The following is a 56,460-nucleotide window of genomic DNA, read 5'->3' as shown; positions in this document are numbered from 1 at the left end:
CGCAGGGCCTCATGGAGTCCGGCGTGGAAGCTGCCGGGGGAGCGGTCGAAGTCCACCCGCTCATCAGATGCCGGCCCGGCGATTTCCTCTACTCCGACGAGGAACTGAGTCTCATGGAACGAGAGGTCCGCTCTCTCATGAGTCAAGGTGCCCGGGGAGTCGTCCTCGGCGCCCTCACTCCTGGCGGAACGATCGACAGCCCGGCTCTGCTCCGCCTGTCCGCTGCCGCCCGGGAGGTGAATGCGGAGGCCGAGCTGACCCTGCACCGGGCCATCGACCAGGTGCAGGACGCCTGGCACGCCCTGGACACGGTGATGGAGCTGGGCTTCACCCGGGTGCTGTCCTCCGGCCAGCAGGCGACGGTTTCGGCAGGGCTGGGGCGGTTGCAGGAGATGCGCCGGCATGTTGAGGGCCGGATCCAGATCATGGCGGGCGGCGGCCTGGCCCTCTCGGACATTCCCGCCGTGCGCTCGGCCGGGCTCGACGCCGTCCACCTCTCCGCCAAGAAGGTCGTCTCGACCGCTCGCGGGGAGGCCGTCTCACTGGGCGCCGCGGACGGCGCAGACCCGACCGCCTATCTGGTGACCGATGCCGACGTCGTCCGGGCGGCCCGGCTCGCCCTCGGTGACTGAGCGGCAGTCTGAGGTCGCGCCCGAACACATGACGGATTATGACAGGATTTCCCGCCGCGCGTCACAATCTCCCGTTCGTTGACACTTCAATGCTTGAGGTCTCAAGTTTTCAGAGTGGAAGCCGCCTCGCTGAGACACGCGCGGCACCGGGGAAGCGTTTGAAACGGTCCGTCCTGATGCTCTGGTCTTCATCTCAGGGCGTCGAATGTCGCCAAATGTCGCGGTTTTGCCCCGACTCGCCGAAGAATCGTTGGACGTTTGCTGGTGACGAAGATTTTCACAAAACCCTATGGAAATCCGAGTCACCACCTGTAAACTAGACGAGTCGATGTGTTTGGCACTCAGCAGTTCAGGTAGTACCGTGGCGTCCTCGCCCATCTTTCTGAAGCATGGTTGAAGCATCCACTCGCCGGGTCTCATATACCGGGGATCCGTAAACCTTCAGTAAGGAAAGTAAGAAAGACATGGCAACAGGCAGCGTCAAGTGGTTCAACGCGGAAAAGGGCTTCGGCTTCATCGCACCTGAGGATGGTTCCCAGGATGTGTTCGCGCACTACTCCGCAATCAACAGCAACGGCTACCGTTCTCTCGAAGAGAACCAGCGCGTGTCGTTCGACATCGAGCAGGGCCCCAAGGGTCCGCAGGCTGTCAACATCACCGCTATCTGAGGTTCTCCGAATAGCCCGGTGTCGATGAACGGCAGGGCGATTCCAGAACGTTGAAGGGGCCGGTCGCAGCAGCGACCGGCCCCTTCGCCTGTCCGACGCCTGTCCGTCGGTTGCTGCCCGGCCGGAGGCCGGCCGGAAAAACGGAAACCACCGGAAACGCGGAAACAGTGGTGGGGAAACAGGAACGGTGAATCCGGCAGAGGAGTCTGTCCCGATCCGGGAACTGCGGCGGACCGGGACTTACGGCAGAACGGTGCTCAGGACAGAGCCCGGCTGACGGTTCCGGCGTGGGCCATCCGGGGGCGAACCCCGAGTCCGTGCACGGTCCACCCGGCCTTCGACCACTGATCCGCGTCGAGGGCGTTGCGGGTGTCCAGCAGCAGTCGACGGCGCACCACAGCGCCCGTGCGGACCGGATCGAGCGAACGGTACTCGTCCCATTCGGTCGCGAGGACCACCAGGTCGGCCCCCTCCAGAGCGGCCAAAGGGCTGAGTTCGAAGCGCAGCTGCGGGAACCGCAGCCAGGCGTTGTTGATGGCCCGTGGGTCGGTCACCGTGACATGTGCCCCGGCCTCCGCCAAGCGGACCGAGACATCCATGGCGGGGGAGTCCCTGATGTCGTCGGTGTCCGGCTTGAACGACGCACCGAGCACGGTGACCTGGCGTCCGGAGACGGAACCGCCCAGCAGCCGCTCCGCAGCATCGACACTCCGGACCCGCTGGGCCTGATTGATCCCATCCACCGTGCCCATCCAGTCTTCGAGGCTCGCGACGCCGAGGGTCCGGGCCTGAGTCCGCAGGCTCCGGATGTCCTTCGGGAGGCATCCACCGCCGAAGCCGAGTCCGGCGTGCAGGTACCGCGCACCGATCCGGGGATCCAGTCCCATGGCCGAGGCGAGTTCGACGACGTCGGCGCCCGCGGCGTCGCAGAGTTCCGCGATCGCGTTGATGAAGGAGAGCTTGGTGGCCAGATAGGCGTTCGAGGCCGACTTGATGAGCTCCGCCGTCGCATAGCTGCACACGAGCCGGGGCACGCCGGCGTCGAGCAGGGGAGCGTAGACCTCGTCGAGCGCCTCCACCGCGGCGTCGCCACGGGCGCCCGCCACGCCGTAGACCAGGCGATCCGGGATCAGCGAGTCCTTGACCGCGGTTCCCTGCCGGAGGAACTCGGGATTCCACGCGAGCACCAGTTCTTCGCCCTGAGCCACCAGGGCTTCCAGCATGTCGACCGTTCCGACGGGGACCGTCGACTTCCCGGCGAGCACCGAGCGTGCCGGTGCGTGCGCGACCACCTCGCGCGTGGCGGACAGCAGATAGCCCAGGTCCGCACCCTCCCCGGTCTTGGACTGAGGCGTCCCGACACAGAGGAAATGCACCTGGCTGTCCGCCACCTCGGAGAAATCCGAGGAGAAGGTCAGGGTGCCCAGGGACGTCCCGTGACGCAGCAGTTCCTCAAGGCCGGGTTCGTAGAACGGGGACTGCCCCCGGGAGAGCTGGCGGATCTTCGTCTGATCCGTGTCGATGCCGACCACTTCGTGACCCATCGACGCCAGAGTGGCGGCATGAACGGCTCCCAGGTACCCGCAGCCAATGACGGAGATCTTCATGTTCCGGCTCCTCTACTTCAGCGGTTCTTCTTGGATGGTTCGGAATGACGAGACGTCCCTGGACCCGAGGCCGTGTGAGCCCGCGGAGCGCGGAACGGCGTCGCGGGCTCCACCAGAGATCGCGCCCAGGAACGCACCGCGCCCTCCCGGGCGGCCGCGCGCACGGCGGGCGTCGGGGTGGGGATGCGCGGGACACCCAGTCCGATGGCGGCTTCGTAGTGCGTCACCAGCTGGCGGCCGATCGCCTCCCAGGTCCGTCCCTGCACACTCTGCAAGGCCGCGCGGGCGAAGGCGTGGCGCTTGACGTCATCGCCGAGCAGATCGGTGGCGTGGCGCCGGAGCTGCCCGAGATCGCCTGGCGCGTAGAGCCAGCCCGTCCGCGAGTTGTCCACGAGGTCGAGTGGACCGCCACGGCCAGTGGCCACCACGGGCACTCCGGACGCCATGGCCTCCTGGATGGTCTGACAGAAGGTCTCGAATTCGCCCGGATGGACGACGAGGTCGAAGGACGCGACCAGCCGGGCCAGATCCTCCCCACCCTGGAACCCGGTGAAGATGGCGCCCGGCAGCAGCTTCTCCAGGGAATCCCGCTGTGGACCCTCGCCGACGATCACCAGACGGGTCCCGGGCAGGTCAGCCAGGACCCGTAGGTCCTCGACCTGTTTCTCCACCGCGAGACGGCCCACGAAGCCGATGATGCGCTCACCGTGCGGTGCCACCGCGAGCCGCCACGCGTCGTCGCGCTTGGAGGGGTGGAAGCGCCGGGTGTCCACGCCGCGGCGCCACAGGTGCACGCGGGGGATGCCGCGTCCCTGCAACTGGTCCCGCGCGAAGCTGGACGGCGCCAAGGTGCGGGAGGACAGCAGGTGGATGTCCTCCACACGCTGCCAGGCCCAGTTCTCCAGAAAAGGCACCCCGTACCGCGCCGCGTACCCGGGGACCTCCGTCTGATACACCGCCACCGTCGGAATCCCCAGCTGCTGCGCGGCCTGCACGGCACGCCAGCCCAGCACGAACGGCGACGCGAGGTGAACCACATCGGGGGCGAAACCGGCAAGGATTCTCTTGACCCGGTTGACACCGCCCAGGGCCACGCGCACATTCGTGTAACCGGCCAGGGGCACCGCGGGCAGCCGGTGGACGGCCGCTCCGGAGACGTGCGAGGGCGACTCCTCCGCACCGGACGACGGGGCGATAACCAGGACGTCGTCGCCGCGCTCCTGCAGGTGATCCAGAACCCTCAGGATCGAGTGCGTCACACCGTTCATCAAGGGCAGGAAGGACTCTGCCACGATTGCGATCCTCACGCTTTCCACGGTGCGCGCCGCTCCTGACGACGGCGCATCCCTGAGCTGGCCGGAAGGGAAAGCTTGGGTTAACGGGCAGTCCAGGACCCGGCCGGCCGCCGCGGTGGCCTCACGCCCGCGCAGCCCGCGGCGTGGCAGGATGGAAGGGATGAAATTGCGTGCAGACCAGAGCGGAAACCGTGGCCTTCCCATGCCCTTGTGGCTGCAAGGCGGGCTCGAAGCCGCCCAGGCTGCGATCATCTCCGCGCTGCTCGTCCTGCTGCCGGTCCTCTGGGTGTGGGCCACGGGCGGTTTCGGTCCCACCGGCCCGGACTTCATGGCGCGTCTGGCCGGTCAGGCCTGGCTCCTCATCCACGGAGTTCCGCTCAGTGTGCACCTGTATGCGGGAACCACGAGTTCGCAGGATCTGGGCGGGCCCCTCACCCTGCTGCCCTGGGGTCTCGCGCTGATTCCCTTCGCGCTTTCCTGGCGGGCCGGGAAACGCCTGGCGCGCGCGTCCTATTCGGACCAGCTCTGGCAGGCGGCCCTCGGCGCGCTGCTGGTGTACGGTGCGTTCTCCTTCGCCACGGCCTTCGTCTGCGGAACGGTCGATGTGCGGATCAACCTGGTGCAGGCGGCGCTGATTCCGCTGCTGCCGGTCTTCCTGGGCCTGGTCCTCGGGGCGCGGCGTGAGTCCCGTTCGTGGTCGCGCCTGATCGGGGTGGAGGCGGTCGACTGGATCTCCCGGACCAGCCAGCATTCGCGCTGGGCGGGCTCCTATCTGTGGACGGTCGTGCGCGCCGGATTCCTGGCGGTGATGGCCGCCCTGTCGCTCGCCGCGCTCATGCTGGCCGTGACCCTGGTGGGGCACTGGGCCGATGTGGTCAGCGTCTACGAGGGCCTGGGAGGCGGGATCCCCGGCGGAGCGGCTCTGACCCTCGCGCAGCTGGGCTACCTCCCTCACCTGGTGGTGTACTCGCTGTCCTGGCTCAGCGGAGCAGGTATCACGCTCGGGGTGGGTTCCACGGCCGGCGCGCTCGGCACCGCAGTGGGCCCCGTTCCGGCCGTACCCGTCCTGGCCGCCCTGCCGAGCGGTGCCCTGCCCTTCGGTTTCGTGGCACTCCTGGTCCCCGTCGTGGCGGGAGTTCTCGCCGGCTGGTGGTTCCTGCGTGAAGGGGAGAACCACTTCGACGAGTGGCTGTCCATCCGGGTCAAGGCGCGCTGGTTCACGATGCCGGCGTCGACGCTCGTGCTGGCCGCCGCCGTCGGCGCGGTCACCGGGGCGGTCGCCCTCGTGCTCGCCTGGATGACCAGCGGCTCACTCGGCCTGGGCCGGCTCAGCCATCTGGGGGCTCCGGCGCTGCAGCTGGCCCTGTACCTCGGCTGCGAAGTGGCGATCGGCGTCGTGATCGGTCACTCGGTGGCGCCATGGCTGGAACGTGAGCAGCTGAGCGGGTACGACGACGACACCCCCTCCCGCCGGATGAGCGAGTCGTTCTCCGCGAGCAAGTCCGCGGACTGAGCGGGCGGCGCAAAGCCCCCGGCGGGCGCAGCACGAGTTCCTTCCGCGTGACCCCCAGGGAACTTTCAGGACACCAGGTGCACAATTCCTTGGGCGGACGTTCAGGCCGCCCTCGACGGAAAGGCCACCGGCATGGAATTTTTCAAACCGCTTCTCACTGCGGACATCCTCGGTGACGGCTTCCTGCTGGTGTGGTCGGTGCTCAGCGCCGGCGTCGTGCTCTACCTGCTGTTCAAGGAGTGGAACGTCCGCTGGTTTGTGAAGGCGCTCCTCGCCCTCGTGGTGGGGGCCGGGCTCGGATGGCTGGTGGCGTGGTGGCTGATCACGGTCCAGGATGCTTTCGGTGACGGCATCATCCTTCCGGTGTGGCTGTGGTCCGCCGCGGTGTTCGCCGGCCTGGCCCTGGCGGTGCTGAATCTCAGGCGCAGCCGCTGGTGGCGCAAGGCCGTGGCGGTGGCCGGTGTCCTGCTGTTCACCGCCACGGCGGCGTTCCAGATCAACGCTGCGTACGGGCTCAACCCGACCCTGGGCGCGCTGCTGAACATCAATACCGCCAAACCGCTGGAGTTCGCCGGAAAGGAACACTGGAAGAGCGAGAACCTCAAGCGACCCCTCTACGAGGAGTGGAAGGCCCCGGCGGATCTGCCTACCGTCGGGCAGATCGGCACCACCCCCCGGTACATCCCCGCCGCGCATTCCGGCTTCCCCGCCCGATGGTCTGCCCTGTACCTGCCGCCAGCCGCTCTGGTGAAGAACCCTCCGCGACTGCCTGTCATCATCTTCATGCTCGGACAGCCGGGCCATCCCGACGCGCGCCTCATGGGCTACGCAGTCAACGCGTATGCTGCTCAGCACCACGGACTGGGTCCGATTGTGGTCGGCGTGGATCAGCTGAGTGATCCGAATCTTGATCCCCTCTGCCTCGACACCGCCATGGGCAAAGTAGAGACGTACATGATGAAGGACGTCGTGCCGTGGATCAGGAACAATCTGCCGGTGCGCCAGGATCGGAAGGACTGGGCGATCGTCGGCTATTCCAACGGCGGATCCTGCGCGGCCTATTTCGGGTCGAAGTACCCGCAGGTGTTCGGCAGTTTCGCCGGTCTGGGCGCCGAGGCTTTCCAGGGCTCGGATCACAGCGCCGAAGTGCTCCACGACGTCTTCCACGGTGACCAGACCGCGTACAACAACGTCAAACCGATGAACATCATGGCGAAGCAGGCCCCGTACCGTGACACCCGGGCGATCTTCACCGTCGGCCAGAACGACGGCGTCTTCTTCCCTGCCGCTCAGGCCTACACCGCGGCGGCGAAGAAGGCCGGCATGGACACGTCGCTCTACATCGTCCCGCATGGCGACCACTCTCACACCGGGCTCGACGGCGGGATCGAGAAGACCCTGCAGTGGCTCTACCCGAGAATGGGTCTGGCCGCGCCGGGAACCGTGCCGTATGTGGCGAGCCTGACCCTGCCCTGAACCGATTCGGGGCGGCGATCCGCACTGGATACTCTTGGATCATGCGAATTGTGGTCTTGGTGTCCGGGAGCGGATCGAATCTTCAAGCCGTCATCGATGCGGTGGCACGGGGCGAGCTGGACCTGGAGATCGCGGCCGTCGGCTCCGACCGCCCCGACGCCTACGGCCTGATCCGCGCCCGCGAGGCCGGCATCCCGGCGTTCACGGTGAACTTCCGTGACTACGCGGACCGTGCGGAGTGGGACGCCGAGCTGACGCGCGTGGTGTCGTCCTACACACCGGACCTCGTGCTGTCCTCGGGCTTCATGCGGATCGTCTCCGCGGCGTTCATCGACACCTTCCAGGGCCGGTACCTCAACACCCATCCCGCCCTGCTGCCGGCCTTCCCCGGTGCGCATGGAGTCCGGGACGCGCTCGCGTACGGCGTGAAGGTCACCGGCTGCACCGTGCACTGGGCCGATGCCGGCGTCGACACGGGCCCCATCGTCGCGCAGGAAGCCATGACGATCCTCGACGGCGAGACGGAAGCCGATCTGCACGAACGGATCAAGGTCGTGGAACGTCGGCTGCTTGTCAGCACACTGTCAGCGATCGTTCAGCGCGGCTTGCTATAAATTACAGCGCGCGCCTCAGAACGCACCCATTGTTCTTGATGGGCCGACGCGCAGTCTGCGTCGGAACACAGTACTCGGGGAGTGGCCTTGGACTTCTGGAAGCATGTCCTGGACACGGTCATCATCGGACCGAAGTTCCTCCTCGCCTGGAGCGCGCTGAGCATCGTCTTCCTCCTGTATCTCGTGTTCAAACACCGCCGCGCCCGGTGGTTCCTCTACGCAGCCGGCGGGCTCCTGCTGGGCCTGGGGATCGGGCTCGGGCTGCTCTGGTACCTGCAGGACGTGGACAACACGTTCGGCGAGCCGTTCCTGAACGAGGTCTGGTTCTGGGCGCCTGCGGCATTCGCGGGCGTCCTCCTGGCCGTTCTCAACCTGAGGGGCGGCCGCTGGTGGCGCAGCGTGCTCGCGGGGGTGTCCGCCGTCGTCTTCCTGATCACCGCGGCGTTCCAGATCAATGCTGCCTACGGGCTCAACCCGACGCTCGCATCGCTCCTGGAGATCGACACCGCGAACGTGGTGCGTGTGGCTCCTGCGAGCGATTGGAACACGACTGACTCCACCGAGGCGCTCTACAAGCATTGGGTGGCGCCGGCGGGCATGCCGTCGGAGGGACAGCAGGGGAAGACCCCGGCTCCCATCCCGGCCGCGCACTCCCATTTCCCGGCCCGCTGGCCCGGTCTCTACCTGCCGCCGGCCGCTCTCGTGAAGAACCCGCCGCTCCTGCCGTTCGTCATCATGATGATGGGTCAGCCCGGTAGCCCGGATCCGGCGTCGATCGCGTCCGTGGCCAACGCTATGGCGGCCAAGCACCATGGCCTGGCACCCGTGATCCTGGTCGTGGACCAGCTAGGCGATCCGATGAAGGATCCGCTCTGCCTCAACACCTCCCGCGGGCAGGTGGAGACCTACATCATGAAGGACGTGGTGCCCTGGGCACGCGCCAATCTGCCGATCCAGAAGGACCGCAAGTACTGGACCTTCATGGGGTACTCCAACGGCGGGGTCTGCGCGGCGTACTTCGGCACCAAATACCCGAAGGACTTCGGCAGCTATGCCTCCATCTCGGGCGAGGAGTTCCAGGGCTCGGAGAAGGCCGGCTACACCCTGGCCACGGCTTTCAATGGAAACCAGGCGGCCTACAACGCGGTCAAGCCCCGCAACATCATGACGGCACACCGCCACTATCTGGACACGGTCGCGGTGTATACGGCGGGCAGTGAAGACCCGAAATACATCGTCGCAGCGAAGCGGTCCCTCGCGACCGCCACGTCCGTGGGCATCAAGGGCACCTTCCACATCGTGCCCGGGGCTGGGCACGTCTCCGGCGCCGTCGTCGGCGGCCTGACCGAGGCGTTCAACGTCCTCTACTCCCGATGGGGGCTTGCGGCGCCATGAATGCCCGCGGTCTCGTGAGCTATGAAGGATCCGCCCTGCGCGGGATCGACCCAACGGACAGGTTCAGACTGTGAACGATCAGACGACGCCAGGCGGCGACGGCCGGTACGCACCTCGCTCTGCGGAGCCCGGGGCGGATCAGTCAGACGCTGATCCCATGCTGGAAGTGTGCACGCAGGGAGCCGGGCATGCGTCCGAGCTCCTGACCCAGCCGCCCACCGGTCGGCTCCGGAACACCAAGGAATGGCTGGACGGTTTCTTCCGGCGCATTCCGTTCTCCTTCCTGATGGCCGCGGTGTTCCTCACCACGACCATCCTCACCTGGACCTCGTTCCACGGGGACATGAACGCCGTCCGCAACTCCTGGGGCCTGGGCGTGGACACCACCCTGGACGCCGGTAAGTGGTGGACGCCGCTGTCAGCCCTGCTCATTCCGCAGGACCTCACGGCCACCGTGGTGGGGATGCTGGGCGCCGTGCTCCTCCTCGGACTGGCCGAGCGGACTCTCGGGACACGGAAGGCGGCGCTCGCCTTCTTCGTCACCGGTCTGATCGCCGGCACCCTGGGTGTGCTCCTGCAGTGGCTCGGCACCCTGACCTGGGAGTGGTGGTCCACCGGCGCGTCCACGGCGATCACAGTGGATCCGCTGACCGGAGTGATCGGTGCCATCGCCGCGGCCACCGCTTCGATGGGCACCTTGTGGCGCCGCCGCATCCGCGTGGTGCTGTTCGCCTTCATGCTGATCTTCGTCCTGTACTCCGGGGATCCTGAAGACCTGTACCGCCTGGTGGCCGTGCTCATCGGTCTGCCGCTGGGCGTCCTTCTGGCCTCGCACAGCAAGCCGCTCGCGGTGAAGGTGCCGCACAGCTCCCACCGTGAGACGCGCACGCTCGTGGCCGCCGTCGTGCTGGTCACCGCGATCGGTCCCGTGGTGGCGTTCCTCGGCAGCACCGATCTCACGCCTTTCGCGTTCGGCTCGTATCTCTTCATGAACGACCCGATCGATCCCGCCACCCTCACCGCGGTCTGCCGCGGTGACATGCCCATCACCCGACAGTGCGTCCGTCAGCTGGCACGGCTGGGCTCTCAGGGCCCCGGGATGTTCGCGATGTCCTTCGTGCCGGTGGTGCTGCTGGGCCTGGCCGCCTGGGGCCTGTACCGCGGACGGCGGTTCGGCTGGTGGCTCGCCGTCTGCGTGAACTCGGCCATCCTGCTGTTCGCGCCGGGCTCCTTCGGCGTGGTGCGTGTGATCGCGCAGGCGGGTTCGCCGTCGCACCGGCCGTTCGACGCCTCCGAGCTCGTCATCTGGGTGGTCACGGCGGCGCTGGTCCCCGTGGGCTCCCTGGTCATGCTGATCGCCACCCGGAAGCACTTCGGCATCCGGGCCCCGCGCACGGCGGTGCGCCGCTTCTGGCTGGCGCTCGGCGTGAGCTTCGTGGTCCTGACCGTGGCCTACATCGTCTCCGCACTGGCCAACCTCGCGGCGATCGTGCCGCACACCAGCCCTCTGCAGATCATCCTGGAGGCCCCGCGCCGGTTCATCCCGCCCCATTTCGTGGGACGCACGACGCATGTGGTCATGCCGCGGCATTCGGCGGTCAGCTGGGCGTATCAGTGGTGTGGTCCCGCCTTCTGGGCGTTCTTCGTCGGGCTGGTGGTATGGCTTCTCTCACGCTCGCCCCGACTGGCCACAGCGCACGACGCCGACGCCTTCCGCGCGCTGCTGCGCCGCCACGGCGGTGGCTCCCTGGGGCACATGGGGACCTGGGAGGGCAACACCCCGTGGTTCACGAAGGACGGTGAGGGAGCCCTCCCGTACCGGGTGATCAACGGCAACGCGATCGCCCTCGGGGATCCGGTGTGCGCCCCGGAACGGGCCGGGGAGACCATCCGCGGATTCCTGGCGTTCTGCGACGAGCACAACTGGACCCCGGTCTTCTACTCGATCCACCCGCAGTACCTCCCGGCGCTCGAGGAGCTCGGCTGGCATCACATGTCCGTGGGGGAGGAGACCGTGGTGCACACGGCCGACTTCTCGATGAAGGGCAAGCACTGGCAGAGTGTCCGGACCGCGCTGAACAAGGCCGTCCGCGAAGGCAAGACCACCGTGTGGACCTCCTGGGCTGAGCTGCCGTTCGCCGCCACCACCGAGATCGCCGCGATCTCGGAGGCCTGGGTGGCGGAGAGCGACTTGCCCGAGATGGGCTTCACCCTGGGCGGCATGGACGAGCTCCGGGACCCGGAGGTCAGGCTCATGCTCGCCCTGGCCGAGGACGGACGGATCGAAGCGGTCACGTCCTGGATGCCCATGCACCAGGACGGCGAGATCATCGGGTGGACCCTCGACTTCATGCGGCGCTCGCAGGATTCGTTCAACGGGGTCATGGAGTTCCTGATCGCCTCGGCCGCCCTGCACATGCGTGACGAGGGATACCTCTACATGAGCCTCTCCGGAGCGCCCCTGGCCACCAAACCGGCCGCGGCGGGAGCCGAGGAACCGGAGGAACGTGCCGGGATGGACGCCTTCCTGGCGTGGCTGTCCCGGACCCTGGAGCCGGCGTACGGTTTCAGCTCCCTGTTCCGGTTCAAGGCCAAGTTCCACCCGGAATACGTGACGCTGTCCATGGCGTACCAGGACGTGCTGGCCCTGCCGGGCATCGGGGTGGCTCTGGGCAAGGCCTATCTGCCGGAGGTCTCCACCCGGGAGGCCGTGGCGCTCGCCAGGAGCCTGGGCCGCAAGGACTGAGCGCGGACGGCCGGGCCGGGCAACCGCGGCAGCCTCGTCCGGCCGGCCAGGCCGGCCGACCGCGGCGCCCGGGCCGGTCGCCGTCGTCGTGAAGCCGCCGTCGTCGTGAAGCCGCGGCCGTCGGCTCGCTAGCCCAGGCGCCGGGACGCGGTCTCCGGGGCGAAGCGGGCCATCGCGGCCACGGAGAGGACCACCAGCAGTGTGGGCGCCAGGAAGGTGTTCGCCAGGCCCCACTGCGGCCAGAAGTAGCCGGCGAACAGCAGCGGCCCGAAGCCGGCGCCGAGCCGGGAGATGGTGGACGCCCAGCCGAATCCGCTGGCCCGCAGCGACGTGGGGTACAGCTCGGAGACGTAGGTGTACAGCACGGGGATGGCGATCTGCACCACGAAGCCGAAGGCCAGGAGCCAGGCGACCGCCTGGACGGGGTCGCCGAGTGAGAACGACACCAGGACCAGCAGCAGGCCGGAGAGCGGGCCTGTGACGCCCAGGATCCAGCGGCGACCCACGCGTTCCACCAGCAGTGCGGCCACCAGCACGCCCAGCAGGCCCACGGCGGCCATCCCGGCCGTGGTGAGGAACGCCCGGAAGTCGGCGAATCCCGCGCCGATCAGGATCTTCGGCATCCAGGTGAGGGAGAGGTAATACACCAGCAGGATCGTCAGGAAGAGTGCCCAGGCGGTCGCGGTGATGCGCCAGTCGAACCGCCAGAGCGCCGCGAGCTGGTCCCAGACGCCCCGGGCCGTGAGCCGGGCGGGCGGCTGGGCCTCCGGCAAGGTGTAGGGGCGGGCCGGAGTGCCCGTGTCGCGCACCAGCTGGTCGATGACGGCCGCGGCTTCCCGGTTCCGGCCCTTGTTGACGAGGAAGAGCGGGGATTCCGGGACTCCGCGCCGGATCCAGAAGACGAGGAGCGCTGGAAGCACCATCACCAGCATGGTGAGCCGCCAATCGTGCCACAGGCCCACGAGCCAGGCAGAGATGACACCGCACAGTGCGGCGCCCAGGGGCCACCAGGCGTCCATCGCGGTCAGGACCCGGCCTCGGTGCCTGCTGGGCGTGAACTCACCCACCAGGGCGTAGTCGACCGGGATGCAGCCGCCCAGACCGAAGCCGGCCAGGAACCGGAAGGCGCAGAACCAGGCGAAGTCCGGTGCCAGAGCGCCGGCCACCGTGAAGAGGGAGAACATCAGCAGCGTGGCCGTGAAGGCCTTCTTGCGCCCGAGGGTGTCCGCGATGGTCCCCCAGAGGAACGCGCCCAGGGCCATGCCCACCAGATTCGCGGTGCCGACCCAGGCGGCGTCCGCCGGTCCGAGGCCCCACTCCTTGCCCACCAGGGGGATCAGGATCCCGTTGAGGGTGACGTCCCAGGCGTCGAACATGAAGCCCAGTCCGCCGATGAGGAAGATCTTCCCCTGCACGCGCCAGCGCCAGGGCAGTTCCTGGATGAGCAGGTCACCGCGGGGCACTCTGGAGTGGCTGTTCATGATCTCCTTCGGGGCTGGGCGTCACCGCGGCCCATCGCTCAGGAGCAGCGGCCGGAGTGGAGTCTTCTGGCGATGGCGTCGCTCTGGGGCGTCATCCGGTACTCCGGATGGCTGCTGCCTTCGAACGGCTGGAGATCATCGTACGACGCGCCGAGGAACAGCACGGCGTAGGAGTTGGTGACGGCCTCCACGGTCTTGCCGGCCGGGGCCGGTACGGGGGTCCCGCAGATCTGGGTGATCCGGTAATGCGAGAGCTCGTGTTTCATCACGCTGACCACCGCGGGGGAGTAGAAGACCTGGGAGGCTCCGGTGGTCTGCCGGTTGCCGTAGATCACGCGGGGCGCGCCCGTGCAGAAGGACGCCACGATGTCCGGGTCCGGGGCCTTGGTGGTCGGGCAGCTCTTCGTCAGCTGGGCGAAGTCCCAGTTCACCGTCAGCCCGAAGCTCCGCACCAGTTCCGTGGCGGCCGGGATGTAGGACCCTTCCGCGTCGGGGGCCGCGACGAAGCCGCGGGCCAGCGCCTCGAGCCGGGCGTTCTCCGCCTTCGGGGAAGCCGTTCCGGTGAAGGTGCGGGCCTTGCCGGTGGACGGATCCCTGAACTGGCCCTTGCGTCCGAGAGGAGCCTGGGCCAGATAGTTCTTCTCGAGCGTCCGGACCGTTCCCAGCACGGCGTTCAGGTCCCGTCTCAGGGCCGCCTGGTCGTCGCTGCTCCGCTCGCCCATCTTCTGGAGCGTGGTGAGCCGCTCGGCCAGGTCCGCCTGGAATTCGAGGACGTAGTTGCGGCCGGCAGGCGTGCCGGGCAGGAGGAAGCCGGGCTTGTCCGTCTTCCCGGCGAGGGCGTAGCGGTTGACGGTGTTCCGGATCTCGGCCACGGCGGCGCCGTATCCGGGCAGGTCCGCCATGACGAACCGGGGCGGAGCGGAGGCCTCCGGCGCTGACGTGAACGCGGGGCGCAGGACGGCCACGCCGACGGCGAGCACGCCCAGGACGGCCACGCCGACGGCGAGCACGCCCAGGACGCAGACCGCGATCAGGGCGATGAGGAGGCCGGCGCGGCCCTTCCTCGGCGCGGGCGGTGGGGTCTGAGGGTACGACGGCGCGTGGCCGACGGCCATCTGCCCGTACGCCGGAGGCGACGCGGCCACGGCGGGAGCCGGGCCGGGAGCGCTGCCGTCCGGCGCGGTGGCCGGAGAGTCCCCGAACGCCTGAAAGCCGTCCCTCGGGGACTCTCCCGTCGAAGAACCGTCCATCAGCGGCCGGCCCTCAGGAGGCCCGGTCCACGGCCTGGCGGAGCCGTCCGCCCGTGACCTCCAGCGCGGCCCGGCCCGCCTCCGCGTCGACCCCGGTCAGGATCATCAGAATGGCCAGCTTCACGGAACCACCGGCTGCGTCGAGTGCTCCGGAGGCCTCCTCCACCGAGCAGCCGGTGGCCTGCAGGACGGTGCGCTGGGAGCGTGCCCGGAGCTTCGCGTTGGTGGCCTGGAGATCCACCATCATGTTCCCGTAGGTCTTGCCGAGCTTGACCATGCTCAGGGTGCTGATCATGTTGACCACCAGCTTCTGGGCGGTGCCGGACTTCAGCCGGGTGGAACCGGCCACGAACTCGGGGCCCACCTCGACGTCGATCGCGACTTCCGCGGTCGCCCCGATCACCGAGTTCCTGTTGCAGGCCAGGCCCACCGTGAAGGCGCCCGCGGCCCGTGCGGCCGTCAGCGCGCCCACCACGTACGGGGTCCGGCCGGAGGCGGAGATGCCCACCACGGCGTCGCCCGGTCCGACCGAAAGGGAGGCCAGGTCCGCGGCGCCCGCCTCGGCGTCGTCCTCGGCGTTCTCCACGGCCTCGCGGATGGCGCGGGCGCCGCCCGCGATCACCCCCACCACCATGTCCGGATCCGTGCCATAGGTGGGAGGGCATTCGCTGGCGTCCAGGACACCCACGCGGCCGGCGGTCCCCGCGCCGATGTAGATCAGCCGTCCGCCCGCAGCGAGCTTGGCGTACACCCCGTCGACGGCGGCCGCCACCGAGTCCAGCTCGCGCTCCACCGCCGCCGCCACGAGAGCGTCCTGCCCGTTCATGGCCTTCACGAGTTCCGCCGTGGTCATGGTGTCGATGGAACTCAACTCCGGGTTGGCCGCCTCGGTGGAGAGGCCCTGCAGCTGGGCGCGGAGGTCGGCGAGGGAGTCCTGAGGCTCAGGCTGGCTGGTCACGGTAGATGTACCTTTCCTGGAGAAGATCCGGCTGGGTGGCGAGCGCGGCGCCGTCGAGGCCGGTGCCGAGCGCCGGGACGACGGCGGCCCCGATGCCCTTGAGTGCGGCGGTGAGGCGGGCCCGGAAGAGCGGGGATTCGCTCACCCCACCCAGGAGGGCGACGCGGCGTGAAGGATCCCCGGCATGGGTGGCGGGTCCGGACGCGAGGGCCCTTTCGACGGAGAGCGCCACCTGGTCGCAGGCACGGTCCACGATGCCCAGGGCGACGGTGTCCCCGGCCGCGGCGGCGTCGAGGACGCGAGGGGTGAAGGAGCCCATGGCGCGGTAGGGGTTGCTCACGGCGCCCAGCCAGCCGGGCAGTTCGAGCGCCGGGACGGGCAGGCCTTCGGGGTCGGAGAGCAGCGTGGCCGGTCCGCCGTCGAGCTCCTGGAGCACCGCGGAGAGTCCTTCCTGGCCCATCCAGCGGCCGCTGCCCCGGTCTCCGAGCAGCGGCCCCCAGCCGTCCGCGCGATGCAGGGTGCCTTCGTCGTCGAAGCGGAAGACCACGGCCCCGGTGCCGATGATCACGGCCGCGCCGGGGGAGGAGCCGAAGGCTCCCAGATGGGCGGCCGTGGCGTCGGAGATGACCGCGGCCGGGACGGAGAAGTGCCCGGCCAGACGGTGTGCCAGCTCGCGCGAGCCGGCCTCGTCGGAGGCGACCCCGGCGATCGCGGCGCCGATGGCACTCGGCCGGGGCAGCGGGGTGCCGTCGGCTTCGGAGATGCGCAGATGCGCCGAGCCGTCCGTGATCATGAGGAAGGCGTTGTTGACCCCCTCGGCCGTGGCGAGCCCGGGGAAGCCTTCCAGCACGGTGGAGGCGAGGACGGTGGAACCCTCCGCCGGGTCGCTGCGCAGTTCGAGGCGGCAGCTGCTCTTACCGATGTCGGCGATCAGCACGGGACCGGATTCCGGGGCCGGCTGGACCGAGAGGGCCGCGGAATCGGAGGGCAGATGCCCCGGCAGCCGGGCGGACGTGGGGTCCCGAGGATCGCTCTGGTCCGGTAAGGCTGTCATGCTCCACCACACTAGTGCCGCGGTGGGCCGGGGAACAGACCGTTCTCGATGATGACTCCTGTCTGAACAGGATTGAAAGGTCCTGATTTCCGCCGTTTTCAATCATTTCCGCGCGTGAGGACGGTCCTCGGGTCACGCGGTAGGGATGAACCGTCTCGCGCGATAAAATGGCCTCATCCCGCCAATCGATGTCGCCGTGCGTGGGCCCGTGCTGGCTGCGTACGCCGAATCCGTGCCACTTTGGAGTGCCATTCGTGTCCGTCACGCAGCTTGACCGTGTTCCCATCCGCCGGGCCCTGATCTCGGTCTATGACAAGACCGGTCTGGAGGACCTGGCCCGTGGCCTGCACGCCGCAGGGGTGGCGCTGGTCTCCACCGGCTCCACCGCCAAGAAGATCGCGGCCCTGGGCATCCCGGTCACCGAGGTGGAGCAGGTCACCGGCTCCCCGGAGATGCTGGACGGACGGGTCAAGACCCTCCACCCGCGCATCCACGGAGGCATCCTGGCGGACCGCCGCGTGCCCGCCCATATGGACACCCTGACGGAGATGGAGATCGAGACCTTCGATCTGGTGGTGGTCAACCTGTACCCCTTCGTCGAGACCGTCAAGTCCGGCGCCGCGCTGGACGAGGTGGTGGAGCAGATCGACATCGGAGGCCCCGCCATGGTGCGCTCCGCCGCGAAGAACCACGCCGCCGTCGCGATCGTGACGGACCCGGGCTTCTACCCGCAGGTGATCGCCGCCGCCACGGAAGGCGGCTTCAGCCTCAAACAGCGCCGCATCCTGGCCGCGCGCGCCTTCGCCCACACCGCCAGCTATGACAACGCGGTCGCCAGCTGGACCGCCACGCAGTTCCTGGATGAGGACGGCGACGGCGTCATCGACTGGCCCGCGTACGCCGGCGTCTCGCTGGAGCGCTCCGAGGTGCTCCGCTACGGCGAGAACCCCCATCAGCAGGCCGCGCTCTACGTGGACAAGGCCGCTCCGGCGGGCATCGCCCAGGCGGATCAGCTCCACGGCAAGGCCATGAGCTACAACAACTTCGTGGACGCCGACGCCGCGCTGCGCGCCGCCTTCGACTTCGCCGAGCCCGCCGTCGCCATCATCAAGCACGCCAACCCGTGCGGTGTGGCCGTGGCCACCCCGGGCGCCGAGGACCCGATCGCGGACGCCCACCGCAAGGCCCACGCCTGCGACCCGGTCTCCGCGTACGGCGGCGTCGTGGCCGCCAACCGCGCCGTGTCCAAGGGCATGGCCGAGACCCTGGCCGGGATCTTCACGGAGGTGGTCATCGCACCGTCCTTCGATCCGGAGGCCGTGGAGATCCTCTCCAAGAAGAAGAACATCCGGCTCCTGGCCCTGCCGGACGGCTACGGCCGCTACCCGGCCGAGCTGCGTCAGGTCTCCGGGGGCATGCTCGTCCAGATGTCCGATGTGATCGACGCCGACGGCGACGATCCGGCGAACTGGACCCTCGCCAGCGGTGAAGCCGCGGATGAGAAGACGCTCGCCGAGCTGGCCTTCGCCTGGCGCGCCGTCCGCGCCGCCAAGTCCAACGCCATCCTGCTCGCCAAGGACGGCGGCACGGTGGGCATCGGCATGGGACAGGTCAATCGTGTGGACTCCTGCCGTCTGGCCGTGGAACGCGCCAACACGCTCGGTGTGGCCGTCGAGTCCGGGGTGGACGCCGCGGGCGGAGCCTCCAACGTCTCCGCGGCCGGCGCCCCTGAGCGCGCCCGTGGCGCCGTGGCGGCCTCCGACGCCTTCTTCCCGTTCGCCGACGGTCTCCAGATCCTGCTGGGCGCCGGTGTCCGCGCCGTCGTGCAGCCCGGCGGCTCCGTGCGCGATGAAGAGGTCATCGAAGCCGCTCAGGCGGCCGGCGTGACCATGTACTTCACCGGTTCGCGCCACTTCTTCCACTGACGGCGAGAGGACGACGGCGGCCGCGTGCCGCCGTCGTCCTCCCCACCAGTGCTCGACCCGGCTCTCCGCAGGCCAGCTAGTACGCTGGGAGAGCCTGATTCTTAGACGGTAACCCCAGTAACAGTAGGAGAGGCCCTGATGGCAAAGATCATCTACACCCACACTGACGAAGCGCCCATGCTCGCCACCCATTCCTTCCTTCCGGTGGTCCGGGCGTACGCCTCCAGCGCGGGTGTGGACATCGAGACCCGGGACATCTCCCTCTCCGGTCGCATCATCGCCGCGTTCAGCGACTTCCTCGACGAGGACCAGCGCATCGGGGACGCCCTCGCCGAGCTCGGCCAGCTCGCCAAGACCCCGGAAGCGAACATCATCAAGCTTCCGAACATCTCCGCCTCCATCCCGCAGCTCAAGGCCGCGATCGCCGAACTGCAGGGCCAGGGTTACGCGCTTCCGGACTACCCGGACAACCCCTCCTCCGACGAGGAGACGGACATCCGCTCGCGCTACGACAAGATCAAGGGCTCCGCCGTGAACCCGGTCCTGCGTGAGGGCAACTCGGACCGCCGTGCGCCGCTGTCCGTGAAGACCTACGCCCGGAAGAACCCGCACTCCATGGGTGCCTGGTCCTCGGATTCCAAGACCAATGTGGCCACCATGGGCCAGAACGACTTCCGCTCCAACGAGCAGTCCGTGACGCTGGCCAAGGACGACGTCCTGACCATCCAGGAGGTGTTCGCGGACGGTTCCGTCAAGGTCCTCCTCAAGGACCTCAAGGTGCTGGCCGGCGAGGTCGTGGACTCCACCGTCATGCGTGCCGCCGCCCTCGACGAGTTCCTGGCCGGGGCCGTGCAGCGCGCCAAGGAGGAGGGTGTCCTCTTCTCCGCCCACCTCAAGGCCACCATGATGAAGGTCTCCGACCCGATCATCTTCGGCCACGTGGTCAAGGCCTACTTCCACGAGCTCTTCGAGAAGTACGGCGAGCAGCTGGCCGCCGCGGACCTCAGCCCGAACAACGGTCTGGCCGCCCTCCTGGCAGGCATCGACGAACTGCCGGAGGAGATCCGGGACGACGTCCGCGGCCTCATCACCAAGGCTCTGGAAGAGGGCCCCGCCCTCGCCATGGTCGACTCGGACAAGGGCATCACCAACCTCCACGTCCCCTCCGACGTGATCGTGGACGCCTCCATGCCCGCCATGATCCGGACCTCCGGCCACATGTGGGGCGCGGACGGCAAGGAGCACGACACCCTCGCGGTCCTCCCGGACTCCAGCTACGCCGGCGTCTACCAGGCCGTGATCGAGGACTGCCGTGCCAACGGCGCCTACGACCCCACCACCATGGGCACCGTCCCCAACGTCGGCCTCATGGCCCAGGCCGCCGAGGAGTACGGCAGCCACAACAAGACCTTCGAGATCGCCAAGGCCGGCACCGTCCAGGTCGTGGCCTCGGACGGCACCGTCCTCATGGAGCACTCCGTGGAGCCGGGCGACATCTGGCGCGCCTGCCAGACCAAGGACCTGCCGGTGCGCGACTGGGTCAAGCTGGCCGTCACCCGCGCCCGTGCCTCCCAGACCCCGGCCGTGTTCTGGCTGGACGAGAGCCGCGCCCACGACGCACAGCTCATCGCCAAGGTCAACGAGTACCTCAAGGAGCACGACACCGAGGGCCTGGACATCCGCATCCTCGCCCCGGAGGAGGCGACCACCTTCACGGTCCAGCGCCTGCGCCGTGGCGAGGACACCATCTCCGTGACCGGCAACGTGCTGCGTGACTACCTCACCGACCTGTTCCCGATCCTGGAACTCGGCACCTCCGCGAAGATGCTCTCCGTGGTGCCGCTCATCAACGGCGGCGGCCTGTTCGAGACCGGCGCCGGCGGCTCCGCTCCGAAGCACGTGCAGCAGCTCGTGGCCGAGGACTACCTGCGCTGGGACTCCCTGGGTGAGTTCTTCGCCCTGGTCCCGTCCCTGGAGCTCTACGCCGAGCAGGCCGGCACCCCGGGCGCCAAGGTCCTGGCGGACACCCTGGACCGCGCCACGGGCACGTTCCTGCTGGAGAACAAGTCCCCGGGCCGCAAGCTCGGCACCATCGACAACCGCGGTTCGCACTTCTACCTGGCCCTGTACTGGGCCCAGGAGCTGGCCGCGCAGAAGGACGACGCCGCACTCGCCGAGGCCTTCGCCCCGCTGGCCGAGGCGCTCGCCGCGCAGGAGGAGACCATCGTCTCCGAGCTCCTGGCCGTGCAGGGTCACCCCGTGGATCTGGGCGGCTACTACCGTCCGGACGAGGCCAAGGCCACAGAGGCCATGCGCCCCTCGGCCACGCTCAACGGGCTGATCGACGGTTTCGGCGCCCGCTGATCCGGTAGCTCACCGCACGACGGCGGCCGGTCACCTCTTCGCGGAGGTGGCCGGCCGCCGTCGTCGTTCGGGGTGTCCGCTGGGGTGCCGGCGGCGCTGAGGAGGTGCGGGGGAGCGGCCCCGGTTCCCGTCGAGCCGATGTGTCGCCGGAAGAATCGGATTCCGTGGGATGTGTCACAACAGTTGACAGCCGTTGTCAGCGGTTGCGAGGATGAACTTGAAGCTTCAAACGATTCGCGCCCGTCCCGAGGCCACCGTGACCGATGACCACCGATAGCGAGGACCCCCGCATGGCTTCCGTTTCCCCTTCCCGTACCACCGACACCGCACTGGCCGTTCTGAGGATCGCCCTGGGTGTCGTGTTCTTCGCCCATGGCTGGCAGAAGATCTTCCAGTTCACCCTCCCCGGCGTCCAGAGCTCCTTCGGGCAGATGGGTGTCCCGGCCGCAGAGATCGCCGGGCCCGTGGTCGCCTTCCTGGAGCTGATCGGCGGCGCCGCGCTCGTGCTGGGCCTCGTCACCCGCGTGGTGGGCGCCCTGCTCGCCCTCGACATGCTCGGCGCGATCGTGCTGGTGCACGGCCAGTCCGGTCTCTTCGTCGACCAGGGCGGCATGGAGCTCGTGCTGCTCCTCGGCGTGGGCGCGCTGGCGCTGGCCATCGCCGGCGCAGGCCGCTTCTCCCTGGACGCGCTCCTGTTCGGCCGCCGCGGTGGCCGGGTGGCGCAGCTCGCCTGATCGGCCACACCCCCGAAACGCCAGTAGGTGCCCTCATCCACACCGGATGAGGGCACCTACTGGCGTTTCGGGGGTGCGGGAGCGGTCAGCGTTCGTCGTTCGGATACGTGACGCCCAGCTGGGCCCGCACCCCGTCGAACAGCCGCATGACCTCCACCGACTGCCTCCACGGCATGGTGGGGCTCTCCGTCAGGCCCTGCTGGATGCACCGCGTGACCTCACGCAGTTCGTAGGTGTACCCGGTGCCGACGGTGTCGAAGGTCTCCACCCGTTCCTCATCGCGGCCGAGGTGGACGTGCAGTTCGTCCGGGTTGTTGACGGAACCGAAGGTCTGGAGGACACCCCGGTCGCCGGCCACCGTCGCGCTGCGCGGCCCGTGGGCCAGGAGGGACGAGGTGAGGGTGGCCACGGCGCCGCCCGAATAGCCCAGGCTCAGGACGTTCTGAGCGTCCACACCCTGGTCCGTCAGCGTTCCCCGGGCATCCACCGCATCGGGGAAACCGAGGATCCCCAGCGGCCAGAGCAGGGGGTACACCGTGAGGTCCAGGAGTGCGCCGCCCCCGTCCCGGCGGGCCCAGATGCGGGCTTCCGGATTGGGCGGGCACGGGAAGCCCAGATCCGCGGAGATCCAGTGCACCGTGCCGAGTTCGCCGCTCGCCGCGATCTCGAAGGCCCGCTGGATGGCGGGGAGGAAGCGGCTCCACATGGCCTCCATGAGGAAGAGGCCCTTCTCCCCGGCCAGCCGGACCAGGTCCTCGGCCTCCCGGGCGTTGATGGTGAGGGCCTTCTCGACCAGGACGGGCTTACCGGCTTCCAGTGCGGCGCGGGCGATCTGATGGTGCTGTCCGTGCGGAGTGGCGATGTAGACGACGTCCACCGCGGGGTCGGCGAACAGGCGCTCGTAGCCGGGCACGCCGTCGTCGTCCCCGTAGGCCTGGGCGAAGCCGTGGCCCTCTGCGAACGCGTCCGCCGCCGCCTGGGTGCGGGAACTGACCGCGTACAGCTCGGCGTCCTCCAGCAGCGCGAGGTCCGCCGTCACCGTGCGGGCGATGCTGCCGGTGGACACGACGCCCCAGCGCAAGGTCCGGCCGGTGGCGATCGCGGGATTCTGCTCTTCCTGGGACAGGAGCCAGGGACGGGGTATGAGGGAAGCCATGGACCCATCATCGCACCGGGTCTCCGGTGGGGGAACGGGTCCATGGCTTCAGCACTCAGATGAACAGCGCAGATGAACAGCGCAAATGAACAGTGCTCAGACGGCCAATCGCTTGCGGACGAAGGCGGAGATCTGATCCACGATCACGATCAGCAGCAGCACGATGATGATGTGGGTCAGCATCGAATCGAAGCGGAACGTCTTGATGGACTGGTTGATCAGCAGGCCGATGCCGCCCGCGCCCACCAGGCCGAGGACCAGGGAGGAGCGGACGTTGACGTCGAAGCGGTACAGCAGGAGCCCCACGAACTGCGGCACCACCATGGGAAGCGTGGCGTTGGCGACCTGCTGGAGCCGATTGGCGCCGGCGGAACGGAGCGCTTCCTGAGGGCCGGCGTCGATCTCCTCCATGGCCTCCGCCCACAGCTTGCCCATGACGCCCGTGTTGTGGCAGATCAGGGCGAGGACTCCGGGGAACGGGCCGAGACCCACCGCGGTGACGAAGATCAGCGCGAACACGATGTCCGGCACGGCGCGGAAGAAGGACAGGATCACGCGGGCCAGCTGGTAGGTCCAGCCCGCGGGGCTGGTGTTCCGGGCGCCGAAGACGGCCAGGAGCAAGGCGGTCGGGATGGAGAACGTGGTCCCCAGCAGGCCGATCCAGAGCGTCACGAGTGTCGCGTCCAGGCCGGGCTTGACGGTCTTCTCCCAGTTGAGGTCCGGGGGGAACGCCTGGGACAGGAAGTCCGCCATGCCCTTCCAGCCCTCCACGAGGAGCTGCGGCTGGAAATCGGTGCCCTCGATGGCCAGCACGTGCAGGACGACGATCACCACCGCGAGGACCGCCCAGCCGAACCAGCGGCGAGGGCCCCGGAGCGCCGGTCGGGTGCACTTCACCGGAGGGACGTCGATGCCGGTGCTCATGCTGCGAGCCTCCTGTCCGGAGCGTAGAGCTCGTCGAGTGCGACGGCGCCGATCCGGTCCACCGGGGAGTCGAACACCATGCGGCCGTTCAGGAGCCCGATCGCCCGGTCGGCGTGCCGCAGCGCCAGATCGGGCTGGTGGAGCACCGCGGCGACGGCCAGCCCGTGCTCGTGGGCGAGGCCGGCGAGCAGCTGCATGACCTGTTCTGCGGCGTGCGGATCGAGCGCGGAGACCGGCTCGTCGGCCAGCACGACGTCGGCCCGCTGGCAGAGCGCACGGGCGACGGCCACGCGCTGCTGCTGTCCGCCGGACAGCCTTCCGGCCCGGTCATGCGCGCGGTCGGCGAGACCTACGCGGTCCAGGCAGTCCATGGCCTCCTCGAGGATGTCCTCCGGGAAGAAGAGCGGGCTCAGGCTCCGCCCGGTGCTCATCCGCGCCAGGGCGCCCGTGCAGACGTTCTCCAGCGCGGTCCGGCGGGGCACCAGGTGGATCTTCTGGAAGATCATGGCCGCCTTCCGGCGGGCCAGGTGCAGGGCTTTCCCCTGCACCTGGCCGAGGTCCTGCCCGCCCAGCTTGATGGTGCCGCCGTCCGCCTCGGTGATGCCCATGACGCAGCGCAGCGTGGTGGACTTGCCCGAGCCGTTCGCCCCGAGGAAGGCGACGAGTTCGCCGGACGCGACCGAGAAATCGACACCTTCGAGGACCTTGCGCCCCGCGAAGGACTTGGTCAGCGAGGTGACCTCAAGGAGCGGGCCGTTCATCAGAGGTTCTTCTCGGTGAGGTTGAGGGCGGTGGCCAGATCGAAGAGCGGCTTGTAGTCGTCCTTGGTGACCGCGATCATCGGGCCCGGAGGGGTCACGTCGAGGAACGAGCCGACCTTGGCGACGTCCTTCGGATCGAGCTGGAGAAGGGCCTCGGTGACGGCCTTCTTCAGGGCCGGGTCGGCGTCCTTGCGGATGGTGATCGGATCGTTCGGAATCGGGTCGGAGGCCCAGATCTGGCGGAAATCGGAGGCCTTGAAGGTGCCTTCCTTGGTGGCGGTCGCCAGGGTCTGCGTGTTGATCTCCGCGGCGTCCACCTTGCCGTTCTTCAGCGCCAGGAGCGCCTCCGGGTGACCGCCGGCGTAGTCGAGCTTGACATCGCTCTCCGCGATGCCCGCCTGCTTCAGTGCGAAGCGGGGGAGCGCGTCGCCGGAGGTGGAGCCGTTGGAGCCCAGGGCGAGTGACTTGCCCTTGAGGTCGCTGATGGACTTGAGCGGGCTGTTCTGGGGCACCCAGATGCCGGCCTTGTAGCTGGAGAGCTTCTTGTCCGCCGTCGCGAAGGAGGCGAGCGGCTCCGCGCCTGCCTGCTGGCTGGCGAAGACGAACCCGAGGGGGCCGAACTCGCCCAGGTCGAGCTTGCCGTTCTTCATGGCGAGGACCTCGGCGGCGTAGTCGTCCACCACCTGCACCTTGACGGAGCAGTTGAGCTTCTTGGACAGGGCGTCGGCCAGGACGTTGTAGGCCGGGATGAGCTTGTCCGGCGCCTCGTAGGGCTCGATGCCGAACTTGATCTCGCCGTTGGGGCAGGTGGCGGAGGCGCCACCTGCGGAGGCGGAGCCCGTGCCGGCCTGGGAGGCGCCGCCGCAGGCGCTGAGGGCGAGGGCCGCGGTGAGGGAGAGTGCCGCCGTGGCGGCGATCCGGGCGCGCGAAAGCTGCTTCATGATGATCCTTCGGGAATGGTGGTGCTGGAGGGACTGGGGTCAGGCGAACAGGGAATCGATGGTCCGCTCGGCGATGCCGAACGAGAGGGTCATGCCGACCCCGGAGGTGACGGAGACGGCCGTGACCTGGGGCAGGACCTCCTGCTGGAACAGCGGGGCGATCTCCGAGGAGGCGTAGACGCCCTGCCAGCGTTCCAGGACCCGGGGCCGCGCCCCGAGCGTCGACTCCAGGTGCTCCAGGAGGGTCTCGGTCACCGACTCGTCGAGGAACGGGGGAGCGCTCTGGTGATAGTGGTGCGAGTCGCCCAGCAGGAGCGAGCCGTCCGGGCGCTGGGTGAACATGACGTTGGCCCCGACCTCGAGCAGCTCGGGCGCGGTGGTGCAGACCTCGTCCCGCAGCGCTCCGGCGGCTTCCGTCTCCACGAACGCGGGGTAGCGGAGCATGGACGTGGCGGTCAGGACGGCGGGACCGAGGTGGAAGCCCTCGGGCATCCTGCCGAGCGCCATGTTGAGGGTGCAGCGCTGCAGGCGGTGGGCGGACGCCTCCTCCGGGAAGAGGTAGTCGAGGTCGTGCCCCACGCACACCACCACCTGGGCGGCGGTGACGTCGCCGCGGGGGGTGCTCACCCGGACGCCGCCGTCGGGCAGCGCGGTGAAGCCGGTGGCCGCGGTGTTCCAGGAGACGTCGGCGTTCGGGAGGGAATCCAGCCAGGCCGCGAGACGCGCCACGGTGGTGCGGGGGTCCACCCGCAGATCGTCCCGCAGGAAGGCCCCGCCGATCAGCCCGGGCCAAGCGGCCTGTGTGCCGGCCGGACCCAGCTTGGCGCGGGTGGCCGCGGCGTCCAGGAGGGTGACCTGTCCGGGTTCGCGGGAGCCTGCGAGTTCACGCAGCACGGCGAGCTCGGCTTCCGTGCGGGCGACGACGACGGCCCCCGACGTGGCGGCCCAGAATCCGGCGAGTTCGGAGAACTTGAGCCATTGGCGGCGGGATGCCTGGGCCAGCTCGTAAAGCTCGCCACTCTGGGCGGTGACGCAGCAGTGCCCGAAGTTCCGGATCGAGGCGCCCACGGCCTGGTGGTCCCGGTCGATCACCCGGACGGTCAGCCCGCGTTCGGCGGCCAGCGCGGCGTGGGCCAGGCCCACGATGCCGGCGCCGACCACCAGGAGGTCGGTTGAGGTTTCCTTGTTCACGAATCCAGCGTGCAGGAGCCGGAGCGCGGTCTTCAAGCTCAAACGGCACTTGTATAGACAGCTTCACGCATTGTTCACCCAGGGCCGGGTTCGTTCACGCACAATTCACCCGTTTCGTGCAGCCATACCGCCAAGGCTCCATCGGGCCACTTGTATGATCAAGTGGTGAGTATCCAGCCGACATCACCTCTGCACCGCCGCCTGAGCGAAGAGTTCATGGCCCGGATCAACAACGGCACCTGGCCCGCGGGGAGCCGGCTTCCCAGCGAGGCCGAGCTGTGCCGCGAGTTCGGCACGAGCCGGGGCCCCATCCGCCAGGCGCTCGCGTTCCTGCGGAGCGAGGGCGCCATCAGCGGTGGCCGAGGTCGCTCTCCCGTGGTCCGGGGCGGCGTGCCGTCCCAGTCCTTCTCCACGTTCAACTCCTTCACGGAATGGGCCCGCAAGATGGGCAAGGAGCCGGGCCAGCGCACCGTCGAGGTGGCCATCCGCCAAGCCGGACCCGAGGTGGCCTCCGCGCTGGAGATCGCCGTGGGGGACAAGGTGGTGGACGTCCTGCGTGTCCGGTACCTGGACGGTGAGGTGGCCATGCTGGAGACCAGCACGTTCATCCACGAGGTGGGCCGTCTGCTCCTGGATTTCGACACGGACGGCGGTTCCATCTTCGAATTCCTCCGGCAGCAGGGCATCCGGATCCACAGCGCGCGCCACACGATCGACGCCGTCGCCGCCACGCCGGCGCAGGCGGAGGCCCTCGGCACACAGCCCGGGTCGCCCCTGCTGCGGGAGCGGCGACTCACCGCGACCGAGGACGGGACGCCCGTGGAGTACGCCGAGGACTGCTATCTGCCGGGGATCACCAACTTCAGCATCGACAACACCGTGGAACAGCGGGCCGCGCTGATCCGCATCCACACCGAAGGACATTGACATGACGCACCTGGTCGCCTGTGACATGGCCGGCACCACCATCGACGAACACGGCGACGTGTACCGCGCCCTGGCGCAGAGCGTCGAGGAGGCGGGGGTGAGCACCACCGAAGCGGACGTCCAGGCCTGGATGGGCGCGGACAAGGTGGAGGCCATCACGGCACTCCTCAAGCTCGGGGGCCACGACGCCGACCCCGTCACCGTGGAACACTCCTTCGCCCGCTTCCGAGAGATCCTCGCCGCCCTGTACGCCGAGAACCCGCCCACAGCCCTGCCGGGCGTCGAAGAGGCCCTGCGCGGGCTGCGGGCACGCGGCGTGAAGGTGGCCCTGACCACCGGCTTTTCGGCCGACGTCGCGCATCCGCTGCTGCACGCCCTGAACTGGACGACGGCGGACGCCCCCGACGCCGGGCAGGCGGCCCTGGTGCTGGACGCCGTGGTGACGAGCGATGAAGTCAGCGCCGGCCGGCCCGCGCCGTTCATGATCCACCGCGCCATGGAGCGCACCGGGGTCCTGGACGTGCGGGACGTGCTCGCGGTGGGGGACACCATCAACGACCTCCAGGCCGCCGAGCACGCGGGGGTCCGCGGGATCGGAGTGCTGACCGGCAAGCTGGGCCGCGAGGAGCTGGCGGTGCACCCGCACGAGGCCATCCTCGAATCGGTGGCGGACCTGCCAGCGCTCGTCTGATCTGACGGGATCTCGTCTGACCGGATCTCGTCTGACGGGATCCCGGGCAGGACACGCAAACGGCGCCGGCCGGTGGAATCACTTCCACCGGCCGGCGCCGTTCTCAGATCCGCTTCTCCCGGCCCGCTCAGCGGACCCGGATCACGGGTGGGGATTCACTCCCCGGAGGTCACTTGGTGATCGGGCCGAGGACCGGGTCACCTTCGTAGGCGCTCTTGACGTTCTCCTTGGTCACGATGACCGGGGGGAGCAGGAAGGCCGGGACGACCTTGACGCCGTTGTTGTAGGACTTGTCGTCATTGATCTCCGGCTTGGTGCCGGCCTGCAGACCCTTGACCATCTCGAGAGCGTGCTCCACGAGCTTGCGGGTGTCCTTGTTGATGGTGGAGTACTGCTGCCCCGCCATGATGGACTTCACGGACTCGACCTCGGAGTCCTGGCCGGTGACCACGGGGGTCGGCTTGCCGGCGGCCTTGACGGAGGTCAGGATGGCGCGGGCCAGGGTGTCGTTCGGGGAGAGCACGCCGTCCAGCGAAGCGGAGCCATAGCTGCCGGCCAGGATGGTGTCCATGCGCTTCTGGGCGTTCTCGGCCTTCCAGCCCTGGGTCACGGCCTGCTCGAAGCTCTTCTGGCCGGAGACCACCTTGAGGGTGCCGTCTTCGATCTTCGGCTTCAGGACGCTCATGGCGCCGTCGAAGAAGACCTTGGCGTTGGCGTCATCCGGGGAGCCGGCGAAGAGTTCCACGTTGTATGGGCCGGTGGCCTTCTTGGCCTTCATGCCGTCGAGGAGGGCCTGACCCTGCAGCTCGCCGACCTTGAAGTTGTCGTAGGCCACGTAGTAGTCCACGGCGTCGGTGTTCTTGACCAGGCGGTCGTAGGCGATGACGATCGCGCCGTTGTCGTGGGCCTGCTTCAGCTGGGTGCCCAGCTGGGAGCCGTCGATGGCGCCGACCACGATGACCTTGGCGCCCTTGGTGACCATGGAGCTGATCTGGTTCTGCTGCTCCGAGACGCCGCCGTTGGCGAACTGGACGTCGGCCTTGAAGCCGGCTCCGGTGAGGCCGTCGTTGAAGAGCTTCTCCGCCAGGACCCAGTTCTCGCTGGTCTTCTGGGGAAGTGCCACACCGATCAGGGCGTCCTTGGCGAAACCGGCCGCGCCGGAGGGGTTCCCGCTGGAACCGGAATCGCTGCGACCACAGGCCGTGAGAGCCAGGGCGGCGATGGCGGTGATAGCGGCGACTTTGCCCGCTTTTCCGAACATGCGCATGAGTGAATCTCTTTCTTTTGGTGACCCGGCGGCACCTGGGCGCCGCACCGGTTCGGGGTGTTCGGCCTCAGGCGGCCTTGGTTTCGGTTTTGGATCCGAAGTTCTTGAGCAGGAGCCCGATGATGGACCGCTTGCCCTGGGACTTGTTGTAGACGTCGAACGCGACGGCGACCAGCAGGACCAGGCCCTTGATGATCTGGGTCCAGTCGGCGCCCACGCTCATGAGCTGCAGACCGTTGTTCAGGAGGGCCATGACCAGACCACCGACGATGGAGCCCACCACGGTGCCCACGCCGCCGGAGACCGCCGCGCCACCGATGAAGACGGCGGCGATGGCGTCGAGCTCCCAGCCGACACCGTCGAACGGGCCGGAGGCGGTGGAACGGGCGACGAAGATCATGCCGGCCAGGCCGGCCAGGATCGACATGTTCATCATGACCAGGAAGTCGATGCGCTTGGCCTGGACGCCGGAGAGCTCGGCCGCGTGCTTGTTGCCGCCCACGGCGTAGATGTGACGGCCGACGACGGTGCGGGACGTGATGAACCCGTACACCAGGACCAGGACCGCGAGGATGATGCCCGGCACAGGGAAGGACGTCCCCGGACGGCCGGTGGCGAAGAGGTAGGTCGCGTAGGCGATGGCGCCGCAGATGAGGACCAGGCGGGTGACGACGACCCACATCTCGTCGACGTCGGCGCCGAGGGCCTGGGCGGCCTTGCGGCGGCGCAGCTCGCCCCAGATGATGGCGGCGATCGCGGCGAGGCCCAGGAGGAGGGTGAGGTTGTTGTACCCGGTGTCCGGCCCGATCTCCGGGAGGTAGCCGGCGCCGATGGTCTGGAAGTCACCCGGAACCGGGATGGTGTTGGACTTGCCGAGCAGCTGGTTGAGGCCGCGGAAGAGGAGCATGCCCGCCAGGGTGACGATGAAGGCCGGGATCCCCACGTAGGCCACCCAGAAGCCCTGCCAGGCCCCCACGAGCGCGCCCAGCAGCAGGCCGATCACGATGCCCACCCAGGACGGAACTCCCCAGTCCCGGACGATCAAGGCCACGCTGATGCCCACGAAGGCCGCCACCGAGCCGACCGAGAGGTCGATGTGCCCGGCGATGATGACCAGGACCATGCCGATCGCGAGGATCAGGATGTAGGAGTTGCCGTTGAACAGGTTGATGATGTTCTCGGGCGTGAGGGTGATGCCGCCGGTCAGGATCTGGAAGAAGACGATCAGGAAGACAAGGGCGAAGATCATGCCGAACTGACGGGTGTCGCCGCCGAAGATCTTTTTGAGTGCGTTCATTGATGATTCCTTGGGTGCGTGGTGAATGGGGCCGGGGCCCCACAGCAGCGGGAGGAGTGTCAGGCGGCCTGACGTTTGGCGGTCATGAGCTTCATGAGGTTCTCCTGGGTGGCGTCGTCCTTGTTCAGGACACCCGTCACCGATCCTTCGAAGATCGTGTAGATGCGGTCCGAGAGGCCGAGCAGTTCCGGCAGCTCGGAGGAGATCACGATCACGCCCTTGCCCTGGCTGGCGAGGCGCTGGATGATGCCGTAGATCTCGTACTTGGCGCCCACGTCGATGCCACGGGTGGGCTCGTCCAGGATCAGCAGATCAGGATCGGTGAACATCCACTTGGCCAGGACCACCTTCTGCTGGTTCCCGCCGGAGAGCTTCGCGACGCCTTCCTCCACCGAGGGGGTCTTGGTGCGCAGGGACTTGCGGTAGTCCTCGGCGACTTCGAACTCCCGGTCTTCGTTGACCACATTGTGCTTGCTGACGCCCTTGAGGTTCGCGGCGACCGTGGTGGTCTTGATGTCATCCAGGAGGTTCAGCCCCAGGGACTTGCGGTCCTCGGTCACATACCCGAGGCCGTGGTCGATGGCCTGACGGACGGTGTTCATCCGGATCTCCTTGCCGTCCTTGATGACGGTCCCGGAGATGAACCGGCCGTAGGAGTGGCCGAAGAGGGAGCGTGCCAGCTCGGTGCGGCCCGCGCCCATGAGTCCTGCGAAGCCGACGATCTCGCCGCGGCGGACGAAGAAGTTGGAGCCCTTGCAGACGAGACGGTCCTCGACCTGAGGGTGGGCGACCGTCCAGTCCTTGACCTCGAAGAACACCTCCCCGATGTCAGGCGTGTGGTCCGGGAAGCGGGATTCCAGGCTGCGGCCGACCATGCCCTTGATGATCCGGTCCTCGTTGACCCCGTCGGCCTTGACGTCCAGGGTCTCGATGGACTTGCCGTCACGGATGATGGTGATGGAGTCCGCGATCTGCTCGATCTCATTGAGCTTGTGGGAGATGATGATCGACGTGATGCCCTTGCCCTTGAGGCCGAGCAGCAGATCCAGCAGGTGCTGGGAGTCGTTCTCGTTCAGGGCCGCGGTCGGCTCGTCCAGGATGAGGAGCTTCACGGACTTGTTCAGGGCCTTCGCGATCTCCACGAGCTGCTGCTTTCCGACGCCGATCTCCTTGACCGGGGTGTCGGGATCGTCGGTCAGGCCGACGCGCGCCAGGAGATCCCTGGACCGCAGGCGGGCCTCGGACCAGTTGATCACCCCGAATCGGGTCGGCTCGTTGCCCAGGAAGATGTTCTCCATGATGGACAGCTCGGGGATGAGAGCGAGCTCCTGGTGGATGATCACGATGCCGGCGGCTTCGCTGGCACGGATGTCACGGAACTGCTGGACCTCGTTCTGGTACACGATGTCGCCGTCGTAGCTGCCGTAGGGATACACCCCGGAGAGCACCTTCATCAGGGTGGATTTGCCGGCCCCGTTCTCGCCGCAGATGGCGTGGATCTCGGCGACCTTCACTTTCAGGTTCACCTCGGACAGCGCTTTCACGCCCGGGAATTCCTTGGTGATGGATCGCATTTCCAGGAGAGTCGGGGCGGTGCTGGTCTCAGACATCGGTCGTCCTTGCCTCGAAGTCGTTCAGTGCGGACCAATGAAGTCCGTCGATGGGGGCTCGATCCCTGTGGCTCGTGTCACCCTCTGACCGATAAGTAAACTTGAATTCTGCCATTGCCGTCAAGCCTTTAACGCAGACGTCGTACCGAATCGTTACTTCTTGGTGCTCGCTTTGCTGCTCGCCGGTTTGCGGAACACCAGGGCGGCGGCCCCCAGGGCTTCGGCGCGCTCGCCCAGCGAGGACACCGTGAGCGCCGTGGAGGCGCCCACCATCGGGATCGTGTGGCGCAGGATCCCGCGCCGGATGGGTTCCAGCAGCAGCTCCTCCAATTCGGCGAGGGGGCCTCCCACGACGATCACTTCCGGGTTCAGGAGGTTGGCCACCGTGCCGAGCGCATGTCCGATCGCCAGCCCGGCGTCGTCGAGCACGCGGAGGGTGGCGGGGTGCCCTTCGCGCGCCCCGGAGATGATGCTGCGTGTGGTCACGGGGCCGGCTTCGTTGCGGCTCAGCTGCTCGATCATGGTGGTGGTGGACGCCACCGTCTCGAGGCAGCCGCGGCTCCCGCAACGGCACACGGCGCCGCGGTCGTCGATGGTGGAGTGGCCGATCTCGCCCGTGATCCCGAGATTGCCGTAGACCGGGGCGCCGTTGACGATCAGGCCGGCGCCGATGCCGGAGCCGATCTTCAGGAAGACGAGGTTCTCGGCGCCTCCGTACGGTCCCCAGGTGGCCTCGGCCAGGGCACCCAGATTGGCGTCGTTGTCGATGTGGACGGGCAGGCCGAGCGCTTCCCGCAGCCGCGCCTCCGTCTCGATCCCCACCCATTCGGGCAGGACCGCGCCGTGGGCCACGGTGTGGCTCCGGCGGTCCAGCGGGCCGGGGATGCCGATGCCGACGCCGATGACGTCGCCGTGGCTCAGGCCGTTCTCCTGGAGCAGGCGCTCCATGAGATCGTGGGCCATGGCGATCCCGTGTTCGGCGTGATGGCCGAGGACCAGGCTGGTGGACGCCTCCGCGACCACGCGGTAGTCGCGGGTCGCGAGCACCACCCGGACATGCCGGCGGCCGAAGTCGATGCCCACCGCGACGCTGTTGTCCGCATTGAGCCGCACTTGCAGGGCGCGCCGCCCGGAGGAGGTGGTGGGGGCCGTGTGGACCACGTTCTCGCGCTCGAGCTCCTTGACGATGTTGGAGATGGTCGCGGTGGAGAGCCCGGTGGTGCGGGACAGTTCGGCCTGTGTGGCCGGTCCGGCGGAGAGCGTCTGCACGATCCGTTCCCGGTTGAGCTGGCGCAAGGCCGACTGGGAACCCGGATTCCTGCGGGTGGGTGTGCTGTTTCCCTCACGGCTGACCATGAATGCAAGCATGGCCTAAACCGCTTATGCGGTCAATAAGTTAACGCAAGGAGCGCTGGATGACGGTCTCTCCACGGGTCGGCACGCATCGCCGACACGACGGTTTCCCCGGTGCGATTGGCACCGGATCCCTGTGGTGGTGGTGCAAAGAATCCTGACGTCCGGCGGCAGTCCGAAGCCTAGGCTGGAGTCATGTCCGAAGAAGGGAATGTGAGCGGGATGCGTCTGGCGATCATGCAGGGGGAGTCCGCGGTGCTGGACCCGACGGCGAATCTCGCCGCGATCCGTGAGGCCGCGCGCCAGGCCGCCGACGGCGGGGCGGACCTCCTCATCACCCCTGAGCTCTTCCCGGTCGGCTATGCCCCGCGTGTGGTGCGCGCCGGGCTGGACCCCGCTCTCCTCCCCGGGCTTGCCCAGGAGCTGGCGGAGATCGCCCGGACGACGGGTGTCGCGCTCCTGGCCAGCCTGCCCGAGGTGGATATCCCCGTGCCCGGTTCCGGAACGACGGAGCAGCGCTGGTTCATCAGCGCCACGCTCTTCGGACCGGACGGCGCGCAGCTGTCCCACTACCGCAAGGTCCACCTCTTCGGCGCCGAGGAGCAGGAGGTCTTCACCCCCGGCGACCAGCCGGCGGCCGTCGTCGACTTCCAGGGCCTCCGGCTCGGCACCGTGATCTGCTACGACGTCGAGTTCCCCGAGACGGTGCGCGCCGCGGCGCTGCGCGGCGTGGACCTCCTCATGGTGCCCACCGCGCTCGGCAGCGGCTATTCGCAGGTGCCCCAGCGGCTCATCCCGACCCGGGCGATGGAGAACCACCTGTATCTCGCGTACGTGAACCACGCCGGTGTGGAGGACGGTTTCCACCTCAGCGGCGGAAGCGTGGTGGCCGATCCGTTCGGGCGCACGCTCGCCGAGGCGGACGAGGACGCGGCCGTGCTGCTCGTGGACATCGATCCCGCTCAGCTCGCGACGGCCCGCGCGGACGTCCCGTATCTCCAGGAACGGCGTCCCGACCTCTACCGCTCCTGGCTCTCCTGAGCGAGTCCCTCGGGATCGCCCGCGCCCGACGCCACGGCCGAACCCGTTCCTGGGCCGAGGAATGCGAGCGCCAGCCACAGTTCGGCCCGGACCGAGGCGTCGCCGAGGTCCCGTCCGAGGGTCTCGGCGATGACCCCCACATGGCGCCGGACGCTGTTGCGGTGGATGTCGAGCGCGCTGGACGCGCCGTCCCAGGACCCGTGCGCCGCGAGCCAGGCCCGCAGAACCCGCAGGAGCAGCTCCCGCCGCGCCGGTTCCAGTGCGAGCAGCGGGCCCAGGACCTCACGCGCCACCCCGGCGCCGGCCTCCCGCGGCATGAGTTCGGCGAAGGTGCGGGGCTGCTGTTCGGCCAGGAGACTGCGGCGTTCCTCGTCGGCACGGGCCAGCAGCGCCATGGCTTCCAGGCGCAGCCTCGGCACATGCTGCAGCGCGTGCCCGGCCAGCGATCCGCCCTTGCCCAGCCGCGGCGCCGGGCGGGACACGGCGCAGGCGTAACCCTCCGCCTCCACCCGAGCCAGCCGCGCCGGAGACGGTTCCTGCCGAGTTACCGCGAGCAGGTGCGTGCCGTCGTGCACCACCAGCTTGGTCTCCCAGAGCCGTCGCCAGGCCAGGACCTCGGCGGGCATGTCGGCGCTGTCCTCCGTCTGCGGGTGCGCGATCACCACCCGGAGCCACGAACCTGACCCGGGTGCGCTGTCGCCCAGCAATGCGGAGAGTGCGGCGTCGTCCCCGGGGGTGTCTCCGCGGAGAAGCAGCAGGGTGGCCAGCTGGCCGGGGGAGAGGGAACCGGCGGCGCGCTGCCGGGCCAGCAGTTCCAGAAGCCCGACGGCGGTGGAGACCATCGTGTTCTCCGTGGCCGTGAGGGGGTGACCGGTGTGCAGGACGAGGGCCCCGAGCGTGGGTTCGCCCCGGCGGGGACCCCGCTGGGTCCGCGCCGTCCGGCCACCGCTCGAGGGCCGTGCCCCGGCCCCGCGTCCCGGTGAGCCGCGGAGGGGCAGACCCAGCAGGGCGCCGTCGGGCGTCTCGCGCAGTTCCACCCGCGGCCCGCTTCCCGCGAACAGATCCAGCGCCAGTCCGGCGGCCTGGTCCAGCGTCCCGGGGCCGGCCGTGCGCGTTCCCGCGGTCAGCCGGAGCTGACCGTGGGCCCCGAACAGCAGGACCTCTCCCGAGACCCGCTGGGCGAGGGCGTCCAGGAGTTCCTGCTCGCCGCCCTCGCCCAGGGCGGCACGGATCAGCTGCCGATTGGCCTCCGTGAGCTGGCGCAGCACGCTGGCGTTGCCGGATTCCAGAAGACGGGAGAACGCCAGGCCCACGGCCGCGAACGGCAGGGTGGACGGGAGCTGCCAGAGGGTGACCCCATGCCGCGCGCAGGCCGACACGACGGCCTGCGGGACCGCGTCGAAATGCGGTTCCAGGCCGAACGCCAGGGCGGACACGCGGGCCGTGGCCAGGCGGCCCACGAACGCGTCCACGGCTTCCCCGGTCCCGCCCTCGCCGAGGAACGGCAGCCCGGCGGTCAGGAGGAGTTCGTGGTCCAGAAGGTAGGGCGTGGGGTCGTCGAGCTCGCTCGTCTCCACCCAGCGCAGCGGCACGTTCCCGGCGTCGTGCAGCACCTGGACGCCGTCCGGCAGCTGGGACAGGAAACGATGCGTCGTGAGGCCCGGCAACAGGTCGAGTTGTGCCTCCCCGGCACTCACGGCACCATGGATGGAATGTGCACTTTGTCCCATGAGTCACGACTCTAGTTCAAATTGCACCACCGTGAGAGCTGGCTCACAGTCCTAGCCTTGGTACTAGGCCTTCTCCTCCACCCGATCGGTTCCCGGACCTGGCCCCGCCCAGCCCGGGACCCCAACGGAGCGGTCCCTCGCCCGGCAAGGACGCCGGGCGGCCGCCCAAGACGCAAGGAACTCCCCATGACCACAACACCCAAGACGCTGCCAGGCGCGACGCCGAGTCTCGGCCGGCAGCTCGTCCGACGCAAGTCCATCGCCCAGATGGAACGCGACGCCCGGAACAACTCCGGGCACGGAAGCCTGAAGCGGAACTTCGGCGTCCTGCAGCTGACCATGATCAGCGTCGGCGCCACGCTCGGCACGGGCATCCTGGTCATCCTCGGCGACGCCGTGCCGATCGCCGGCCCCGCCATCTGGCTCTCCTTCGTGGTGGCGGGCTTCGCCGCGCTGCTCTCCGCGGTCTCCTACGCCGAAATGGCGGGTATGGTCCCCGTGGCCGGTTCCAGCTACTCCTACTCCTACGCCACGATGGGCGAGGGCATGGCCTGGATCTGTGGCTGGTGCCTGGTCCTGGAATACGCCGTCTCCGTGGCCGCCGTCGCCGTGGGCGCAGGTCAGTACGTGAATGAGACCATCGCCGTGTTCGGGATCCAGCTGCCGGACGCCATCTCGCAGCCCCCGGGCGGCGGTGGCCTGGTCAATCTCCCGGCTCTCATCATCGTCCTCCTGGCCACCGTGCTCCTGGTGCGCGGTGCCAAGGAGAGTGCCCTGGTGAACACCATCATCGTGTTCGCCAAGGTCGCCATCCTGATCTTCTTCTGCATCGTCGCCTTCACGGCCTTCAACGCCGGAAACTTCGAGCCCCTCCTGCCCATGGGCGCCGCCGGCATGAGCGCCGCGGCCTCCAAGGTCTTCTTCTCCTACATCGGCTTCGACGCCGCCTCCACCGCCGGTGAAGAGGCCCGCAACCCCAAGCGCGATCTGCCCCGGGCGATCCTGCTGTCCATGCTGATCGTCACCACGGTGTACGTCCTGGTGGCCGTGGCCGCCATCGGCGCACGGAACTGGCAGTGGTTCGACGGCGTCGAGGCGCCTCTGGTGCAGATCATCAACGAGATCACCCACCAGCCCTGGATCGCCCTGGTCTTCGCAGTCACCTCCGTGCTGGCGATCGTCTCCGTGGTCCTCACGGTGCTGTACGGCCAGACGCGTATCCTGCTGACCATGTCCCGCGACGGTCTGGTGCCCAAGGTGTTCGGCGAGGTCTCGCCCCGCACCCACACGCCGGTCAAGGGCACCTGGATCGTCGGCGTCGTCGTCGCGCTGACCGCCGCCTTCATCCCGCTCGGGGCGCTCGCGGACGCCACCAGCATCGGCACCCTGTTCGCGTTCGCCCTGGTCAACGTCGCCGTGATCTACCTGCGCGTGACCAAGCCGGGCAAGGCCCGCAGCTTCCGTGTGCCGCTGTACCCGGTGGTGCCCGTCCTCGGCGCCCTGGCCTGTCTGTTCCTCATGGCGAACCTGGACGGCATGACCTGGCTGGTGTTCGGCGCCTGGATGCTGGTGGGCATCGTCCTCTACCTCGCGTACGGCCGCCGGAACTCCCGCGTGGGCGGTCTGGACGACCAGGCCTACCTGCTCAGCCACCAGGACGACTGAGTCCGTCCCTCCACTTCACCCGCAGCACACGAAACACAAGGCAAGGACCCATGGAACCCACCGCCCTTCCCTCCCCGTCCGAGGGGACCGCACCCATCACCATGCTGAACCCGGACTTCCCCTTCAGCTACGACCTCTACCTGCAGAACCCCGCGGGCCTGGGCGGCGTCCCCGAGGAGCTGTACGGCGCCGAGGTGGCCGTGGTGGGCGCCGGTCTGTCCGGCCTCGTGACCGCGTACGAACTCATGAAGCTCGGTCTGAAGCCCGTGGTGTATGAGGCGGACCGCATCGGCGGCCGCCTCCGCACCGCCAGCTTCCCGAGCGCCCCGGAGGTGACCGCGGACCTCGGCGGCATGCGCTTCCCGGTCTCCAGCAAGGCGCTGTACCACTACATCGACCTGCTGGGCCTGGAGACGGAGGACTTCCCCAACCCGCTCGCTCCGGTCACGTCGAGCACCGTGATCGAGCTCAAGGGCCGGAAGTACTACGCCGAGAAGTCCGAGGACCTTCCGGAGTTCTTCCACGAGGTCGCCGCCGCGTGGAAGGCGTGCATGGAGGAGGATGCGCGTTTCACCGAGATGCAGAACGCGCTCAAGGCCCGTGACACGGCGAAGATCAAGGAGATCTGGGACGAGCTCCTGGAGGAGCTGGACGAGGAGACGTTCTACGGCTTCATCGCCAAGAGCCGGGCCTTCAAGGAAGCCGGTTACGCGCACCGCGAGGCGTTCGGTCAGGTCGGTTTCGGCACCGGCGGCTGGGACACCGATTTCCCCAATTCCATCCTCGAGATCCTGCGCGTCGTCTACACCGATGCGGATGACCACCACCGCGGTGTGGTGGGCGGCGCGGCCCGCATCCCGGAGGCGCTGTGGAACCACGCGCCGTCGGACCTCAAGCACTGGCCCGCCGGCACGTCCCTGGCCAGCCTGCACGGCGGAGCCCCGCGTGGCGCGGTGGCGAAGATCGCCCGCGTGAAGGACGACGACGGCGCTCCCACCTCCCGTATCGCGGTCACCGAGCGCTGGGGCCGGGAGAACGAGTACGCGGCCGTGGTGACCACGTGCCAGTCGTGGCTCCTGTCCACGCGGATCCACACCGAGGAGGCACTGTTCCCGGCGGAGATGTGGACCGCGATCGAGCGCTCCCACTACATGCAGTCCTCCAAGACCTTCGTCATGGTGGACCGGCCGTTCTGGAAGGACCGCAACCCGGAGACGGGCGAGGAGGTCATGTCGATGACCCTCACCGACCGCTTGACGCGTGGCACCTACCTGCTGGACAACGGCCCCGACAAGCCCGCCGTCATCCTGCTCTCCTACACCTGGAACGATGACGCCCTGAAGTGGCTGAGCCTCGACGGCGAGCAGCGTGCGGACCTCATGATCCACTCCCTGGAGCAGATCTACCCGGGCGTGGACATCCGCAGCCACGTGATCGGCACGCCCATCACGGTGTCCTGGGAGTCCGACCCCAACTTCATGGGCGCGTTCAAGGCGAACCTGCCGGGCCACTACCGGTACCAGGAGCGCCTGTACACGCACTTCGACCAGGCTTCCCTGGACGAGGCGCACCGCGGGATCTTCCTGGCCGGCGACGACGTGTCCTGGACGGCCGGCTGGGCCGAGGGTGCCGTGACCACGGGCCTGAACGCCGTGTGGGGCGTGGTGAAGCATCTGGGCGGCGCCTCCGCCGAGACCAACCCCGGCCCGGGCGAGTTCCTGGCGGAGTACGGCCCCAAGCGCCTGGCCTGATTCGGGCTGCTAGCGTTCCGGTGCCCTGATTTCTTCTCGGTGCGGCAATATCCGCACCGAGAAGAAATCAGGGCACCTTTTTCGTGGCAAGCCGTTGTCCACATGGTGTGTTTAGAAGGATCCCGGCCTCAGTTACGATGCCAGACTCCGATCCATGAGCAGCCCGCTTCCGTACCTCATCCGCGCGTCTGACGTCGCCGTCCACGGTATCGGCGTCGTCGAACTCGCTCGCCGCGCCAGGCAGGGCCGCCTTCACCGGATTCGACGTGGCTTCTACGTCGCCCGGGACGAATGGGAGCGTGCTTCGTCGGACGTGCGGCACGAACTGTTCCTGCGCATCGCGTGTGAAACGACGTCGTACGCCTTCCCGCTCTATGGTCTCAGCGGTGCCTTCATGCTGGGCCTGCCTCTGCGTGAGCGTCCGACGGCGGCCCATCTGGCGGGAGTCGCGACCAACGGTGGAAGGTCGCAACCTGGGATGATCCGGCACGAGCCCGATGGCCGCAATCGACAGGTCCTCGGAATCAAGGGCCTACCCTGCTCGGGCCCGGTCCATGCTGCGCTCGACGTCGCGATCGGTGAGAGTTTCGAGTGGGCCGTCGCCGTCATGGACCGGGTGCTGAACACGAAGCGTCTCGACGGCGAGCTGGTCATGGGCGACTGGAACGCTCTCGATCGCTGTCAGGTCGGTCCCTTCGCTCCGGCGCGGAGACCGCAGGGATGGATGCTGCCGGAAGAACTGACTTCGACGGACCCTCAACCGGCATTCGTTCCTCCGGCGAGGGACCGCGCGCAGATGGAGCGTGCCGTATCGCAAATCCGGAGCGGTGCCCGCAGGACGCGTCTCGAAACGATCCTGGATTTCGCCGACGGTAACGCGATGCTTCCCGGCGAGTCACTGAGCCGGGTCATGATGCATCGCCTCGGATTCCCGCGACCGGTCCTTCAGCAGGAGTTCCGTGACCGTGCGGGCCTGATCGGATACACGGATTTCTGGTGGAAGCCCTGGCGCGTGGTCGGGGAGTTCGACGGTACCGCGAAGTACCTGAAACCTGAGTACCTGACGGGCCGTACGCCGTCGGAGGTCGTCATCGCCGAAAAACGACGTGAGGACCGGTTGAGGCGACTCGGTCTGATGGTGGTTCGCTGGACCTGGGCGGACGTCACGGCTCCGGGCAGACTGGCCGATCTCCTACGGGAAGCCGGGCTTCCTGTCACGCAGGTACGCCAGTGGAGCCTGCCCGAGACGTGAGTTCCGCCGAATCGGTGCCCCGGTTTCTTTTCGGTGCGGCAATATCCGCACCGAAAAGAAACCGGGGCACCGAAACGGGCGGCTCAGCCCGGCAAAGCCCTAGTTGAACACCACGGTCCGGGTGCCGTCGAGGAGGACCCGGTGCTCCGCGTGCCACTGGACGGCCTGGGCCAGGGTGCGACCCTCCACGTCCCGGCCCATCTGCACGAACTCCTCAGCGGTGCGGGCGTGGCTGACGCGGATCACCTCCTGCTCGATGATCGGGCCCTCGTCCAGATCGGCCGTCACATAGTGGGCCGTGGCGCCGATCAGCTTCACGCCCCGCTTGTGCGCCTGGTGGTACGGCTTGGCGCCCTTGAAGGACGGAAGGAAGGAGTGGTGGATGTTGATGGCCTGGCCTTCGAGCTCCCGGCAGAGATCGTTGGAGAGGATCTGCATGTAGCGGGCCAGGACGGTCAGCTCGATCTCCTCGTCCTCGATGATCTCCAGCAGCTTCCGTTCGGCCTCGGCCTTGGTGTCCGGGGTGACCGGGATGTGGTGGAACGGGATGCCGTAGAACTCGGCCAGCGGGGCCAGGTCCGTGTGGTTGGAGACGATCGCCGGGATCTCGATGGGGAGCGTCCCGGAGCGGTGTAGGAAGAGCAGATCGTTGAGGCAGTGGGCCGCCGTCGAGCACAGCACGAGCGTGCGCACCTTCTGCCCGGCGGGGTGGACGGCCCAGCGCATCCCGAAAGCGTCCGCCACCGGGGCGATCGCCGCACGGAGCGCTTCGGCCGCCGCCGACGTCGTCACCTCCACCCGCATGAAGAACGTGCCGGTGGTGACGCTTCCATACTGCTGCGAGTCGGCGATGTTGCATCCGACCGTGAGGAGGGCACCGGAGACGGCATGCACGATGCCGGGACGGTCGGGGCAGGAGAGGGTCAGCGTGTATGACGTAGGCGCTTCAATCACAAGGCTAAGGATATCCGCCGTGCGGTACGCTAGTGCCGTCGCAACTGGCGTCGGATGGGTCACCATCAGGGAGCGGCACAGTCGAAGACCACGGATCGTCCGCCTGGGCCGAGGGTCACGTTTTCCTACGCGTCGCAGCGTGGATCCTTGGCCTGCACTCTCAGCGGTGCGCCGGGGGACCATGCGACGGCGCCAGGAGCCTGACCTGCAATCACCTCCACGTATCGCCAGGAGTATTCCGTGACCTCTGTATCCGCGCAGGAATCCGTCAGCAACCTTCCGCTGGCTGAAGTCGACCCTGAAATCGCCGCCGTCCTCGAGCGTGAGCTGGACCGCCAGCGCACCTACCTCGAGATGATCGCGTCCGAGAACTTCGTCCCCGTCTCCGTGCTCCAGTCCCAGGGCTCGGTGCTGACCAACAAGTACGCCGAGGGTTACCCGGGCCGCCGCTACTACGGCGGCTGTGAAGAGGTCGACGTCGCGGAGTCGCTGGCCATCGAACGCGCCAAGGCCCTGTTCGGCGCCGAGTTCGCCAACGTCCAGCCGCACTCCGGCGCCACGGCCAACGCCGCCGTCCTGCACGCGATCGCCCGCCCCGGCGACACCCTGCTGGGCCTCTCCCTGGACCACGGCGGCCACCTGACCCACGGCATGAAGATCAACTTCTCCGGCCGTCTCTTCAACATCGTGGCGTACGGCGTGGACCCCGAGACCTCCCTGGTCGACATGGAAGAGGTCCGCCGCCTGGCTCTGGAGCACAAGCCCAAGGTGATCATCGCCGGCTGGTCCGCCTACCCGCGTCAGCTGGACTTCGCCGCCTTCCGCGCCATCGCGGACGAGGTCGGCGCCTACCTCTGGGTGGACATGGCCCACTTCGCCGGCCTGGTGGCCGCGGGCGTGCACCCGAACCCGGTCCCGCACGCCCATGTGGTCTCCTCCACCGTGCACAAGACCATCGGCGGCCCGCGCTCCGGCTTCATCCTGACCAACGACGCCGATCTGGCCAAGAAGATCAACTCGGCCGTCTTCCCGGGTCAGCAGGGCGGCCCGCTCATGCACGTGATCGCCGCGAAGGCCACCGCCTTCAAGATCGCTGGCACCGCTGAGTTCAAGGACCGCCAGGAGCGCACCCTGCGAGGCGCCGCCATCCTGGCCGAGCGCCTCACCCGTCAGGACGTCAAGGACGCCGGCATCGCCGTCCGCTCCGGCGGCACCGATGTGCACCTGGTCCTGGTGGACCTGCGTGACGCCGCCATCGACGGCAAGCAGGCCGAGGATCTCCTGCACGAGGCTCACATCACCGTGAACCGCAACGCCGTCCCGAACGACCCGCGCCCGCCGATGGTCACCTCCGGTCTGCGCATCGGCACCTCCGCCCTGGCCACCCGTGGCTTCGGCGATGCCGAGTTCACCGAGGTCGCCGACGTGATCGCCCTCGCCCTGCTGCCGGGTGCCGACATCGACGCCCTGCGTGCCCGCGTGGACGTGCTGGCCTCCGCCTTCCCGCTGTACCCGGGTCTGGCCCAGTGACGGAGCAGTCCGTGAACCGCCGCTCCGCGTCGGCGAAGATCCTGGACGGCAAGAAGGCCGCCGCCGACATCAAGCAGGAACTGACCGAACGCGTCGCCGCGCTCAAGGAGCGCGGCGTGGTCCCGGGCATCGCCACCGTGCTGGTGGGCGCCGATCCGGCGTCCCAGCTGTACGTGTCGATGAAGCACAAGCAGTCCAAGGCGATCGGGATGAACTCGATCCAGAAGGAGCTGCCGGCGGACGCCACTCAGGAGCAGGTCGAGGCTCTCATCGACGAACTGAATGCGGACCCGGGCTGCCATGGGTACATCGTCCAGCTCCCGCTGCCGAAGCATCTGGACACGGACGCGATCCTGGAACGGATCGATCCGGCCAAGGATGCGGACGGCCTGCACCCCACGAATCTGGGGCGCCTGGTCCTGAACGTGAACAACCCCATCGACACCCCGCTCCCGTGCACCCCGCGTGGCGTGATCGAGCTGCTTCTGCGGAACGATTACGACCTCAAGGGCAAGCACGTGGTGGTGGTGGGCCGTGGTGTCACGATCGGCCGTTCCATCGGGCTCCTGCTGACCCGTCGCGAGATCAACGCCACCGTGACGCTGACTCACACGGGCACCACGAACATGTCGGAACTGCTGCGTCAGGCCGATGTGATCGTGGGCGCCGCCGGTGTGCGGCACATCGTCAAGGCGGAGGACGTCAAGCCGGGGGCGGCGCTGCTGGACGTGGGTGTGACCCGCGAGACCGATCCGGAGACCGGCAAGAGCCGCGTCTACGGTGACATCGACCCCGCCGCCGCCGAGGTGGCCGGGTGGATCTCCCCGAATCCGGGCGGTGTCGGCCCCATGACGGTGGCCCTGCTCATGACCAATGTGGTGGAGGCGGCGGAGCGCGCGGCAGCGCGCGCCTGAGCCCTCCCCGCGGGGTCTCCCCGCACGCGCGACGGCGCCGGATCCCTTCGTGGGGTCCGGCGCCGTCGTGTTTCCCGGCCGCAGTTTTTCAGGCGTCGCGGCGGGCTTGGCGTCCCAGGTGGTCAGTCAGGGTCGCGGGGGCCCGCTCCACGGGACCCGCGGGACCGGCCGTGAACAGCAGCGCGTCGCCCAGGGCGGTCCGCTGGTGTTCGACGGCGGCGCCCCGTCGTGTGCTGCTCAGCAGCCCGGCGTCGCGCAGGGCTGCGAGGTGGTGGACCGCCGTCGACGGCGCTATTCCGCACAGGCGTGCTACATCGCTGGTGTTCCGCGCGCCGTCGAGAACGCTGAGCACCGCGGCCCGTCCCGATCCCAGCAGGCGGGCGAGCGCCTGTCCGTCGGTCGGGGCGCCCGAGCGGTGCCATTCCGGGGAGAGCCCGAGCACCGGGTAGAACACGGTGGGCTGGACGGGAGCCTCCGTCAGGACCGAACACCAGGGGCTGGACAGCACGGACGGTGCCAGGAGCAGCCCGTGGCCACGGCAGTCCACCTCCTCCTGCCAGGCGTTCATCCGCACCCGCACTTCCCCCGGTCGCCAGGAGACCCGTTCGTGGAGGCCGACGACCATCGCCCCCGCGCCGTGCCCGGCCATGACGCCCGTCCGGTGGGCGATGTCCGCGAGGAGGAGCCGCCGGATCTGCGGCCATTGCGGTGCCAGGACGGCATCCCAGACGGCCGACCAGGCTTCGGCGATGCGGCCCAGTGCCAGGGCCGGACGCTCCGCCATCCGCTCCACGGTGGCGTGACGGGATCCCTCGGCGAGACGGAGGACCTTGCGCAGCTGATACGACGCCAGGTCAGGGGGAGTGGCGCGCAGCGTCGCGAGCTCTTCGGCCGGGGTGAGGTCGGGGCCCGGTGTGCCGGTGAGGAAATCGGGGAAGTAACCCTGCGGAGCGATCAGGAGTGATAAGAGTGCGAAGGCCTCCTGGGGCACGGACCGGCGCGCCTCGCGAAGCCAGCCCCAGTGGAGTGGGCGGGACTGGGCGGTCTGGATCAGCCGGATCGCGGCGGCGAGTTCGTGGCCCGGAGAGATGCCGAAGCGCAGGGTCGCCACGTCCTCCAGGCTGAGCCGGAACGTCACGATGTTTCGATCCATATCGAAAGGTTAGCGGCACGGTGAAGGCTGGGCGAGAGTGAAGGCACACCGCCGGACGGCGGAACCCGAGGAGGAACAGATGGATGCGGAAAGTGTGGTGCTGCTGGAACCGGGCAGCCTGGCGCTTCCGGGTGGCACGGCGGAACGGTTCGAGGGCGGCGACTTCGGAGTGGGGCTCTCCTACTTTCTGGTCCGCACCCCGCCGGGCAAGGGGCCGGCCGTGCACCGGCACCCTTACGCCGAGACCTGGTTGGCGCTGGAAGGCGAGGCGACGTTCCACCTCGACGGCGGGGAGCTCCTCGCCGGACCGGGGACCACGGTGATCGTCCCGGCCGGAGCGTGGCATGGTTTCACCAATCGGGGCGCCGTGCCGCTGTTGATGGTCTGCCTGCATGATTCGCCGCGGATCCTCCAGGAGTTCAGGGAACAGGACGGGTAGCCCGGCCGGGCTCCGGTACCAGGCCGCCGCGGTGAACTGCCCGGCGGGACACGACGACCACGATGAAGGACACGACATGTCATTTCAGGCATATCTCGACGCGATCGAGGAGAAGACGGGAAAGACCCCACGCCGGCTCGTGGAGGAGGCTGAGGCCAAGGGGTTCGGGGAGCCGGGGGTGAAGGCCGGGGTCATCCTCGAGTGGCTGAAGGACGAATACGGCCTCGGCCGCGGGCACGGCATGGCCCTGGTCCACGTCATCAAGAACGGACCCACCATCAGCGACAAACACGTGGGCAGCGAGGGTTCTCATGCCGACGCGTCCACGGAACTGTGGCTGGACGGCAAGGCGAACAAGCCGCAGCCGTGACGACTGCCGCCGCGGCTTTCCACATACTCCACCTGGGGGACGCGGTGGCCTCCCGCGGCGTCTAGGCTCGGGACCATGAACAGCACACGACGACGCCGGATCGTCCAGCTCGGCATCCCGTGCGCCGTCGCGGTGATCCAGCTGTTCGGCACCGTGGCCATGGCGCATTGGCGGGGCTTGGAGCTGCCACCCGTGACGGTGCTGTTCCTCCTGCTGGGGCCGGCGGCACTGCTGTTCATGCATCTCAGGCCGGCCCAGGTCCTGGCCTTTCAGGTGGTGCTCGCGGCAGGTTATGTCCTGCTGGCTCTGCCGTGGGGACCGGTGTTCCTGGCTTTCATCGTCGCTTTGTTCAACGCTTCCCTGAGGGGCAGACGGTGGCAGTCCTGGAGCGTGGTCGGACTCGTGGCGACGCTGGCGGTCCTTCAGGAAACGGGGTGGTTCCCGGTGCGGGAGCCCCTGTGGACTCCGCCCTGGGCGGCCGCCTCGCCCTGGGCCGGGGCGCCTGCGCTGGCCGGGGCCACCGCATGGCTGGCGGTCCTCGTGCTGTTGGGGGAGGCGGGCCGTCGCCGTCGCCTGAGGCTGGCCGAACTGAGGGAGCAGCGCAAGGCGCGGGAACAGGCGGAGCGGGATGAATACCGTCTTGCGCTGGCCCGGGACATCCACGATGTGGTGGGCCATTCGCTGTCCCTGATCAACGTGCAGGCCTCCGTCGCGTTGCACCTGGGGGAGAAGGATCCGGCCCGGCTGACCGAGGCGCTGCAGAACATCAAGGACGCCAGCAAGGATTCGCTGGCCGAAGTGCGGGACCTCCTGGATGTCCTGCGGGATCAAGGTCTCAGAGAGCCGGGGGATCCGGAGAACCACACGGAAGAAGGCGGCGCCGGCGGACCCTCGCCGACGGCGCCCCGCACCCCGCCGGTCCGGCACCGGAACCTGGCCGAGGTGGCCGCTCTGGTGGAGGAGACCCGTGCCGCGGGTCTCAGGGTGGAGCTCGACCCTCCGGACGGACTGGTCGCCTGGCAGGCCACCGCGTCGCGCCTGGTCCCCGCTGTGCAGGACGCGCTGTTCAGGGCGGTGCAGGAGGGCCTGAGCAATGTCCGCAGGCACGCCACGGTTCCGGAAGCCGTCCTGGCCCTCGGTTCGACCGCCGACGAGGTGTGGTTCCGGCTGGTCAGCCAGGCGGACCCGGCACGTGGCGAGGTCCGGGAAGGGCACGGCCTCCGGGGCATGCGGGAGAGGCTGGCCGCATGCGGCGGGAGCGTGGTCGTGGCCGTGGGACGCGGCGAATTCCACCTCGACGTGAGAGCCCCCCGGGACGCACCCACGACCCGGGCGGGGAATGGCGGACGATCTCCCGACGGGAAGGGACTCTGATGGACAGCGGACAGGACGACGGACAGCACGACGGCGGGCCGGTGCGGGTGGCGCTCGCCGATGATCAGGGCCTCATCCGTGCCGGATTCCGCGCGCTGATCGAAGCGGAGGAGGGCCTGGAGATCGTGGGCGAGGCGGCCACCGGACGTGAGGCGGTGGCGGTAGCCCGGAGGTCGCACCCGGATGTGATGCTGATGGACATCCGCATGCCCGACGGTGACGGGCTGGAGGCCACCCGGGACATCGCCCGCCTCGGGCCGGTGCCCCGCATCATCATCCTCACCACGTTCGGGCTGGACGAGTACATCGTGGAGGCCATCCGCGCCGGCGCGGCGGGCTTTCTCGTCAAGGACACCGAACCGGCCGAGCTGCTGCGGGCCATCCGTGCCGTCCACGACGGAGACGCCCTCCTCTCGCCACCGGTCACCCGCCAGGTCATGAACCTGCTCAAGGGCCAGGGACGGTCCTCGGCGCCCCGGAGCCTGGCGGAGATCACCGAACGCGAGCGGGAGGTGCTGGCCCTCGTGGGGGAAGGACTGAACAATGCCGAGATCGCTGAGCGGTTGTACATCACGCCATTGACCGCGAAGACCCACGTCTCGCGGATCATGGGCAAGCTCGGCTGCCGTGACCGGGCCCAGCTGGTCGTGGCGGCTTATGAATCCGGGCTGGTCAGACCCGGCTGGACTCCGTGAGGCCGGGCTCCCACTGCCGTGACCTTCCGAGCGCACGGATACCAGCGCCCGGATTCTGAAACGCCCGGATTCTGAAACGCCTGGATTCTGAAGCGCCGGCCGCGCGCCCGAGTGCCGATGCGCGCCGGGTATCCCGGGCCGGATGCGCCCGTGCGCCCGAGTGCTGACGTGTAGCCGGATCCCGGCGGAGTCCAGGGGCATGGCACCGCCTGGCACGTCGCTCGCTCCTGGCGGTCCCGTGTGCTCCTGGCGCGTACTCTCCCGGGAGTAGGGCCCGAGGCGAAGTGCTTCCCCCGGGCAGACGCGGCGGAGCCGCGATCCGCGAAGGATGGAATCAGGCCGGAACACCGGCTCGTCACAGCCGTCGACGACGGTTTCACGAAAGGTTCCATCATGTTCAGCACAGCACTCCTGGCGGCCCCGGCCATCGCCGCTCACGGCATGTGGGCCGGGGGCTTCTTTCCCTGGTTCCTCATCTTCCCGTTCTTCTGGTTCGTCCTGCTCTTCGTCGGCATCTTCTTCTTCGCCCGCCGGCGGCGTCACTGGGCCGGACAGGCGGGCCGGATGGGGGCGGAGTCGGTCCTCCGCGAACGGTACGCCCGCGGCGAGATCGACGAGAGCGAATACCGCCAGCGCCTGGAAGTCCTCCGCGCCAACTCCTGATCCGGTCGGGTGTCAGGAGCCACCTCCTATTGAGTCCACTGGCGAGGCTGAGTCCGCTGGTGAGGGGGCGAGACCGCTACATCTGTTAGCGGACTCACCCCCTCACCAGCGGACTCAGCCGGGTCGAGCCTCTCACCCCGGCTCGGACCCACCCTTGGCTGAACTCGCCTGCAAGGGGCCGAACCCGCTACCCCGGGTAGCGAGCTCGGCCCTTTGAGTGGGGCGGGACAGCGACCCCGGCCCTCAGAATGGGGCAGGACAGCGAGGGCGGCGGTCTGGGAGGCCGCGCGACCCCGGCCCTTCGGCCGACAGCAACCGCGGCCACACCGACGTTCCCGCACTCCTCCGTTCGCCCGGCGGGAACATGGCCGGGCGGACCCTCCGCTTGAGGGAGAATGGAATCATGCGATCTCTTGGACCCGAAGACACCCAGTCCGGCGCCGGCACGCGCTTCAGCGCGGCCAAGGCCAGCACCTTCAGGATCGGCGGACTCGGCATGTCCGTCCTGGTCCTCGCCTTCCTGGTGGCCGTGATCTTCGCCGCGAACCAGAACAGCGTGGTGGGCTGGTTCGTGGCCGTCATCTCGCTCGGCTGGCTCCTCCTCGCCGCATTCGTCGTGTTCAGCATCCAGCGCGCCACCAAGCGGGCCGCGGCGAAGCTGAGCGAAGCGAGCAACGCCTTCAACGCGGCGGCCGGCCGTGCGCCGTCGTCGTCCTCGGAGAGCACCCGGCTGGTGGCGCAGGACGGGGAGTCCGGTCGCATGCGGGACATGAAGCTGGACCACTCCTTCAAGATCGTCCAGGTGCAGGCGCGCGTGATCGAGGAAGAGCTCGCGAAGGGTGCCGAAAGCGATCAGGACACGGTGTCCCGCGCACTGGAGACCATCACCATCACCGCCGCCAACGCACGCGACATGATCAAGTCCGGCGGCACCACCGAGGCGCCTGTGACGGGCACCGTCATCGACTAGAGTTACGAGGGTGAACGTGGCTGAGAAGGACTATCTGCGCATTGCGACCGTCAACGTCAACGGCATCCGGGCCGCCTACCGCAAGGGTATGGCCGAATGGCTCGCCGGGCGGGACGTGGACATCCTCACACTCCAGGAGGTCCGCGCGCCCGACGACGTGGTCTTCGATCTGATCGGCGAAGGCTGGCACATCCTGCACGCCGAGGCGGAAGCCAAGGGCCGGGCGGGCGTCGCGCTGGTGTCCCGGGAGAAGCCGCTCGACACGCGCGTCGGCATCGGAGACGACTACTTCGCCACCACGGGCCGCTGGGTGGAAGCCGACTTCGGGCTCCCCAACGGTGAGAAGCTCACTGTCGTCAGTGCCTATGTGCACTCCGGTGAGGTCGACACCCCCAAGCAGGTGGACAAGTACCGCTTCCTCGACACGATGATCACCCGCCTCCCGGAAATGGCCGCCGCGAGCGACCACGTCCTGATCACGGGTGACCTGAACGTGGGGCACACCGAGCTGGACATCAAGAACTGGCGCGGCAACACCAAGCGCGCAGGCTTCCTGCCGGAGGAACGCGCCTACTTCGACCGCTTCTTCGGTGAGGAGATCGGGTACAAGGACGTGGCACGCGAGCTGGCCGGCCCGGTGGACGGCCCGTACACCTGGTGGTCGCAGCGCGGTCAGGCGTTCGACAATGACACGGGTTGGCGTATCGACTATCACATGGCCACCCCCGCCCTCGCCGCCCGTGCGCGGCAGGCCGTGGTGGACCGCGCAGCCAGCTACGACACCCGTTTCTCCGACCACGCACCCCTGGTGGTCGACTACAGCCTCTGAGAGGCAGCGCCCCGGGGTGACCCGGGCGTTCCCAAGGACACCATGAGCCACAACACCATCACCGAAGAAGATCTCCTCACCCTCCAGAACGACCGCAGGCCCCGCGTCCTCTCCGGGATGCAGCCGTCCGCGGACTCGCTGCACCTGGGCAACTACCTGGGCGCCCTGGTGAACTGGGTCAAGGCCCAGGAGGATTACGACACCTTCTATTTCATCCCGGACATGCACGCGATCACCGTGCCCCAGGATCCGGCCGAGCTGGCCGAGCGCACCCGTCGCACCGCGGCGCAGTACATCGCCGGCGGCATCGACGTCGAGAAGTCGACGCTCTTCGTGCAGTCCCACGTGCCGGAGCACGCGCAGCTGGCCTGGGTCATGATGTGCATCACCGGCTTCGGCGAGGCGTCCCGGATGACGCAGTTCAAGGACAAGTCGGCGAAGGGCGGCCTGGATTCGGCCGGCGTCGGCCTGTTCACCTACCCCATGCTGATGGCCGCGGACATCCTGCTGTATTTGCCGGACGCCGTGCCCGTGGGGGATGACCAGAAGCAGCACGTGGAACTGGCCCGCGACCTGGCCCAGCGCTTCAACCACCGCTTCGGCGAGACGTTCCGCCTACCCAAGGCGCTGATCCGCAAGGACGGCGCCCGGATCTACGATCTGCAGGCGCCCACGTCCAAGATGTCCAAGTCCGCGTCGAGCCCCAACGGCCTGATCAACATCCTGGACGACCCGAAGGTCATCGCCAAGCGCATCAAGTCCGCGGTGACGGACGCGGGCACGGAGATCTCCTTCGACCGCCAGGAGAAGCCGGGCGTCAGCAATCTGCTCGAGATCCTCTCCACCGTCAGCGACACCCCGGTGGAGCAGCTGGTGGAGGAGTTCCAGGGCAAGATGTACGGCCACCTCAAGGTCGCCGTCGCGGACGCCGTGGTCGAGCGCCTGGAACCCATCCGGGGCCGCACGCTGGAACTGCTGGAAGACCCGGCGGAACTCGACCGCCTTCTGGCCCACGGGGCGGAGAAGGCGCGCGCCGTGGCGGCGCCGGTGCTCGCGGACGTCTACCAGAAGGTGGGTTTCCTGGCTCCTGCAGGACAGGCAGACTGAACCCATGTGCCAGGAGCCGAACGCCGGGGGCGGCGTCGCTCAGCAGGGGGAGATCCCCGCTGAGGTGACGCAGCCCTGCGTCGGCGTCATCATCGGCTTCCCGGAGGAGATCGCGTCCGAGCTTCAGGTGTGGCGCGCCTCCTTCGGCGATCCCATGGCCTCCCACGTCCCGGCGCACATCACGCTGGTGACGACCACTCCCGCCGCCGACTGGCCGAGCGCCCTGGAACACGTGCGCTCGGTCGCCACGGACACTGACCCGTTCACCATCACCCTCAGCGGGACGGGGTCCTTCCGGCCCGTCTCCCCGGTGGTGTACCTGAACGTGGTGGACGGCTTCGACGACTGCGTGCAGCTGCATGAAGCCCTTCAGGCCGGCCCGCTGGACCGCGAACCGGCCTTCCCCTACCACCCGCACGTCACGGTGGCCCATGACGTGGGGGAGAGCAGTCTGACCGATGCGGAGGAGGCTTTGTCCTCCTACGCCGCCACCATCACGGTGGACCGCATCGGAGTGTACGAGCACGTCGACAATGGATTCTGGAAACTACGAGAGGAAGTTCCTCTTGGTGGGACACCGAAAGCGCGCTGAGGCGCCCGAGACACGGCCCGAACCCTTGCCGGAGGACCCGGTGGGGGAGGATGTCTCGCCTCTTGACCGGGCGGGTCTCCGCCGTGAGGAACGACGACGACGCGACGCCCTCTGGCGCGGATTCAGCCAGGGGCAGGGGACGCCCGCCTTCCTCGGGGCTTTCTTCGCCTGGCTGGCGGCCCTGAGTGCCACCTGGCTTCCCCTGAGGGTCTGGGGCAACTTCCAGGCCCGCAACGGCTCGCTCGTGGCGGGAGGCGTGGCCTTCCGCATGTTCTTCTCGATCGGCGCACTGACCGTGGCGGGTTTCGGCATCGGCGGCCTGCTCCTCAACGGCCACCCGGGGTTCCGGGACGATCTCCTGAACACGGCGGCCAAGGCCCTTCCCGGAGTCCTCAAGCGCGGCGACGGCCCGGGTCTCATTGATCCGCAGGGCTTCCTGGACCCGGGCGGCCTCAGCTGGACCGTGGCGCTGTCCCTGGTGGTGGCGTTGTTCAGCTCGCTCGGCTGGATCGGCGGCACCCGGGAAGGCATGCGTCAGGTGGCCGTACAGCCCCCGCTGAAGGAGAACTTCGTCGTCGCGAGGCTCCTGGACCTGGCCACCCTGCTCCTGATGGCTCTGGCCCTCCTGCTCAGCGTCGGCATCACGGTCCTCTCCAGCGATCTGCTGGGTCACCTGCTGGCGGGCACTCCGTTCGAGCAGGTGGTGCGGATCCCGTTCCTGGCGATCGCCGCGGGCCTCCTCCTGAACGGGTGCACGGCGGCGCTGCTCATGCGCCTGGGAGCCAGGCTCCGTTTCCCGCGCAGGCCGTTCCTGGAGGGCGTCGCGATCTGTGCGGTCATCCTCACGCTCATGCAGGCCCTGAGCAGCGAACTGCTCGGCATGGCCACCAAGAATCCGGTGATGGCGTCCTTCGGGATCGTGGTCGGTGTCCTGATCTGGCTGAATCTCCTCAGCATGGTGCTGCTGCTGTGCACCTCCTGGACGACCGTGCGCGCCGCGGACCTGGAAGCCGCGGCGGACGGACAGGCCCGAGACGAGGCCTGAGGCGTGGCACGCCCCGCCCCCAGGGCAGGGGCTCGGCCTGGGAATCAGGCGCTGAGGTACTGCTCGGCCCAGGCTGAGATGATCCGGGCCACGCGCGCCGCCTGACCCTTGCCGGTGAGGAGGTGCTCCGTGCCCTCCAGCGAGACGAAGCTGCGCGGGTGGCGTGCCGTCTGGAAGATGGCGCTGGCGTTGTCGATCCCCACGGTGTTGTCGGTGGGGGAGTGGAGCACCATGAGGGGCCGGTGCAGACCCCTGATGCATTCCCGCAGATCGGCTTGCTGGACGTCCTCCACGAAGTGCCGGCGGATCTCCCGGCGACGGCCGCCGAGGTCCACCTCCGCGCTGCCGGTGGCCAGGATGGTGTCGACCTCGGAGTCGAACATGTGCTCCACATGGCGCGGCTCGTAGGGTGCCGCGACCGTCGCGACGGCGGCCACGTCGGGGAGTGACGAAGCCGCGGCGAGAACCGCGGCGCCGCCGAATGAATGGCCCACCAGCAGGCGGGCAGGCTTACCCTCGCCGCTCAGGAATTCGGCCGCCTTGACCGTGTCGGCCACCTTGACGCTGAAGGACCCGTCCGACCAGTCCCCGGCGGAGTCGCCCAGCCCGAGGTTGTCGAAACGCAGCATCCCCACGCCCTGCTCGGCGAGGCCCTTGCAGATCCGTGAGGCCGACGGGCTGTCCTTGCCCAGCGTCAGCCCGTGGGAGAAGAGACCCCAGCCGCGGACCGGTCCGTCCGGGACGTCCAGGATGCCGGCCAGGCGCGCGCCCGTGCTGCCGTCGAAGCTGACCTTGAGGGTGGTGGGCATCGGGCCGCCTTTCATCTGTCGTAGCCCTCAGAAGCGTACCGGGCCGCGGTCTCCCACGCTGGATGTGAAGCTCCGACGGGTGTTGCTGCTCGCGAGACGCCAGTTGGGCACAGTCCGGAGCCGCCCGACTGTGCCCAACTGGCGTCTCGCGAGCACGAGGGGGGGAGCTCACCCCGCCGCGCACGACGGCGGCGGGGAAACGCATCGGCGCCGCTCACCGGGKGGTGAGCGGCGCCGATGCGGAGCAGCGAATCGTCGTCGGCTGACGCTGGGATCAGATGTTGCGGGAGAGGATCGCCTGCTTGACCTCGGCGATCGCCTGCGTGATCTGGATGCCACGCGGGCAGGCCTCGGAGCAGTTGAAGGTGGTGCGGCAGCGCCACACGCCTTCCTTGTCGTTGAGGATCTCCAGGCGCATGTCACCGGCGTCATCACGGGAATCGAAGATGAAGCGGTGGGCGTTCACGATCGCGGCCGGGCCGAAGTACTGGCCGTCGGTCCAGAACACCGGGCAGCTCGAGGTGCAGGCGGCGCAGAGGATGCACTTGGTGGTGTCATCGAAGCGCTGACGGTCCTCGGGGGACTGCAGGCGTTCCTTGGTCGGCTCGTGACCGCCCGGGATGAGGAACGGCATGACCTCGCGGTAGGACTGGAAGAACGGCTCCATGTCCACGATGAGGTCCTTCTCCACCGGAAGACCCTTGATGGGCTCCACGGTGATGGGCTTGGACGTGTCCAGGTCCTTCAGCAGGGTCTTGCAGGCCAGGCGGTTGCGTCCGTTGATGCGCATGGCATCGGAGCCGCACACGCCGTGGGCGCAGGAGCGGCGGAACGACAGCGAGCCGTCGTGGTCCCACTTGACCTTGTGGAGAGCGTCCAGCACACGGTCGGTGCCGTACATGGTCAGCGTGAAGTCATCCCAGTACGCCTCTTCCGAGACCTCCGGGTTGTAGCGACGGACGCGCAGCGTGATGTCGAAGGACGGGATCTCCCCGCCGCCTCCGGCACTCGCCGGCAGCTCCACCTTGGATGCGGGTTCAGCGGTTGCGGCAGTCATCAGTACTTACGCTCCATCGGCTCGTAACGGGTGAAGATCACCGGCTTGGTGTCCAGACGGATGCCGGCGACGTGTTCGGCGGACGACTCGGAGTCCTTGTAAGCCATGGAGTGCTTCATGAACTTGGCGTCGTCACGGTCGGGGAAGTCCTCGCGGTAGTGACCGCCACGGGACTCTTCACGGTGCAGGGCCGCCACGGTCATGACCTTGGCGAGCTCCAGCAGGAAGCCGAGCTCCACGGCCTCGAGGAGGTCCAGGTTGAAGCGCTTGCCCTTGTCCTGGATGGAGATGTTCTTGTACCGCTCCTCGAAGGAGGCGATGTCCTTGAGCACCTGGTTCAGGGTCTCAGCGGAACGGAACACCTGCATGTTGGCGTCCATGGTGTCCTGCAGTTCCTTGCGGATCGCAGCCACACGCTCGGTGCCGTCGGCGTTGCGGACGGAGTCCAGCAGGCCGATGGTGAAGTCCTCGGCGTTCTCCGGGAGCTCCACGAAGTCGGCCGTCTTGGAGTACTCCGCCGCGGCCACACCGGCGCGCTTGCCGAACACGTTGATGTCCAGCAGGGAGTTGGTGCCGAGGCGGTTGGAGCCGTGCACGGACACACAGGCCACCTCGCCGGCGGCGAACAGACCCGGGATGACCGTGTCGTTGTCCTGCAGGACCTCGGTGGCGATGTTGGTCGGGATGCCG

At 68.5% G+C, this 56,460-nt stretch carries 49 protein-coding genes and 1 riboswitch (2 of these 50 running past the window's edge); of the genes, 28 read left to right on the top strand and 21 right to left on the bottom strand.

The window, feature by feature from the left end:
* Positions 1–632, top strand: partial view of a copper homeostasis protein CutC gene (locus AB4Y75_RS09860; protein WP_441435686.1) — the 3' portion only. It extends 112 nt beyond the left edge of the window; 632 of the gene's 744 nt are visible here — the last part of the coding sequence; its start codon lies off the left edge, out of view; the stop codon is at positions 630–632.
* A 464-nt stretch (positions 633–1,096) separates the two neighbouring features.
* Positions 1,097–1,300 (top strand): transcription antiterminator/RNA stability regulator CspE, encoded by a 204-nt coding sequence (gene cspE / locus AB4Y75_RS09855; RefSeq protein WP_066214383.1) that lies wholly within the window; start codon positions 1,097–1,099, stop codon positions 1,298–1,300.
* 257 nt (positions 1,301–1,557) lie between these two features.
* On the opposite strand, the gene AB4Y75_RS09850 is transcribed toward cspE, so the two are convergent.
* Both AB4Y75_RS09850 and AB4Y75_RS09845 read right to left on the bottom strand, forming a co-directional pair.
* Entirely contained in the window at positions 1,558–2,907 is a 1,350-nt protein-coding gene (locus AB4Y75_RS09850) for a UDP-glucose dehydrogenase family protein (RefSeq protein WP_441435685.1), read from the bottom strand.
* Between the two features lie 17 nt (positions 2,908–2,924).
* Positions 2,925–4,214 carry a glycosyltransferase family 4 protein gene (locus tag AB4Y75_RS09845; RefSeq protein WP_441435684.1) on the bottom strand — a complete coding sequence of 430 codons (1,290 nt, stop codon included), beginning with the start codon at positions 4,212–4,214 and terminating at the stop codon, positions 2,925–2,927.
* Between the two features lie 148 nt (positions 4,215–4,362).
* Between AB4Y75_RS09845 and AB4Y75_RS09840 the strand changes: the two genes are divergently transcribed.
* The 5 genes from AB4Y75_RS09840 (at position 4,363) to AB4Y75_RS09820 (ending at position 11,946) form a co-directional block, all read left to right on the top strand.
* A complete protein-coding gene (locus tag AB4Y75_RS09840) occupies positions 4,363–5,715 on the top strand; it encodes a cell division protein PerM (protein WP_441435683.1) in 1,353 nt (450 codons plus the stop codon).
* A gap of 132 nt (positions 5,716–5,847) precedes the next feature.
* Complete coding sequence (locus AB4Y75_RS09835) at positions 5,848–7,191, top strand: alpha/beta hydrolase-fold protein (RefSeq protein ID WP_441435682.1); 1,344 nt, start codon at positions 5,848–5,850, stop codon at positions 7,189–7,191.
* 41 nt (positions 7,192–7,232) lie between these two features.
* On the top strand, positions 7,233–7,805 hold the full coding sequence (purN, locus tag AB4Y75_RS09830; RefSeq protein WP_441435681.1) for a phosphoribosylglycinamide formyltransferase: 573 nt from the start codon (positions 7,233–7,235) through the stop codon (positions 7,803–7,805).
* A gap of 87 nt (positions 7,806–7,892) precedes the next feature.
* Positions 7,893–9,200, top strand: a complete 1,308-nt coding sequence (locus tag AB4Y75_RS09825) for an alpha/beta hydrolase (protein WP_441435680.1) — start codon at positions 7,893–7,895, stop codon at positions 9,198–9,200.
* A 157-nt stretch (positions 9,201–9,357) separates the two neighbouring features.
* Positions 9,358–11,946 (top strand): phosphatidylglycerol lysyltransferase domain-containing protein, encoded by a 2,589-nt coding sequence (locus AB4Y75_RS09820; RefSeq protein WP_441435679.1) that lies wholly within the window; start codon positions 9,358–9,360, stop codon positions 11,944–11,946.
* Positions 11,947–12,074: 128 nt separating this feature from the next.
* Here the strand turns inward: AB4Y75_RS09820 and AB4Y75_RS09815 are convergent, their stop codons facing one another.
* From AB4Y75_RS09815 to AB4Y75_RS09800, 4 genes are read right to left on the bottom strand one after another with little or no spacing between them, the layout of a single operon-like run.
* A complete protein-coding gene (locus AB4Y75_RS09815) occupies positions 12,075–13,427 on the bottom strand; it encodes an MFS transporter (protein ID WP_441435678.1) in 1,353 nt (450 codons plus the stop codon).
* A 38-nt stretch (positions 13,428–13,465) separates the two neighbouring features.
* Entirely contained in the window at positions 13,466–14,677 is a 1,212-nt protein-coding gene (locus AB4Y75_RS09810) for a hypothetical protein (protein ID WP_441435677.1), read from the bottom strand.
* 13 nt (positions 14,678–14,690) lie between these two features.
* Positions 14,691–15,635 carry an N-acetylmuramic acid 6-phosphate etherase gene (murQ, locus tag AB4Y75_RS09805; protein ID WP_441435676.1) on the bottom strand — a complete coding sequence of 315 codons (945 nt, stop codon included), beginning with the start codon at positions 15,633–15,635 and terminating at the stop codon, positions 14,691–14,693.
* Positions 15,619–16,689, bottom strand: a complete 1,071-nt coding sequence (locus AB4Y75_RS09800; protein ID WP_441435675.1) for an N-acetylglucosamine kinase — start codon at positions 16,687–16,689, stop codon at positions 15,619–15,621. Before AB4Y75_RS09800 ends, murQ begins: the two co-directional genes overlap by 17 nt.
* A gap of 254 nt (positions 16,690–16,943) precedes the next feature.
* Here AB4Y75_RS09800 and purH point away from each other — a divergent pair, with 254 nt between their 5' ends.
* The 3 genes from purH to AB4Y75_RS09785 all read left to right on the top strand — a co-directional run bounded on the left by purH (position 16,944) and on the right by AB4Y75_RS09785 (position 21,712).
* The gene (gene purH / locus AB4Y75_RS09795; protein ID WP_441435674.1) at positions 16,944–18,614 is read left to right on the top strand and encodes a bifunctional phosphoribosylaminoimidazolecarboxamide formyltransferase/IMP cyclohydrolase; all 1,671 of its coding nucleotides are present in this window, start codon (positions 16,944–16,946) and stop codon (positions 18,612–18,614) included.
* Positions 18,615–18,752: 138 nt separating this feature from the next.
* Positions 18,753–20,978 carry an NADP-dependent isocitrate dehydrogenase gene (locus tag AB4Y75_RS09790; RefSeq protein ID WP_441435673.1) on the top strand — a complete coding sequence of 742 codons (2,226 nt, stop codon included), beginning with the start codon at positions 18,753–18,755 and terminating at the stop codon, positions 20,976–20,978.
* Positions 20,979–21,268: 290 nt separating this feature from the next.
* Positions 21,269–21,712: a DoxX family protein gene (locus AB4Y75_RS09785; protein WP_441435672.1), complete on the top strand. Its 444-nt coding sequence runs from the start codon at positions 21,269–21,271 to the stop codon at positions 21,710–21,712.
* An 85-nt stretch (positions 21,713–21,797) separates the two neighbouring features.
* Here AB4Y75_RS09785 and AB4Y75_RS09780 read toward each other — a convergent pair whose 3' ends face one another.
* From AB4Y75_RS09780 to AB4Y75_RS09760, 5 genes are all read right to left on the bottom strand, one after another.
* The gene (locus AB4Y75_RS09780; protein WP_441435671.1) at positions 21,798–22,868 is read right to left on the bottom strand and encodes a Gfo/Idh/MocA family protein; all 1,071 of its coding nucleotides are present in this window, start codon (positions 22,866–22,868) and stop codon (positions 21,798–21,800) included.
* Positions 22,869–22,964: 96 nt separating this feature from the next.
* Positions 22,965–23,792 (bottom strand): phosphonate ABC transporter, permease protein PhnE, encoded by an 828-nt coding sequence (gene phnE / locus AB4Y75_RS09775; RefSeq protein WP_441435670.1) that lies wholly within the window; start codon positions 23,790–23,792, stop codon positions 22,965–22,967.
* Complete coding sequence (locus tag AB4Y75_RS09770; RefSeq protein WP_441435669.1) at positions 23,789–24,553, bottom strand: phosphonate ABC transporter ATP-binding protein; 765 nt, start codon at positions 24,551–24,553, stop codon at positions 23,789–23,791. Before AB4Y75_RS09770 ends, phnE begins: the two co-directional genes overlap by 4 nt.
* Positions 24,553–25,494: a phosphate/phosphite/phosphonate ABC transporter substrate-binding protein gene (locus AB4Y75_RS09765; protein WP_441435668.1), complete on the bottom strand. Its 942-nt coding sequence runs from the start codon at positions 25,492–25,494 to the stop codon at positions 24,553–24,555. The genes AB4Y75_RS09770 and AB4Y75_RS09765 overlap by 1 nt, the downstream gene beginning before the upstream one ends.
* A 39-nt stretch (positions 25,495–25,533) precedes the next feature.
* Positions 25,534–26,727 carry a TIGR03364 family FAD-dependent oxidoreductase gene (locus AB4Y75_RS09760; protein ID WP_441435667.1) on the bottom strand — a complete coding sequence of 398 codons (1,194 nt, stop codon included), beginning with the start codon at positions 26,725–26,727 and terminating at the stop codon, positions 25,534–25,536.
* 123 nt (positions 26,728–26,850) lie between these two features.
* Between AB4Y75_RS09760 and AB4Y75_RS09755 the strand changes: the two genes are divergently transcribed.
* Both AB4Y75_RS09755 and AB4Y75_RS09750 read left to right on the top strand, forming a co-directional pair.
* Positions 26,851–27,612, top strand: a complete 762-nt coding sequence (locus tag AB4Y75_RS09755) for a GntR family transcriptional regulator (protein WP_441435666.1) — start codon at positions 26,851–26,853, stop codon at positions 27,610–27,612.
* A 1-nt stretch (position 27,613) separates the two neighbouring features.
* Entirely contained in the window at positions 27,614–28,303 is a 690-nt protein-coding gene (locus tag AB4Y75_RS09750; protein WP_441435665.1) for a phosphonatase-like hydrolase, read from the top strand.
* Positions 28,304–28,472: 169 nt separating this feature from the next.
* Here AB4Y75_RS09750 and AB4Y75_RS09745 read toward each other — a convergent pair whose 3' ends face one another.
* From AB4Y75_RS09745 to AB4Y75_RS09730, 4 genes are all read right to left on the bottom strand, one after another.
* Positions 28,473–29,570 carry a substrate-binding domain-containing protein gene (locus AB4Y75_RS09745; protein WP_441435664.1) on the bottom strand — a complete coding sequence of 366 codons (1,098 nt, stop codon included), beginning with the start codon at positions 29,568–29,570 and terminating at the stop codon, positions 28,473–28,475.
* 67 nt (positions 29,571–29,637) lie between these two features.
* Positions 29,638–30,867: a multiple monosaccharide ABC transporter permease gene (gene mmsB, locus AB4Y75_RS09740; RefSeq protein WP_441435663.1), complete on the bottom strand. Its 1,230-nt coding sequence runs from the start codon at positions 30,865–30,867 to the stop codon at positions 29,638–29,640.
* Between the two features lie 59 nt (positions 30,868–30,926).
* Positions 30,927–32,477 (bottom strand): multiple monosaccharide ABC transporter ATP-binding protein, encoded by a 1,551-nt coding sequence (gene mmsA / locus AB4Y75_RS09735; protein WP_441435662.1) that lies wholly within the window; start codon positions 32,475–32,477, stop codon positions 30,927–30,929.
* A 153-nt stretch (positions 32,478–32,630) separates the two neighbouring features.
* Positions 32,631–33,833 (bottom strand): ROK family transcriptional regulator, encoded by a 1,203-nt coding sequence (locus AB4Y75_RS09730; RefSeq protein ID WP_441435661.1) that lies wholly within the window; start codon positions 33,831–33,833, stop codon positions 32,631–32,633.
* Between the two features lie 192 nt (positions 33,834–34,025).
* On the opposite strand from AB4Y75_RS09730, the gene AB4Y75_RS09725 reads away from it, so the two are divergent.
* Positions 34,026–34,871 (top strand): carbon-nitrogen hydrolase family protein, encoded by an 846-nt coding sequence (locus tag AB4Y75_RS09725; protein ID WP_441435660.1) that lies wholly within the window; start codon positions 34,026–34,028, stop codon positions 34,869–34,871.
* Here the strand turns inward: AB4Y75_RS09725 and AB4Y75_RS09720 are convergent.
* Positions 34,850–36,601 (bottom strand): PucR family transcriptional regulator ligand-binding domain-containing protein, encoded by a 1,752-nt coding sequence (locus AB4Y75_RS09720; protein WP_441435659.1) that lies wholly within the window; start codon positions 36,599–36,601, stop codon positions 34,850–34,852. The genes AB4Y75_RS09725 and AB4Y75_RS09720 overlap by 22 nt on opposite strands.
* Before the next feature lie 186 nt (positions 36,602–36,787).
* Between AB4Y75_RS09720 and AB4Y75_RS09715 the strand changes: the two genes are divergently transcribed.
* The 3 genes from AB4Y75_RS09715 to AB4Y75_RS09705 all read left to right on the top strand — a co-directional run bounded on the left by AB4Y75_RS09715 (position 36,788) and on the right by AB4Y75_RS09705 (position 41,269).
* Positions 36,788–38,266, top strand: a complete 1,479-nt coding sequence (locus tag AB4Y75_RS09715; protein ID WP_441435658.1) for an amino acid permease — start codon at positions 36,788–36,790, stop codon at positions 38,264–38,266.
* A 50-nt stretch (positions 38,267–38,316) separates the two neighbouring features.
* On the top strand, positions 38,317–40,017 hold the full coding sequence (locus tag AB4Y75_RS09710) for a flavin monoamine oxidase family protein (RefSeq protein ID WP_441435657.1): 1,701 nt from the start codon (positions 38,317–38,319) through the stop codon (positions 40,015–40,017).
* Positions 40,018–40,171: 154 nt separating this feature from the next.
* The gene (locus AB4Y75_RS09705; RefSeq protein WP_441435656.1) at positions 40,172–41,269 is read left to right on the top strand and encodes a type IV toxin-antitoxin system AbiEi family antitoxin domain-containing protein; all 1,098 of its coding nucleotides are present in this window, start codon (positions 40,172–40,174) and stop codon (positions 41,267–41,269) included.
* A 99-nt stretch (positions 41,270–41,368) separates the two neighbouring features.
* Here AB4Y75_RS09705 and purU read toward each other — a convergent pair whose 3' ends face one another.
* Positions 41,369–42,223 (bottom strand): formyltetrahydrofolate deformylase, encoded by an 855-nt coding sequence (gene purU, locus AB4Y75_RS09700; protein ID WP_441435655.1) that lies wholly within the window; start codon positions 42,221–42,223, stop codon positions 41,369–41,371.
* A 30-nt stretch (positions 42,224–42,253) separates the two neighbouring features.
* Positions 42,254–42,339, top strand: a riboswitch (ZMP/ZTP riboswitch).
* A gap of 124 nt (positions 42,340–42,463) precedes the next feature.
* Here purU and glyA point away from each other — a divergent pair.
* Entirely contained in the window at positions 42,464–43,753 is a 1,290-nt protein-coding gene (glyA, locus tag AB4Y75_RS09695; protein ID WP_441435654.1) for a serine hydroxymethyltransferase, read from the top strand.
* Positions 43,754–43,764: 11 nt separating this feature from the next.
* Complete coding sequence (locus AB4Y75_RS09690) at positions 43,765–44,667, top strand: bifunctional methylenetetrahydrofolate dehydrogenase/methenyltetrahydrofolate cyclohydrolase (protein ID WP_441435653.1); 903 nt, start codon at positions 43,765–43,767, stop codon at positions 44,665–44,667.
* Positions 44,668–44,755: 88 nt separating this feature from the next.
* Here AB4Y75_RS09690 and AB4Y75_RS09685 read toward each other — a convergent pair whose 3' ends face one another.
* Positions 44,756–45,820, bottom strand: a complete 1,065-nt coding sequence (locus tag AB4Y75_RS09685; RefSeq protein ID WP_441435652.1) for a DUF5937 family protein — start codon at positions 45,818–45,820, stop codon at positions 44,756–44,758.
* 79 nt (positions 45,821–45,899) lie between these two features.
* Here AB4Y75_RS09685 and AB4Y75_RS09680 point away from each other — a divergent pair, with 79 nt between their 5' ends.
* The 10 genes from AB4Y75_RS09680 to AB4Y75_RS09635 all read left to right on the top strand — a co-directional run bounded on the left by AB4Y75_RS09680 (position 45,900) and on the right by AB4Y75_RS09635 (position 53,904).
* Positions 45,900–46,259, top strand: coding sequence for a cupin domain-containing protein (locus AB4Y75_RS09680; RefSeq protein ID WP_441435651.1), 360 nt, complete (start codon positions 45,900–45,902; stop codon positions 46,257–46,259).
* Between the two features lie 76 nt (positions 46,260–46,335).
* Complete coding sequence (locus AB4Y75_RS09675; RefSeq protein ID WP_441435650.1) at positions 46,336–46,629, top strand: DUF4287 domain-containing protein; 294 nt, start codon at positions 46,336–46,338, stop codon at positions 46,627–46,629.
* Positions 46,630–46,704: 75 nt separating this feature from the next.
* Positions 46,705–48,003 carry a sensor histidine kinase gene (locus tag AB4Y75_RS09670; protein WP_441435649.1) on the top strand — a complete coding sequence of 433 codons (1,299 nt, stop codon included), beginning with the start codon at positions 46,705–46,707 and terminating at the stop codon, positions 48,001–48,003.
* Positions 48,003–48,698 carry a response regulator gene (locus AB4Y75_RS09665; RefSeq protein ID WP_441435648.1) on the top strand — a complete coding sequence of 232 codons (696 nt, stop codon included), beginning with the start codon at positions 48,003–48,005 and terminating at the stop codon, positions 48,696–48,698. The genes AB4Y75_RS09670 and AB4Y75_RS09665 overlap by 1 nt, the downstream gene beginning before the upstream one ends.
* Positions 48,699–49,091: 393 nt before the next feature.
* Complete coding sequence (locus AB4Y75_RS09660) at positions 49,092–49,361, top strand: SHOCT domain-containing protein (protein WP_441435647.1); 270 nt, start codon at positions 49,092–49,094, stop codon at positions 49,359–49,361.
* Between the two features lie 403 nt (positions 49,362–49,764).
* Positions 49,765–50,331 carry a hypothetical protein gene (locus tag AB4Y75_RS09655; protein ID WP_441435646.1) on the top strand — a complete coding sequence of 189 codons (567 nt, stop codon included), beginning with the start codon at positions 49,765–49,767 and terminating at the stop codon, positions 50,329–50,331.
* Positions 50,332–50,347: 16 nt separating this feature from the next.
* Positions 50,348–51,160 carry an exodeoxyribonuclease III gene (locus AB4Y75_RS09650; protein WP_441435645.1) on the top strand — a complete coding sequence of 271 codons (813 nt, stop codon included), beginning with the start codon at positions 50,348–50,350 and terminating at the stop codon, positions 51,158–51,160.
* A gap of 42 nt (positions 51,161–51,202) precedes the next feature.
* The gene (gene trpS, locus AB4Y75_RS09645) at positions 51,203–52,267 is read left to right on the top strand and encodes a tryptophan--tRNA ligase (RefSeq protein ID WP_441435644.1); all 1,065 of its coding nucleotides are present in this window, start codon (positions 51,203–51,205) and stop codon (positions 52,265–52,267) included.
* 4 nt (positions 52,268–52,271) lie between these two features.
* Complete coding sequence (locus tag AB4Y75_RS09640; RefSeq protein ID WP_441435643.1) at positions 52,272–52,859, top strand: 2'-5' RNA ligase family protein; 588 nt, start codon at positions 52,272–52,274, stop codon at positions 52,857–52,859.
* On the top strand, positions 52,837–53,904 hold the full coding sequence (locus AB4Y75_RS09635) for a YihY/virulence factor BrkB family protein (RefSeq protein WP_441435781.1): 1,068 nt from the start codon (positions 52,837–52,839) through the stop codon (positions 53,902–53,904). The genes AB4Y75_RS09640 and AB4Y75_RS09635 overlap by 23 nt, the downstream gene beginning before the upstream one ends.
* Before the next feature lie 44 nt (positions 53,905–53,948).
* Here the strand turns inward: AB4Y75_RS09635 and AB4Y75_RS09630 are convergent, their stop codons facing one another.
* The 3 genes from AB4Y75_RS09630 to sdhA all read right to left on the bottom strand — a co-directional run.
* A complete protein-coding gene (locus tag AB4Y75_RS09630) occupies positions 53,949–54,713 on the bottom strand; it encodes an alpha/beta hydrolase family protein (protein ID WP_441435642.1) in 765 nt (254 codons plus the stop codon).
* 274 nt (positions 54,714–54,987) lie between these two features.
* Positions 54,988–55,770: a succinate dehydrogenase iron-sulfur subunit gene (locus AB4Y75_RS09625; RefSeq protein WP_441435641.1), complete on the bottom strand. Its 783-nt coding sequence runs from the start codon at positions 55,768–55,770 to the stop codon at positions 54,988–54,990.
* Positions 55,770–56,460, bottom strand: the 3' portion of a protein-coding gene (gene sdhA / locus AB4Y75_RS09620; RefSeq protein ID WP_441435640.1) for a succinate dehydrogenase flavoprotein subunit. Its footprint extends 1,097 nt past the window's final position; 691 of the gene's 1,788 nt are visible here — the last part of the coding sequence; its start codon lies off the right edge, out of view; the stop codon is at positions 55,770–55,772. Before sdhA ends, AB4Y75_RS09625 begins: the two co-directional genes overlap by 1 nt.

The sequence above is a fragment of the Arthrobacter sp. RAF14 genome (genome assembly GCF_052114185.1).
Lineage (GTDB): Bacteria > Actinomycetota > Actinomycetes > Actinomycetales > Micrococcaceae > Arthrobacter_E.
This window is presented reverse-complemented; position numbering and strand designations above follow the sequence as displayed.

What these genes read in the sequence shown, in the direction of transcription:
- AB4Y75_RS09785 (WP_441435672.1), top strand. Translation starts at nt 21,269, where the DNA reads ATGGCTTCCGTTTCCCCTTCCCGTACCACCGACACCGCACTGGCCGTT.
- AB4Y75_RS09730 (WP_441435661.1), bottom strand. Translation starts at nt 33,833, where the DNA reads ATGGTCAGCCGTGAGGGAAACAGCACACCCACCCGCAGGAATCCGGGT.
- AB4Y75_RS09835 (WP_441435682.1), top strand. Translation starts at nt 5,848, where the DNA reads ATGGAATTTTTCAAACCGCTTCTCACTGCGGACATCCTCGGTGACGGC.
- purN (WP_441435681.1), top strand. Translation starts at nt 7,233, where the DNA reads ATGCGAATTGTGGTCTTGGTGTCCGGGAGCGGATCGAATCTTCAAGCC.
- AB4Y75_RS09675 (WP_441435650.1), top strand. Translation starts at nt 46,336, where the DNA reads ATGTCATTTCAGGCATATCTCGACGCGATCGAGGAGAAGACGGGAAAG.
- AB4Y75_RS09745 (WP_441435664.1), bottom strand. Translation starts at nt 29,570, where the DNA reads ATGCGCATGTTCGGAAAAGCGGGCAAAGTCGCCGCTATCACCGCCATC.
- mmsB (WP_441435663.1), bottom strand. Translation starts at nt 30,867, where the DNA reads ATGAACGCACTCAAAAAGATCTTCGGCGGCGACACCCGTCAGTTCGGC.
- AB4Y75_RS09850 (WP_441435685.1), bottom strand. Translation starts at nt 2,907, where the DNA reads ATGAAGATCTCCGTCATTGGCTGCGGGTACCTGGGAGCCGTTCATGCC.
- AB4Y75_RS09630 (WP_441435642.1), bottom strand. Translation starts at nt 54,713, where the DNA reads ATGCCCACCACCCTCAAGGTCAGCTTCGACGGCAGCACGGGCGCGCGC.
- AB4Y75_RS09725 (WP_441435660.1), top strand. Translation starts at nt 34,026, where the DNA reads ATGTCCGAAGAAGGGAATGTGAGCGGGATGCGTCTGGCGATCATGCAG.
- AB4Y75_RS09640 (WP_441435643.1), top strand. Translation starts at nt 52,272, where the DNA reads ATGTGCCAGGAGCCGAACGCCGGGGGCGGCGTCGCTCAGCAGGGGGAG.
- AB4Y75_RS09685 (WP_441435652.1), bottom strand. Translation starts at nt 45,820, where the DNA reads ATGGATCGAAACATCGTGACGTTCCGGCTCAGCCTGGAGGACGTGGCG.
- mmsA (WP_441435662.1), bottom strand. Translation starts at nt 32,477, where the DNA reads ATGTCTGAGACCAGCACCGCCCCGACTCTCCTGGAAATGCGATCCATC.
- AB4Y75_RS09655 (WP_441435646.1), top strand. Translation starts at nt 49,765, where the DNA reads ATGCGATCTCTTGGACCCGAAGACACCCAGTCCGGCGCCGGCACGCGC.
- AB4Y75_RS09680 (WP_441435651.1), top strand. Translation starts at nt 45,900, where the DNA reads ATGGATGCGGAAAGTGTGGTGCTGCTGGAACCGGGCAGCCTGGCGCTT.
- AB4Y75_RS09790 (WP_441435673.1), top strand. Translation starts at nt 18,753, where the DNA reads ATGGCAAAGATCATCTACACCCACACTGACGAAGCGCCCATGCTCGCC.
- AB4Y75_RS09720 (WP_441435659.1), bottom strand. Translation starts at nt 36,601, where the DNA reads ATGGGACAAAGTGCACATTCCATCCATGGTGCCGTGAGTGCCGGGGAG.
- AB4Y75_RS09750 (WP_441435665.1), top strand. Translation starts at nt 27,614, where the DNA reads ATGACGCACCTGGTCGCCTGTGACATGGCCGGCACCACCATCGACGAA.
- AB4Y75_RS09765 (WP_441435668.1), bottom strand. Translation starts at nt 25,494, where the DNA reads ATGAAGCAGCTTTCGCGCGCCCGGATCGCCGCCACGGCGGCACTCTCC.
- AB4Y75_RS09710 (WP_441435657.1), top strand. Translation starts at nt 38,317, where the DNA reads ATGGAACCCACCGCCCTTCCCTCCCCGTCCGAGGGGACCGCACCCATC.
- AB4Y75_RS09770 (WP_441435669.1), bottom strand. Translation starts at nt 24,553, where the DNA reads ATGAACGGCCCGCTCCTTGAGGTCACCTCGCTGACCAAGTCCTTCGCG.
- AB4Y75_RS09815 (WP_441435678.1), bottom strand. Translation starts at nt 13,427, where the DNA reads ATGAACAGCCACTCCAGAGTGCCCCGCGGTGACCTGCTCATCCAGGAA.
- AB4Y75_RS09670 (WP_441435649.1), top strand. Translation starts at nt 46,705, where the DNA reads ATGAACAGCACACGACGACGCCGGATCGTCCAGCTCGGCATCCCGTGC.
- AB4Y75_RS09660 (WP_441435647.1), top strand. Translation starts at nt 49,092, where the DNA reads ATGTTCAGCACAGCACTCCTGGCGGCCCCGGCCATCGCCGCTCACGGC.
- cspE (WP_066214383.1), top strand. Translation starts at nt 1,097, where the DNA reads ATGGCAACAGGCAGCGTCAAGTGGTTCAACGCGGAAAAGGGCTTCGGC.
- AB4Y75_RS09800 (WP_441435675.1), bottom strand. Translation starts at nt 16,689, where the DNA reads ATGACAGCCTTACCGGACCAGAGCGATCCTCGGGACCCCACGTCCGCC.
- AB4Y75_RS09625 (WP_441435641.1), bottom strand. Translation starts at nt 55,770, where the DNA reads ATGACTGCCGCAACCGCTGAACCCGCATCCAAGGTGGAGCTGCCGGCG.
- AB4Y75_RS09840 (WP_441435683.1), top strand. Translation starts at nt 4,363, where the DNA reads ATGAAATTGCGTGCAGACCAGAGCGGAAACCGTGGCCTTCCCATGCCC.
- AB4Y75_RS09780 (WP_441435671.1), bottom strand. Translation starts at nt 22,868, where the DNA reads ATGGCTTCCCTCATACCCCGTCCCTGGCTCCTGTCCCAGGAAGAGCAG.
- trpS (WP_441435644.1), top strand. Translation starts at nt 51,203, where the DNA reads ATGAGCCACAACACCATCACCGAAGAAGATCTCCTCACCCTCCAGAAC.
- phnE (WP_441435670.1), bottom strand. Translation starts at nt 23,792, where the DNA reads ATGAGCACCGGCATCGACGTCCCTCCGGTGAAGTGCACCCGACCGGCG.
- AB4Y75_RS09715 (WP_441435658.1), top strand. Translation starts at nt 36,788, where the DNA reads ATGACCACAACACCCAAGACGCTGCCAGGCGCGACGCCGAGTCTCGGC.
- AB4Y75_RS09810 (WP_441435677.1), bottom strand. Translation starts at nt 14,677, where the DNA reads ATGGACGGTTCTTCGACGGGAGAGTCCCCGAGGGACGGCTTTCAGGCG.
- AB4Y75_RS09705 (WP_441435656.1), top strand. Translation starts at nt 40,172, where the DNA reads ATGAGCAGCCCGCTTCCGTACCTCATCCGCGCGTCTGACGTCGCCGTC.
- AB4Y75_RS09665 (WP_441435648.1), top strand. Translation starts at nt 48,003, where the DNA reads ATGGACAGCGGACAGGACGACGGACAGCACGACGGCGGGCCGGTGCGG.
- AB4Y75_RS09820 (WP_441435679.1), top strand. Translation starts at nt 9,358, where the DNA reads ATGCTGGAAGTGTGCACGCAGGGAGCCGGGCATGCGTCCGAGCTCCTG.